This window comes from Streptomyces mangrovi (assembly GCF_900114215.1).
In the GTDB taxonomy this organism is placed as follows: Bacteria; Actinomycetota; Actinomycetes; order Streptomycetales; family Streptomycetaceae; genus Streptomyces; species Streptomyces barkulensis.
The window spans coordinates 1-57,671 of record NZ_FOSG01000008.1; the positions used below are offsets into that span (position 1 = coordinate 1).

Below are 57,671 nucleotides of genomic sequence, written 5' to 3' on the forward strand. Positions count from 1 at the left end.
AACCGCTGAAAGCATCTAAGCGGGAAGCCTGCTTCGAGATGAGGACTCCCACCTCCTTTGAGGGGGTAAGGCTCCCGGGAGACGACCGGGTTGATAGGCCGGAGATGGAAGCTCCGTGAGGGGTGGAGTTGACCGGTACTAATAGGCCGAGGGCTTGACCGTAGATGTTCGCGTCCACTGTGTGGGTTCTGAGACCACGACCCGCCGGCCGGCGGTTGTTGTTTCATCGTGTTTCGGTGGTCACAGCGAGAGGGAAACGCCCGGTTACATTCCGAACCCGGAAGCTAAGCCTTTCAGCGCCGATGGTACTGCATGGGGGACCGTGTGGGAGAGTAGGACACCGCCGAACAATTTGTGAAGCCTCGGTCTTCGAGTTTATGACTCGGAGACCGAGGCTTTTTCGCGTTGAGGCCCGCACGCCGTGTCGCCAGGATCGGCGGAGAGCTGCCGACGGTGAGCAATTGGTCGGCGTCTATATGAGCCCTGAGCAGCGGGGTACGGGACTGGCGGCAGCTCTTCGAGGCGGCTGTCGAGTGGTGATGGGTCCGCCCGGTGGTGAACGGGGTCCGGCCGTACCTGCCACGAGGACAATCACCGGGCGGATGCCTTCCACCCCGGGCGGAGGCCTTCCACCGCCGCCGTGGTTTCCGGCGGGCTTCGGCGTTCACAGCTCACGAGCTGGAGCTGCCCAGGCCTCGGCGCTGAGGGCTCAGAGGCGGCCGGCGGCCTTGAGGGCGATGTAGGCGTCGGCCAGGGCCGGGGCGAGTTCGTCGGGGGTGGCGTCCACGACGGTGACGCCGTGGCGGCGGAGCCGGGACGCGGTGTGGCGGCGTTCGGCCTGCGTCCGGGCCGCGGCCGCGGCTCCGTAGACGGCGTCGAGTGTGCCGCGCGCGGCGGCCATCTCCTCGATGCGAGGGTCGGCGACCGACGCGACCACGACCGTGTGGCGCTGGGTGAGGAGTGGGAGGGCGGGGAGCAGGCCCTCCTCCACAGGGGAGGGGTCAAGGCCGGTGAACAGGACGACGAGCGAGCGCTGAGGAGCGTTGCGGAGGACGGTCGAGGCCATGCCCCGGGCATCGGACTCGATCAGTGCCGGTTCGAGCGGTGCCATCGTCGTGACCAGGGCGGGCAGCAGATCGTGGGCGGTGCGGCCCCGGACCGTGGCGCGCACCTGGCGGTCGTAGGCCAGGAGGTCGAAACGGTCGCCCGCGCGGGCCGACAGGGCGGCCAGCAGCAGTGCGGCGTCCATCGCGGCGTCGAGGCGCGGGATGTCACCCACGCGGCCGGCCGAGGTGCGTCCGGTGTCGAGGACGGCCAGGATGCGGCGGTCGCGTTCGGGGCGCCAGGTGCGGACGGCGACGGAGCTCTGACGGGCGGTGGCACGCCAGTCGATGGACCGGGTGTCATCGCCCGGGATGTACTCACGGAGACTGTCGAACTCGGTGCCCTCGCCGCGGGTGAGGACGCTGGTGCGCCCGTCGAGTTCGCGGAGCCGGGAAAGCCGTGCGGGGAGGTGCTTGCGGCTGCTGAAGGGGGGCAGGGCGCGCACCGTCCAGGGGACGGAGTGACTGCCCTGGCGGGCGGCGAGGCCGAGCGGGCCGTACGAGCGTACGGTGACGCGGGCGGCGTGATGGTCGCCGCGCCGGGTCGGGCGCAGCCGGGTGGTGAGGAGGCGGCGTTCCCCGCCGGGCACGGTCAGCCGGTGCCGGGAGGCGGCGATTTCGGAGCCGGCGGCCCAGACGCCGGGTGGCCAGGCGTCGCGGAGGTGTGCGCGGAGCGGGCGTCCGGCGGGGTTGGTGACGATGAGCCGGACTTCGGCGGACTCACCGAGTCGAACTGATGTATCACCGGAACGGGTGAAAAGGAGCTTTCGGACTGGTGTCGCACGTCCCAGGTCGTACAGGATTGCGAGTAGCAGGGTGAGTTCGACGGCGAGCAGGCCGGTCCAGCTCGGGAGCAGGAAGCCGACGAGGAGCGCGCCGAGGGCGGCGATAAGGGCTGTACGTCCGGTGAGAGCCATCGGTCGGTCCGTGTCGCCTCAGCGGGGCACGGGAACATGGGCGAGCAGCGAGGAGATCACGCTGTCAGCGGTGACGCCCTCCATCTCGGCCTCGGGGCGTAGCTGGATGCGGTGCCGCAGGGTGGGCAGGGCGAGTGCCTTCACATCATCGGGGGTGACGTAGTCGCGTCCGGTGAGCCAGGCCCAGGCTCGGGCGGTGGACAGCAGCGCGGTGGCACCGCGGGGTGAGGCGCCCAGGGAGAGCGAAGGGGATTCACGGGTGGCACGACAGATATCGACGACATAGCCGGCGACTTCGGGGGAGACGGACGTCTTGGCGACCGAGGCCCGGGCCGCGTCGAGTTCCGCGGGGCCGGCCACGCGGCGTACGCCGGCGGCGGTGAGGTCGCGGGGGTCGAAGCCCTCGGCGTGCCTGGAGAGAACCTTGATCTCCTCCTCCCTGGAAGGCAGCGATACCTGGAGTTTGAGCAGGAACCGGTCGAGCTGGGCCTCGGGGAGAGGGTAGGTGCCCTCGTACTCGACGGGGTTCTGGGTGGCGGCCACCAGAAAGGGGTCGGGGAGCTTGCGTGCGGTGCCCTCGACGGTGACCTGCCGCTCCTCCATGGCTTCGAGCAGGGACGCCTGCGTCTTCGGAGGGGTGCGGTTGATCTCGTCGGCGAGAAGCAGGTTGGTGAAGACCGGACCGGGCTGGAAGGAGAACTCGGCCGTGCGGTTGTCGTAGATGAGCGAGCCGGTGACGTCGCTCGGCATCAGGTCGGGGGTGAACTGGACACGCTTGGTGTCGAGTTCGAGTGTGGCGGCCAGGGCTCGCACGAGGAGGGTCTTGGCGACGCCCGGGACACCCTCCAGCAGTACGTGTCCGCGGCAGAGCAGGGCGACGACGAGTCCGGTGACGGTGGCGTCCTGGCCGACCACGGCCTTGGAGATCTCGCCGCGCAGAGCCTCGAGGGCGGCGCGGGCGCTGTCTGCGGAGGGGGCGGTCACGGGGTGCGGTCCTTGTCTCTCGGAGATGGGGTGATGCGGCGTTCGAGGAGGTCGAGCCGTTCGACGAGCCGGACGAGGGCTTCGTCGTCGGCGGGGGCCGGGCCGAACAGAAGGCCGTGGATCTGGATGGCGTCGTCTCCGGTGCGGGCGGCGACGGCCGGGCACAGGGCTTCGGAGCGGTGGGCCTGTGCGGTGGGTACGCCGGCGAGAGGGGCGATCCGGGTGCGGGTGGCCGAGCGCAGGGCTTCGGCGGCGCGTTCGCGCGCGTTCGCCCGGCGGTAGAGGCGGGCACGGCCCTCGGTCGCCTCGGACGCCGGGACGGCCACGGGCAGCCGTTCGGGGACGAGAGGACCCAGGCGCCTGGCCCGCCAGAGTGCGGCGAGGACCGCGGCGATCGCGAGCTGGAGGGCGCCCCACCTCCAGCCGGAGGGGATGAGGTCGATGAAGCTCTCGTTGCCGCCGTCGGTGGCGGTGGCGTCGTCCAGGGAGGGGAGGTACCAGACCAGATGGGGACGGGAGCCGAGGAGTTGCAGGGCGAGCGAGGCGTTGCCGTGGTCGTCGAGGCGGTGGTTGTACAGCAGGTCCGGGGCACCGAGTACCACGGTGTCGCCGTCGCCGGTTTCCGCGGGGAGCCGCAGCAGGGTGGGCAGCTCGCCGCTGGGGTAGCAGGCCTCGACCGAGGCGGCGGAGGTGGTGTAGGTGATGCCGCCGAGTTCGGCCGCGCCCGCGCGCCGGGCGTACAGGGCGTCGCAGCCGGGGCGGAGCACTTCGACGGAGGTGGGCTCCACGGCGCGTACGTCCGGGGCCAGGGCGCCCAGCGAGGCGGGGCCAGGGGCCAGGAGGACGGTGCGGCCTCCGCTGTCGGAGGTGGCTGCGCGCAGCGCGGACTGCTGACGTGTGCTGAGCAGGTCGGGGTTGGCCACCAGCAGTGTGGTATCGGGCCCCAGCGCCTCGGTGGCCTCGGTGATGCCGGTGGCGACGGTGGTGTCCACGCCGCGGTCGGCGAGGAGTTCCGCGGTGGCGCGGCTGCCGTAGCGGTCGGCGGAGCGGGGGTCGAGCAGTCCGTGCTGTTCGCCGGAGCGGAGGGCGGCGATGACCAGACCGGCCAGCGCCAGGACGGCAGCCGCCAGCAGCAGACCGCGGGCGCGCCCCCACAGTTGGCGTGCGGTGGGCGATACCGAGGTGGCCGCGCCGGTGGAAGGCGTGGACGGTGCGGTCGTCATACGGCGCCTCCGCCGGGGGCCGCGGGTGCGGGACGGTCGCCGGCCAGGCGGGGCCTGCTGTGCCGGACGGCTTCCTCGAGGTCCCGCAGCCTCAGGTACGCGGCCTGGTCGGCCGGGCGTTCGGCGTATGTGACCTCGTCGAAGGCGAGGGCGGCGGCGTACAGGGCCGTGGTGTGGTCCGGGAGGACCCGGGCGGCTTCGGCCGCGGCCTCGTCGGCGGTGCGGCCGGGGCGGGGATCGAGCAGGGCGCGTTCTTCCAGGGAGCGGACGAGGGCGCGCATCCTCTCCTGGAGGGCCTCGCTCCAGCGGGCGGCGGAGGCGTACCGCTCGGCCTCGGCGCGGTGCTCGTCGGCGCTGCGCGGGCGGTCGTCGAAGAGTTCACCGCGCCCTGCGGATCCGGGCGCGCGGCGCAGCGCGCCCATGCGCAGCCGCAGGCCGACCAGGAGGAGCACGACGAGCAGGGCGACGACCATGAGGCCGACCCAGCCTCCGGGGGTGGCCTCCGCGGCGGCGTCGAGGAGGTCGCCGATCCGCTCCCACACCCAGTCGAGAAGACGTCGCAGCAGGCTCGGGTCGTTCTCGTGGTACATGGGCTTGGACAACTCGTCCTCGGCGGCCTCGCGCGCCGGGGTGCGCGGGATCGTCACCGGCACCCCGTCGTCCGAGCCGTCCGAGTTGTCGGAGCGCATGGCGAACGAGGTCTCCCGTACCGCCGTGCGCACGCCCGCGGACCGCGTCACCACATCAGTTCCCCGGGGTGGTGCCGTCGGTGTGCCGCTCATGGCCGGGGATCCCCGCGGCGCGGGCGAGTTCGAGGTCGAGGGCCTCGCGGCGGATGCGCTGGTCCATGTAGAGGAGGGCGGTGACGCCCGCGCTGAGCGGGAGGGTGACGGTGGAGGCGAGGACCGCTCCGATGCCGATGACGATCAGGTAGGTCCAGGTGATGTCCGCGATGCCGCCGGTCATGAAGCTCTCGATGCCGTCGCCGCTCAGTACGGGGGCCAGGAAGGAGGCGGGAAGCTGGATGATCATCCCGATCATGGAGACCAGCACGACGGTGAGGAGCTGGATGCCGAAGATGCGCCACCAGGAGTTCCGCACGAGTTTGGCGGAGCGCCGGAGGGAGGCGAGGACACCCTGCCGCTCCAGCATGAGGGCTGGCGCGGAGAGGCAGTAGCGGACCCACAGCCAGACGGCCGCCACGGTGCCCGCGATGCCGCCGAGGAGGCCGATGCCTATGCCGGCCAGCTCCGACCCCGCCGCGCCGAGGAGGATGCCGGGCAGGAAGCCCAGGGTGACCGCAGCGGTCACGATCAGCCCCACCAGCAGCGTCAGTCCGAGCAGGCGGGCGAGCTGCGGCCGGGAGTCGCGCCAGGCCTCCCCGATGGACACCGGGCGGCCCAGAACGGCGCGGCTGACCACCACGGTGAGCATCGCGGTGGCGATGACCGTGCCGATCAGGGAGGCCAGCAGTTCGACGCCCAGGGCGCTGAACGTACCGCTGAAGGCGTCCAGCAGCTCGTCCCTGGTCGGTTCGGCCTTGGTCTCCAGTGCCTGGAGGCCGCTGTTGTCCCGCATCCAGACGCCGGTGGCCACGGTGGAGGCGAGCTGGATCATGATCGCGACCGCGAGCGATATGGCCAGGACCGTCCGCCAGTGGGCCCGTGCGGTGGAGACCGCCCCGTCCAGGATCTCGCCCACGCCCAGGGGACGGAGCGGGATGACGCCGGGTTTGGCCGCGGGCGGCTGGTTCCAGTTTCCCCAGCCGGGTCCGCCCGGCGGCGGGGGAGGGGGAGCGCCCCAGCCCTGCGGGGCGGCGGGCGGCTGCTGCGGCGACCAGCTCGCGGGCGGCTGCCGCGGCGGGGTCCTGTCCGTGGGCACCTTGTCGGCGGGCTGCCCGGAAGTACCACCGCCGGATGTGCTCCCACCGGACGCGGGGGGAGGATCGGAGGGGGAGGATCCGGGCGAGGCCCAGCCCGGAGAGTCACTCACAGCGGTTCACCTCGTGTTCTCGCGGCCTGTTCGTGGGGATGTATCGGCTGGTTGGCAGCCATCGTGCCATGGGCCGCCGCGGAACGGCGCGGGCCCCGTGGCTCCCGGCTGCCTTCGACTGATGGCCGGGAGAAGGGGCAGACTGTCCGAATGGTTGACCAGACTGAGGAACGATCCACGGCTTCGGCACCCGGTGACGTACCGGTTCCCGTTCCCTCGCTGCGCTGGGAGGAACCCCCCGAGGGGCCGGTGGTGGTGCTGCTCGACCAGACCCGGCTCCCCGCCGAGGAGGTCGAACTCGTCTGCACCGACGTGCCCGCCCTGGTGGAGGCGATCCGCTCGCTCGCGGTGCGCGGGGCTCCGCTGCTGGGGCTGGCGGGCGCGTACGGCGTCGCGCTGGCGGCCGCCCGCGGGTACGACGTGACCGATGCGGCCGAGCAGCTCAGACACGCGCGTCCGACCGCGGTCAACCTCGGGTACGGGGTGAGCCGGGCCGAGCGGGCCTTCCGGGTGGCCGCCGACGGCGGCGCGGGATACGAGCGGGCGGCCGCCGCGGCGCTGGCCGAGGCCCGCGCGCTGCACCGCGAGGACGCCGCGGCGAGTGAGCGGATGGCCGCGCACGGCCTGGCGCTGCTGGGCGAGCTGCTGCCGGGCGGCGGCTACCGCGTCCTCACCCACTGCAACACCGGGGCGCTGGTGTCCGGCGGGGGAGGCACCGCGTTCGGGGTGGTGCGGGCCGCGCACCGCGCCGGCGAGCTGCGCAGGCTGTGGGTGGACGAGACCCGGCCGCTGCTCCAGGGGGCGCGGCTGACGGCGTACGAGGCGGCCCGGGAGGGCATGGCCTACACGGTACTGGCGGACAACGCGGCCGGTTCGCTGTTCGCGGCGGGCGAGGTGGACGCGGTGCTGATCGGCGCGGACCGGATCGCGGCCGACGGCTCGGTGGCGAACAAGATCGGCAGCTATCCGCTGGCGGTACTGGCCCGCTACCACCATGTGCCGTTCGTGGTGGTAGCGCCCATGACCACGGTGGACCTGGAGACGGCCGACGGGGGTTCGATCGAGGTGGAGCAGCGGCCCGGCCACGAGGTGACGGAGTTCGCGCCGCCGACGGTGCCGGGGGCCGGGGCGGAGCCGGGCAGCGGCATCCCGGTGGCTCCGCTGGGTGCGCAGGCGTACAACCCGGCCTTCGACGTCACTCCGGCGGAACTGGTGACGGCGATCGTCACCGAGCGGGGGGTGGTCTCACCGGTCACGGGGGACGCGCTGGCCGAACTGTGCTCGCCCTCACCGTCACCCCGGGAAAAGTCACGATCGGGTAATGGGATGATGGACGCATGAAGGGACGCGTCCTGGTCGTCGACGACGACACCGCACTGGCAGAGATGCTCGGCATCGTGCTGCGCGGCGAAGGCTTCGAACCGTCGTTCGTGTCGGACGGAGACAAGGCCCTCGCCGCCTTCCGCGAGACCAAGCCCGACCTCGTGCTGCTCGACCTGATGCTGCCGGGCCGGGACGGCATCGAGGTGTGCCGGCTGATCCGCGCCGAGTCCGGGGTGCCGATCGTCATGCTCACAGCCAAGAGCGACACCGTCGACGTGGTGGTGGGCCTGGAATCGGGAGCCGACGACTACATCGTCAAGCCGTTCAAGCCCAAGGAGCTGGTGGCCCGCATCCGGGCGCGGCTGCGGCGGTCGGAGGAGCCCGCGCCCGAGCAGCTCGCCATCGGCGATCTGGTCATCGACGTGGCGGGGCACTCGGTCAAGCGCGACGGGCAGTCCATCGCGCTGACCCCCCTGGAGTTCGACCTGCTGGTGGCCCTCGCCCGCAAGCCGTGGCAGGTCTTCACCCGCGAGGTGCTCCTGGAACAGGTGTGGGGCTACCGTCACGCGGCGGACACCCGGCTGGTCAACGTCCATGTGCAGCGGCTGCGATCCAAGGTCGAGAAGGACCCGGAGCGGCCCGAGATCGTGGTGACCGTACGCGGCGTGGGGTACAAGGCCGGACCAAGCTGACATGTGGCGTGGCGGTCGATTCCTCCCGGACGGGCTGCTGTCCGAAGGGGCGACGGGCAGCCGGGCGCACCCCCTGTTCCGGATGTTCGTCCGCTGGGTACGGCGCCCGCTGCTGGCCGTGGCACGGCTGTGGCGGCGCAACATCCAGCTACGGGTGGTGACCGCCACGCTGCTGATGTCCCTCGCGGTCGTCCTGCTGCTGGGCCTGGTCGTCATCGGCCAGGTCAGCAACGGGCTCCTGGACGCCAAGCAGCAGGCCGCGCGGAGCCAGGCCGCCGGCGGCTTCGCGGTGGCCGAGCAGCTGGCCGACGACGCGGCCGACGACGCGGCCTCGGGGGGCGCCGGCAACGTCCGCGGCGGGCGCCAGGACACCGGCACCTGGCTGAACGACCTGGTGACGCAGCTCGCCAGCGGCGGCCAGGGGGTCTACTACCTGGTGGCGCTCAGCTCCGAGGAGGGACCGGACACCTTCGGCACGGACGAGGGGTCGGGCAGCCACGGACCCCGTGCGTCCTTCGACCTCAAGCCCGAGGAGAGCGTGTCGCCGCAGCTGCGGGAGGCGCTGGACGAGAGCCCCGACACCTACGAGCAGTACGGCACGATCGTGCTGGAGGGCGGCCGGACCGAGGCCGCGCTGGTCATAGGCAAACGCCTGAACGACCCCAACGGCGACCCGTACCAGCTGTACTACCTCTTCCCGTTCCAGCAGGAGGAGAAGTCCCTCAGCCTGGTCAAGGGCACCCTCGCCACCGCCGGGGTCTTCGTGGTGGTGCTGCTGGGCGCCATCGCCTGGCTCGTCGTGCGCCAGGTGGTCACTCCCGTCCGGATGGCCGCCAGGATCTCCGAGCGGCTCGCCGCCGGACGTCTCCAGGAGCGGATGAAGGTCAGCGGCGAGGACGACATCGCCCGGCTGGGCGAGGCGTTCAACAAGATGGCGAAGAATCTCCAGACGAAGATCCAGCAACTGGAGGAGCTGTCCCGGATGCAGCGCCGCTTCGTCTCGGACGTCTCCCACGAGCTGCGCACCCCGCTCACCACGGTGCGGATGGCCGCCGACGTCATCCACGAGGCGCGCGACGAGTTCGACCCGGTGACGGCCCGCTCGGCCGAGTTGCTGCTGGGGCAGCTGGACCGCTTCGAGTCGCTGCTGGCGGATCTGCTGGAGATCAGCCGCTTCGACGCCAAGGCGGCCGCGCTGGAGGCCGATCCGGTGGACGTGCGCGATGTGGTCAGGCGCGTTCTGGAGGGTGCGGAGCCGCTGGCCGAGCGCAAGGGCAGCCGTTTCCTGGTCCACGGCGACGAGCGGCCGGTCGTGGCGGAGGCGGACGCCCGGCGCATCGAGCGCGTGCTGCGCAACCTCGTGGTCAACGCGGTCGAGCACGGCGAGGGCCGGGACATCGTGGTCCGGCTCGCCTCGGGCGACGGCGCGGTGGCCGTGGCGGTGCGCGACTACGGGGTGGGTCTCAAGCCGGGCGAGGCCAACCGGGTCTTCAACCGCTTCTGGCGCGCGGACCCGGCTCGTGCCCGCACCACCGGCGGCACCGGCCTGGGCCTGTCCATCGCGGTCGAGGACGCCAGGCTGCACGGTGGCTGGTTGCAGGCCTGGGGCGAGCCGGGTGGCGGTTCGCAGTTCCGGCTGACCATTCCGCGGATCGCGGGCGAGCCGCTGCGCGGCTCGCCCATCCCCCTGGAGCCGGCCGACTCCCGCCGCCGGAGAGAGGCGGCCCGCGCCCCGTCCGGCGGGGCACACGCCTCCGTGCCGCACCCGGCCCCGTCCTCGGGGGCCGTGCGGGAGCCGCACCGGTCGCCCGGCGTCGCCGCCGCGCCGCCGGGGAAGTCCGGGGCCGCCGGGAGCGGCCAGGGCGGTTCGGGCGGTCCGGGCAGCGGAGAGTCGGAGGCGCGGAGCCGGACGGCGACGGAACCGGAGGAGGAGCAGGGTGGACATGGCGACCGGCAAGGCGACTGAGCGTCCGAGCGAGGGCTTCCGCCCTCCCCGCTCCTCCCGTACGCGCCGCGGGTCCGCTGCGGCGCTCGGTGCTCTCGTCCTGCTGCTCGCCGGGTGCGCTTCGATGCCCTCCGAAGGGGAGGTCCGCAAAGTGGACCCCCTCTCCCGGGCCGACACCGACTCCCAGGCACGGGTGTTCGGAGTGAGCCCGCGCAAGGGCGCGGAGCCCTGGCAGATCGTGCGCGGCTTCCTGGAGGCCACCACGAGTGACGAGCCGGAGTTCGCCACCGCCCGCGAGTACCTCACCGGCAGGGCCGCGCACGGCTGGGACCCCTTCGCCCGTACGACGGTGCTCGACGTCGCCCCCACCGTGTTCGCCTCCGGTCCTCCCCCCGCCGGTGAGGAGGGCGGTACCACCCTGGAGGTGACCGGTCCCACCGTCGCGCTGGTGGACAGCGAGCACGCCCACCAGCCCAGCGACGGGACGTACCGGGAGACGTTCCACCTCGTCCGGGTCGGCGGGGAGTGGCGCATCGACCGGCTGCCGGACGGGCTGGTGGTGGCCGAGGCCGACTTCGAGCGCAACTACGAGTCGGTCAACACCTACCACTACGCCGACCTGGGTCCGGACACCGGCGCGGTGACGCGGGGCGACGATGTCCTGGTCGCCGATCCGGTCTACGTCCGGGAGCGCATAGACCCGCTGACCGAGGCGGTGGAGGCGTTGCTGGACGGCCCGACCGGCTGGCTGGCCCCGGTGGTCGGCTCGGCCTTCCCCGAGGGCACGCGGCTCGCCCACGGCGCGAGGGTCTCCCCGAACGACTCCGGCACGCTGACCGTTCCGCTGGTCGTGCGCGACGGGAAGGGGCGTGAGCGGCCGCTCAGGGTGGGCAGCGCCCAGTGCGACCGGATGGCCGCCCAGGTGCTGCACACCGTGGACGGCCAGGTGTCGGCCAGGACCTCCCGTGTCCGGCTGACCAGGGGAGAGGGCGGCACGGAGCTGTGCTCCCTGACCGCGGACGAGGCCGAGGCGTACGCGCCGGGCCGGCTGGGCGGCGACGGCGGCGGCCAGTACTTCGTCGACAACCGCGACCGGCTGGCCGTGGTGCTGGGCGACGGCGACCGGACCGCGCCCGTCGGAGGCCCGTTCGGCACGGGGCGGACCCGGATGGGCGCGGTCTCGGTGAGCCGGGACGAGAAGCGCGGTGCGGGGGTGTCACTGGACGGCCGGTCGCTGTTCGTCGCCCCGCTCACCGCCGACACCGGACTCGGCGACCCCGTCGTGATCAGCGGCGCGCAGCGGGAGAAGGACGGGCTGACGGCTCCGAGCTGGGACGGACTCGGTGATCTGTGGGTGGCCGACCGCGATCCGGACAGGCCCCGGCTGCTGTGGCTGCGCGGGGGCCAGGAGGAGGCGAGAGAGGTCGAGGTGGCCGGTCTCGGCCGCGGCCGGATCGAGGCGCTGAGGGTCTCCTCGGACGGTGTGCGCATGGCGCTGTTGGTCAGTGAGGGGGACCGGACGACCCTCCGGCTCGGACGCATCGAGCGGGAGGAGTCCGAGGACGGGGATCCCCGGGCGACCGTGGAGGGGCTGCGGCCCATAGCGCCGCGGATGGAGGAGGTGCTGGACGCCTCCTGGGCGGGTGACAGCAGGCTGGTGGTCGTCGGCCGGGAGTCCAAGGGTGTACAGCAGTTGCGCTACACGGCGACGGACGGCTCCTCGGCCGGCCCCTCGACGCTGCCCGGGCTCAACGGGGTGACCGGTGTGGCGGCCTCGGAGAACGGCGACAAACCGCTGCTGGCCGACACCGGGGAGGGCATCGCCCGGCTTGATCGCGCCGAGTGGGAACTGGTCACGGACGAGGGGTCGATGCCTGTCTACCCGGGGTAGTCATCCCGGTATGTTCGGTATGCGGGAATGGTGGCGGGAGCTGACGGATCTGGTGCTGCCGGCCGACTGCGCCGGGTGCGGCCTGCCGCGCACCGGCCTGTGCGCGCGGTGCGGTGGGCTGCTGCGCGGTTCCCGCCCGTGGCGGGTGCGGCCGGACCCGCCACCGGACGGCCTGCCGCCGGTCCACGCGTGCCTGGCCTACGCCGACGAGGTGCGGGCGGTGCTGCTCGCGCACAAGGAGCGCGGCGCGCTGCGGCTGGCCGCTCCGCTGGGGGCGGTGCTGGCCGGTGCGGTGCGGGCGGCGGCGGAAGAGGTGGCACCGGAGGAAGTGGCACCGGAGGAAGTGGCACCGGGGGGAGCGGCACGGGGGAGCGCGGGACCGCTGTTGCTGGTGCCGGTGCCCTCGGCACGGCGCTCGGTGGCGGCGCGCGGCCACGACCCGGTACGGAGGATGGCGCTGGCGGCGGCCGGTGAGCTCAGACGCGCCGGCCGGCCGGCACGGGTCCTGCCCGTGCTGCGGCAGCGGCGCACCGTGGCGGACCAGGCGGGGCTGGACGCCCGGCGGCGCCTGGCCAACCTGGCGGGCGCACTGGACACGGCAGCCGGTGCGGGGCGGCTGCTGGAGCAGGGCCCGGTGGTCGTGGTGGACGACCTGGTGACCACGGGCGCCTCGCTGGCGGAGGCGGCGCGGGCACTGAGCCGGGCGGGCGGCGCGGTGGCCGGCGCGGCGGTGGTGGCGGCAGCACGGCCCGACGCCCCTTAGCGCCGCGTCTGCCACGGTGCGCCCCGCCCGCCCCGCCCGCCGCTCCCGCACCGGTGTGCGGGCGCTCACCCGGCAGGCGGTTCGCGGGGGCGTACCCCGGCCGGGAATGGGCAGTGTGGTCCGTACGGGTGGAACCGCCGGCGGGAGGGCCCTCCCTCCCCTCCGTGGTTCCCGTCGTGAGGGCGAAGCCGCCCACGATCGGAGGTACGTGCCGACAGGGGGTGCCGAGTTTCCCCCGGCGGAGGTAGGTTCGGTTGTGAGGAATGGCGAGAGTCGTTCCGTACGGCGGGACATGTGCGCTCCATGGCGTTCGCCCGGCTTTGCTGGCCGTTCCCCCGGAAACGGGAGGATGGTGATCTTCCCGACCGGGGAGGAGGAGGTGAAAGTCGCAACCCGACGTAGGGCCGAACGGTGACGGGCAGGAGCCCGTACCTTTCGGACTCAGTGCACAAAGGGCGTGCTTCGCCGCTCAGGCTGCGGAGGCGCCCGGGAACGGAGTTCTGCGTGGACATCGTCGTCAAGGGCCGTAAGACAGAGGTGCCGGAGCGGTTCCGCAAGCACGTGGTCGACAAGCTCAAGCTGGACAAGATCCAGAAGATCGACGCCAAGGCGATCCGCCTCGACGTCGAGGTGTCCAAGGAGCCCAACCCGCGTCAGGCCGACCGCTCCGACCGGGTCGAGATCACACTGCGCTCCCGCGGTCCGGTGATCCGCGCCGAAGCGGCGGCGGCCGATCCCTACGTGGCGCTGGATCTGGCCACGGAGAAGCTGGAGTCGCGGCTGCGCAGGCAGCACGAGAAGCGGGTCTCCGCGCGGAAGGGGAACGGCCACCACCGGATCCCGGCGCGCGACGTGGCCGTGACCGTGCCGAACGCGGCGACCATCGGCGAGGACGGCCGGCTCGGACCGCAGCGCACGGCGGTTGAGGAACCGCCCGCCACCACCAGGGTGGGACCGCTGGAGGTCCAGGGGGAGGGCCCCCTGGTCGTCCGGGAGAAGACCCACGCGGCGGCCCCGATGTCGTTGGACCAGGCCCTGTACGAGATGGAGCTGGTCGGGCATGACTTCTACCTGTTCATCGACTCCGAGACCAAGCTGCCGAGCGTCGTCTACCGGCGGCACGGTTACGACTACGGCGTCATCCATCTGGAACCCGATCCGTTCGTGGAGGAGGCACCGCAGGGCGCCGGAGGCGCTCTGGGTGGCTGATAACAGTCGCTGACACCGCGCACCGGACCCGCCCCCGGCCGAACGAGGAATTCGGCCGGGGGCGGGGGCATGGAATCATGGCCACGTCCAACCGGCGCCCTGCATCGGCCGGTTGACGCTGCGTAGCCTGGCTGCAGGGGGAGGAACGATGGCGGACAGCTTCGGGCCGGTGGCGCCCGGTGCGCGGGACGGTGGCCGCGGCGCCGCCCCCGCGGCCACGGGGGCGGCGGACCTGCGCAAGGAGCCCATCCGAGTCCTGGTCGTCGACGACCACGCCCTCTTCAGACGCGGACTGGAGATCGTCCTCGCACAGGAGGAGGACATCGAGGTCGTCGGCGAGGCGGGGGACGGGGCCGAGGCCGTGGACAAGGCCGCCGACCTGCTTCCCGACATCGTGCTGATGGATGTGCGGATGCCCCGGCGCGGCGGTATCGAGGCATGCACCTCGATCAAGGAGGTGGCCCCCAGCGCGAAGATCATCATGCTGACGATCAGTGACGAGGAGGCCGACCTCTACGACGCGATCAAGGCGGGGGCCACCGGCTACCTGCTCAAGGAGATCTCCACCGACGAGGTCTCCACCGCGATCCGCGCGGTCGCCGACGGGCAGTCGCAGATCAGCCCGTCGATGGCGGCCAAACTGCTCACCGAGTTCAAGTCGATGATCCAGCGCACCGACGAGAAGCGGCTGGTGCCCGCGCCGCGCCTGACCGACCGGGAGCTGGAGGTGCTCAAGCTCGTGGCCACCGGCATGAACAACCGCGACATCGCCAGGGAACTCTTCATCAGCGAGAACACCGTGAAGAACCACGTCCGCAACATCCTGGAGAAGCTCCAGCTCCACTCCCGGATGGAGGCCGTGGTCTACGCGATGCGGGAGAAGATCCTGGAGATCAGGTGAGACGGGCCGGTCCGCCGCACATGCCCGCGGCGGACCGGGCGCACCAAGGGGGCCGGGCGCGTCAGTCGAGGGCCGCGGTGAGGGCCGCGGCCAGCGCCGGGTCGTCGCAGCGCTCGACGCGGACCGCGTCGCAGCCCACCCACCCCGCCGCCTCCCGCAGTGCCCGTGCCATCGGCTCCACCGCCCCGCGCCCCGCCATCGACACCTGCCGCGCCACCAGCGTCCTTCCCTCGCGGGCCGGATCGACCCGGCCCAGCAGCCGTCCCCCCGACAGCAGCGGCATCGCGAAGTAGCCGTGTATCCGCCGCGCCCTGGGTACGTACGCCTCCAGCCGGTGGGTGAAACCGAAGATCCTCTCGGTGCGCCCGCGGTCCCAGATCAGCGAGTCGAACGGCGACAGCAGTGTGGTGCGGTGCCGCCCCCGGCCTCCGGACGACTCGGCCTCCAGCGCCGCCGGGTCCGCCCAGGCGGGCCTGCCCCAGCCCGCCACCTCCACCGGCACCAGGCCCGTACCGGCGACGACCGCGTCGACCTGCTCGCCCTTCAGCCGGTGGTAGTCGGCCAGGTCCGCGCGGGTGGCCACACCCATCGCCCGCCCGGCCCGGGCGACCAGCCGGCGCAGGCACTCGTGGTCGCTCAGGTCGTCGTGGAACAGCTCGCCGGGGACGGCGCGCTCGGCCAGGTCGTACACCCTCTTCCAGCCGCGCCGTTCGGCGCAGACCACCTCGCCGGTGTCCAGCAGCCACTCCACCGCGATCTTCGTCTCGGACCAGTCGTACCACTCGCCGCCGTTCTTCGCGCCGCCCAGCTCGGTGGCTGTCAGCGGGCCGTCGGCCTTCAGCCGGTCCCGTACGGCGGCGCAGGAGCGCTCGGAGTCCTCCATGCGGTGCCAGCGGTGCCCCCTGGCCCGGAACGCCCGGCGCCGGAACGCGAAGTACGGCCACTCCTCGACCGGCAGGACGCAGGCGGCGTGTGACCAGTACTCGAAGGCGCGCCCTCCCGTCCAGTACGCCGCCTCCACCGTGTCGCGGCCGACCGCGCCCAGCCGGGCGTACGGCACCAGCTCGTGGGAGCGGGCCAGCACCGAGATGGTGTCCAGCTGCACGGCTCCCAGGCGGCGCAGCACCCCCTCCACCCCGGCCCGGCGGTCCGGGGCTCCCAGCAGTCCCTGTGCGCGCAGCGCGATCCGGCGGGCCTCGTCGGCGGAGAGCGAGAGTGAGACGGTGGTCATGCGCCCGACGATAGAGCCTGCCACCGACAGCGGACCCGGGAACGGCCGGAGCCCGTCGGCGGATCCCGCCGGCGGCGGGCGCGGTTCCTACGGCGCGGGCAGGTAGGGCACGGCCGCCGTCAGCCCCCGGTCCGAGGGCAGCAGCGACGCCACCCAGGCGTCCCGCCGGGTCCCGCGGAAGGTGATCCGCGCCCGCAGGGTGCCCTCCACCACGAAGCCCAGCCGCTCCGCCACGGCCCGCGATCCGGTGTTCCCGGCCTCGGCGAACCACTCCAGCCGTTCCACGCCCAGCTCGCGGAAGGCCCAGTCGGCCACCGCCCGCGCGGCCTCCACGGTGTACCCGCGGCCCCGCCACTCCTTGGCCGTCCAGTAGCCCAGCTCCGCCAGGCGCCCCTCCGGGCCGGGCGGTGTGATGCGCACCAGCCCCATCGAGCCCACCAGCTCCCCGTCACGGGTGAAGACACCGAAGTTGTACGCGGTGTCCTCGCGCCAGCCCGCCGGGCCGATGTTGAGCACGAACTCCTGCGCGTGCCGCCGCTCGTACGGCTGGGGGAGGGTGGTCCAGCGCAGGATGTCCGGGTCCTGGCAGGCGGCGTGGACGGCGGGAACGTCCTGCGGCTGGAAGGGACGCAGCAGGAGGCGCTCGGTGCCGAGGGTGACGGGTCGCATGGAGATGATTGTGCCGGTCATCCAATCGGGCGGAACCGGCACCTTCCGAGTCTCCGGCACGTTGGGGGGTACAGGGGCCGGTGCCCCTCGCATACGATGGCCGGTGCGGCTGGGCCCGACGCAAGGAAGAGGCCCGCCGTGCCAGAGCACCCAGACCGTGCCCGGCCCGACCGGCAAGGAGCCAGCCTACGTGTCCGTCTTCGGCAAGATCATGCGTGCAGGTGAAGGCAAGATCCTGCGCAAACTGCACCGCATCGCGGACCAGGTGTCGTCGATCGAAGAGGATTTCGTCAACCTCACCGACGCCGAGCTGCGGGCGCTCACGGACGAGTACAGGGAGCGCCTCGCCGACGGAGAGTCCCTGGACGACCTGCTGCCCGAGGCCTTCGCGACGGTCCGCGAGGCGGCCAAGCGCGTACTCGGCCAACGCCACTACGACGTGCAGATCATGGGCGGCGCCGCCCTGCACATGGGCTATGTCGCCGAGATGAAGACCGGTGAGGGCAAGACGCTGGTGGGCACCCTGCCCGCGTACCTCAACGGCCTGTCGGGCAAGGGCGTCCACCTCATCACGGTCAACGACTACCTGGCCCAGCGCGACTCCGAGATGATGGGCCGGGTCCACAAGTTCCTGGGGCTGACGGTCGGATGCATCGTCGCCAACATGACCCCGGCGCAGCGCCGCGAGCAGTACGCCTGCGACATCACCTACGGCACCAACAACGAGTTCGGCTTCGACTACCTGCGCGACAACATGGCGTGGTCGAAGGACGAGCTGGTGCAGCGCGGCCACAACTTCGCGATCGTCGACGAGGTCGACTCGATCCTCGTCGACGAGGCCCGCACCCCGCTGATCATCTCAGGCCCGGCCGACCAGGCCACCAAGTGGTACGGCGACTTCGCCAAGCTGGTGAAGCGCCTGGAACGCGGCGAGCCCGCCAACCCGCTCAAGCAGCAGCCGGAGACGGGCGACTACGAGGTCGACGAGAAGAAGCGCACGGTCGCCATCCACGAGTCCGGCGTGGCCAAGGTCGAGGACTGGCTGGGGATCGACAACCTCTACGAGTCGGTCAACACCCCGCTGGTGGGCTACCTCAACAACGCGATCAAGGCCAAGGAGCTCTACAAGAAGGACAAGGACTACGTCGTCCTCGACGGCGAGGTCATGATCGTCGACGAGCACACCGGCCGCATCCTGGCCGGCCGCCGCTACAACGAGGGCATGCACCAGGCGATCGAGGCGAAGGAGGGGGTGGAGATCAAGGACGAGAACCAGACGCTCGCCACGATCACCCTCCAGAACTTCTTCCGCCTCTACGACAAGCTCTCGGGCATGACCGGTACGGCCATGACCGAGGCCGCAGAGTTCCAGCAGATCTACAAGCTCGGCGTGGTGCCGATCCCGACCCACCGGCCGATGATCCGCAAGGACCAGTCGGACCTGATCTACCGCACCGAGGTCGCCAAGTTCGACGCGGTGGTCGACGACATCGTCGAGCGGCACGAGAAGGGCCAGCCGGTCCTGGTGGGCACCACCTCGGTCGAGAAGTCCGAGTACCTGTCGCAGCAGCTGAAGAAGCGCGGTGTGCCGCACGAGGTGCTCAACGCCAAGAACCACGAGCGCGAGGCCGTGATCGTGGCCCAGGCGGGCCGCAAGGGCGCCGTCACGGTCGCCACCAACATGGCCGGCCGCGGTACCGACATCAAGCTCGGCGGCAACCCGGACGACCTCGCCGAGACCGAGCTGCGCGCCAAGGGCCTGGACCCGGTGGAGAACGCCGAGGAGTGGGCGGCGGCCCTGCCCGGGGCCATGGAGCGCGCCGAGCAGGCCGTCGCGGCGGAGCACGAGGAGGTCGTCGACCTCGGCGGCCTGTACGTGCTGGGAACCGAGCGGCACGAGTCGCGCCGCATCGACAACCAGCTGCGCGGCCGGTCCGGCCGCCAGGGCGACCCGGGCGAGTCCCGCTTCTACCTCTCGCTCGGCGACGACCTGATGCGGCTGTTCAAGGCGCAGATGGTCGAGCGTGTGATGTCCATGGCCAACGTGCCCGACGACGTCCCGATCGAGAACAAGATGGTCACCCGCGCCATCGCCTCGGCGCAGTCGCAGGTCGAGCAGCAGAACTTCGAGATCCGCAAGAACGTCCTGAAGTACGACGAGGTCCTCAACCGGCAGCGCGAGGTCATCTACGGCGAGCGCCGCCGCGTCCTGGAGGGCGAGGACCTGCACGAGCAGATCATCCACTTCATGGACGACACCATCGACGCGTACGTCCAGGCCGAGACGGTCGAGGGCTTCGCCGAGGAGTGGGACCTGGACCGGCTGTGGGGCGCCTTCAAGCAGCTCTACCCGGTGACGGTCACCGTCGAGGACCTGGAGGAGGCCGCCGGGGGCCGCGACGGCATCACGGCGGACTTCATCGCCGACGCCATCAAGGACGACATCCACGAGCGGTACGAGGAGCGCGAGAAGCAGCTCGGCTCGGAGATCATGCGCGAGCTGGAGCGCCGTGTGGTCCTCTCCGTCCTCGACCGCAAGTGGCGCGAGCACCTGTACGAGATGGACTACCTCCAGGAGGGCATCGGCCTGCGCGCCATGGCGCAGCGCGACCCGCTGGTGGAGTACCAGCGTGAGGGCTACGACATGTTCGTCGCGATGATGGACGGCATCAAGGAGGAGTCCGTCGGCTACCTGTTCAACCTGGAGGTCCAGGTCGAGCAGCAGGTCGAGGAGGTGCCGGTCGAGGAGGCCGGACCCGCCCCCTCCCTGGAGAAGGCCCCGCAGGAGGAGGCCGTCGCCGCGGGCGGGCGCCCGGCGATCCGGGCCAAGGGCCTGGAGGCCCCGCAGCGTCCGGACCGGCTGCACTTCTCCGCGCCGACCGTGGACGGCGAGGGCGGTGTCGTCGAGGGCGACTTCGCCAGTGGCGAGGACGGCGGCCCGGTCCGCTCGCCCGCGGACGGCATGACCCGCGCCGAGCGCCGCAGGGCCCAGAAGGAGAAGGGCCGCCGCCGCAAGAAGTGACCCGGCGACCGCCGCCGCACGCCGGGCGGCGGTCCGCTTCGAGGCCGGTCCGGGGCCGGGTGTCCGAGGAGGACACCCGGCCCCGCGGTGTTCCCCGGGCCGCACGGGCCCCCGCGTTCCGCACGGCGCGGTCGGGGCGGTCGGGGCGGTCCCGCCGGTCAGGACACGGTGTCGAGTTCGACGGCGGAGCACAGCCAGCGCCGGTCGCGGGAGCGCTCCAGGCGGAAGGCCACAGCGCGCAGCCGGTCGCCGGCGGCGATCCGGGCGAACGCCTCGACCGCGCCGGGGCAGGGCTGCGACCAGCCGACCTCCCGGACCACCGGAGCCGGTCCGCCCGCCTGTGCCGACCGCAGCGGGGTCAGCGGGGCGAGCCGGACCAGTTGTTCGTACGCCTCGTCGCGGGTGTGGCCGAGCAGCAGATGCACCGGCCGCAGACCGCTGAGCACGAGCACCAGCCGGTGTGCGAACCAGTAGGGCGGCAGCCGGTCGCGTTCGCGCTGCCGGGCGGCGAGCAGGGCCGAGCGGGCCGGCCGCCGGGAGTCCCGGCGGCCGGGAGGGGCGGTACGGCTGGTGGGCGGCATGGTCTCTCCCCGTGGTCTGGTGCGGTCTCCCGCACGTCGATCCGCTTACTGGGCGGTAACTTCCACCCCGGTTTCTACTGGGCCGCCCGCGAGGCGGCAACGACCGATGGACGGTGGCGGCGGACTGTGTGCGTTTCACCCGTCCGGTGGAGAAACCGCCGGAGCTTGACGGTGGGGGCCGCTGACCTGCGCCGTCGACCGGTGCGGGCGAGCGGGGCCGAGCGGGACCGGGGGCGTTCGGCGCGCGGGAGCCGCCGTATGCTGTCGGAACACCCGGAGCGGCCTTACACGAAAGTGGTGGCGATGCGCGTCTATGTCCCCCTCACCCTGCCCGGCCTGGCGGCCGCGCACCGGGCGGGCGAGCTCGGCCCCGGCCCGCTGACCGCCTACGCGGTCACCCCCGGGCTGCGCGAGTGGTACGTCTCGGACGACATCGAGGAGCTGGAGTACGCCGCGCTCGGCCGCGCCGCGCAGGCCTCGCTGCGGCTCCTGGCCGTCGCCCCGGACGCCCCGCGCCGCCGGGTCGTGGTCGCCGTCGACGTGCCCGACCGCGAGGCAGTGGCCGACCCGGACCGCGGTCTGGACCCGGCCGCGCTGGGCGAGGTGCGCATCGAGCGGGCCGTGCCGCTGGACCGGGCCGCCGCCGTGCACGTCGACGGGGACGAGGCGGAGGCGGACGTCGCAGCGGCGGCACAGGCGCTGGGCGCGGCCGACCAGGGCGACGACGACGCCCGCTTCACCGTGGACGGGGCGGACGACCACGAGCTGCTGTGGTACGCCACCCAGGAGATCGGCGGCGTCGTGGACGAGCTGGGCTGAGCCCGCTCCCGGCCGGCACCCGGCCCGGCTCCCGCGGTCCCCGCGCGCCGGCCGCGCCTGTCGCCTGTCACACCCACCCCGTACCGTCGGGGTATGGACTCGGGCACGGGGAGAGCCCACATCGTGTGGGACTGGAACGGCACGCTGCTGCACGACATCGACGCGGTCATCGCCGCGACCAACGCCGCCTTCGCCGAGATAGGGCTGCCGCCCATCACGCTGGAGCGCTACCGGGAGCTGTACTGCGTACCGGTGCCGCGCTTCTACGAGCGGCTGATGGGAAGGCTGCCCACCGACGAGGAGTGGGCCGGGATGGACGAGGTCTTCCACCGGCACTACTTCGCGCGCGTGGAGCAGGTGGGGCTCGCCGAGGGCGCGGCGGAACTGCTCGCCGCGCGGCGGGAGGCCGGGCTGACCCAGTCGCTGTGCTCCCTGGCCCCGCACGACCATCTGGTGCCGCTGGTGCGCAGGCACGGCATCGAGGAGCACTTCGTCCGGGTCGACGGGAACCTCGGAGGCGGCAGCGGGTCGAGTACCGGCAAGGCCCGGCAGATGGCGGCGCACGTGACGGCGCTCGACGGGTTCGATCCCCGCCGCACCGTGGTGGTCGGCGACGCGGTGGACGACGCGGTGGCGGCCGCCGCCGTGGGCGCGCGGGCCGTGCTGTACACCGGCGGCTCGCACAGCAGGAGCAGCCTCCGGGCGGCCGGGGTGCCGGTGGTGGACAGCCTCACCGAGGCGGTGGAGGTGGCCGAGTACGTGATCGGCGAGCACTGACAGCGCCGTGCACCGCCGTGTGCCGCCGTGCACCGCTGTACGCCGCGCCGCCCGCGGCCTGCCGGAAGCTGTCCACAACGTCCAACTCCGACCCCTGGTTTTGTACACATACTGTCCATGACGGGGCCCGGCCGAAGAGGGGTAGCCTAGCCGCGTGATCAGCGAGACACCCGCGGGAGGCAGTGCCGCCTCCCATCCCGGGCATCCGTGCGATGCCGCCGGGGCCGGGGATGCCGTAGATCACCCCGTCTCCGGGCATGACGCCCCGCTCCGGCGGACACTTGGTGTGCCGGCGTCAAGCCCTCAGAACCCTCAACGCCTTGACGTCACGCAACGGCGCGCGACAGGAGCCAGACGACATGCAGACCAAGCTGGACGAAGCAAAGGCCGAGCTGCTCGGACGAGCCGCCCGGGTGGCCGACAGCGGTCCCGCCGGCAGCCAACCCGTACCGGGGCTGGACGCCGGGACCCTCGGCTCGTACCTCCAGCGCTACTACCTGCACACCGCTCCCGAGGACCTCGTCGACCGCGACCCGGTCGACGTCTACGGGGCCGCGGTCTCCCACTGCCGGCTGGCCCAGCAGCGCCCCCAGGGCACCGCGAACGTCCGCGTCCACACCCCGTCCGTCGAGGAGAACGGCTGGACGTGCACCCACAGCGTCGTGGAGGTCGTCACCGACGACATGCCCTTCCTGGTGGACTCGGTCACCAACGAGCTGACCAGGCAGGGACGCGGCATCCATCTGGTGGTCCACCCCCAGGTCCTCGTCCGCCGCGACGTCACCGGCAGGCTGCTCCAGGTCCTGGACTCGGGCGCCCGGGGCGGTGAGGAACTGCCGGACGACGCGCTCACCGAGTCCTGGATCCACGTCGAGATCGACCGCGAGACCGACCGCGAGGACCTCAGGCGGATTACCGCCGACCTGCGGCGCGTGCTGTCCGACGTGCGCGAGGCCGTCGAGGACTGGCAGAAGATGCGGAACGCCGCGCTGCGGATCGCCGACGGCCTGCCCGACGAGCCGCTCGCCGGCGATCTGCCCGAACAGGAGGTGGAGGAGGCGCGTGAGCTGCTGCGCTGGCTCGCGGACGACCACTTCACCTTCCTGGGCTACCGCGAGTACGAGCTGACCACCGAGGCCGTGGACGGGACCGAGGAGCTGCTGCTCAGCGCCGTCCCGGGCACCGGCCTGGGCATCCTGCGCTCCGACCCGCACCACGACGACCGGGGCGGCGCCGTCCCGGACGGCGACCGGGACGGCGCCTCCGCGCCTCCCCACGCGCCCGCCCACACCCACACCCACCCGGTGTCGCCCTCCTTCAACCGCCTCCCGGCCGGCGTCCGTGCCAAGGCCCGCGAGCACCGGCTGCTGGTGCTCACCAAGGCCAACAGCCGGGCCACCGTCCACCGCCCCTCTTACCTCGACTACATCGGGGTGAAGAAGTTCGACGAGGCGGGCAACGTGGTGGGGGAGCGCCGCTTCCTCGGGCTGTTCTCGTCGGCCGCGTACACCGAGTCGGTGCGCCGGGTGCCCGTCATCCGCCGCAAGGTCGAGGAGGTGGTCGGCTCCACCGGCTTCGTCCCCGACAGCCACGACGGCCGCGACCTGCTCCAGATCCTGGAGACGTACCCGCGCGACGAACTCTTCCAGATCCCGGCCGACGAGCTGCGCGAGATCGCCACCTCCGTGCTGTACCTCCAGGAGCGCCGCAAGCTGCGGCTCTACCTGCGCCAGGACGAGTACGGCCGCTACTACTCCGCGCTGGTCTACCTGCCGCGCGACCGCTACACCACCGCCGTGCGGCTGCGGATGACCGACATCCTCATGGAGGAACTGGGCGGCACCAGCGTCGACTTCACCGCCTGGAACACCGAGTCGGTCCTCGCCCGGCTGCACTTCGTCGTCCGTGTCCCGCAGGGCACCGAGCTGGCACAGCTGACCCACGCCGACGCCGAGCGCATCGAGAACCGGCTGGTGGAGGCCGCCCGCTCCTGGGCCGACGGCTTCTCCGAGGCCCTGGTCGCCGAGGTGGGCGAGGAGCGGGCGGCCCGGCTCGCCCACCGCTACGGCGGCGCCTTCCCCGAGGGCTACAAGGCCGACTTCCCGCCCCGCACCGCCGTCGCCGACCTCCAGTACATCCAGGGCCTGGAACGGGGCGAGGGCGTCAGCGACTTCGCGCTCAGCCTGTACGAGCCGGTCGGGGCCGGCCCCGGCGAGCGCCGCTTCAAGATCTACCGCACCGGCGAGCCCGTCTCGCTCTCCGCGGTGCTGCCGATCCTCCAGGCCATGGGTGTGGAGGTCGTCGACGAGCGCCCCTACGAACTGCGCTGCGCCGACCGCTCCCCGGCGTGGATCTACGACTTCGGGCTCCGGCTGCCGGCGAACCACGCGCAGAACCTGGAGGGTGACGCCCGCGAGCGCTTCCAGGGCGCCTTCGCCGCCGTCTGGAGCGGCGAGGCCGAGAGCGACGGCTTCAACGCGCTGGTGCTGTCGGCCGGACTGACCTGGCGGCAGGCGATGGTGCTGCGCGCCTACGCCAAGTACCTGCGGCAGGCCGGCTCGCCCTTCAGCCAGGACTACATGGAGGACACCCTCCGCCGCAACGTCCACACCACCCGGCTGCTGGTCAGCCTCTTCGAGGCCCGGCTCTCCCCGGACCGCGCCGCCGCCGGCCACGAGCTGACCGACGGCCTGCTGGAGGAACTGGACGGGGCGCTGGACCAGGTCGCCTCGCTGGACGAGGACCGCATCCTGCGCTCCTTCCTCACCCTCATCAAGGCCACCCTGCGCACGAACTACTTCCAGCCGCGCGACGAGGAGTCGGGCCGGCCGCACGCGTACGTGTCGATGAAGTTCGACCCGCAGGCCATCCCGGACCTGCCCGCGCCCCGCCCGGCGTACGAGATCTGGGTGTACTCGCCGCGGGTGGAGGGCGTGCACCTGCGTTTCGGCAAGGTCGCCCGCGGAGGCCTGCGCTGGTCCGACCGGCGCGAGGACTTCCGCACCGAGATCCTGGGACTGGTCAAGGCGCAGGAGGTCAAGAACACGGTGATCGTGCCGGTCGGGGCCAAGGGCGGCTTCGTCGGCAAGCGGCTGCCCGACCCCTCGGCGGACCGCGACGCCTGGCTGGCCGAGGGCGTCGCCTGCTACAAGACCTTCATCTCCGGCATGCTCGACATCACCGACAACCTCGTGGGCGGCCAGGTCGTACCGCCCGAGCGCGTGGTGCGGCACGACGGGGACGACACCTATCTGGTCGTCGCCGCCGACAAGGGCACCGCCTCCTTCTCCGACACCGCCAACGAGGTCGCCACCGCCTACGGCTTCTGGCTCGGCGACGCCTTCGCCTCCGGCGGATCGGCCGGCTACGACCACAAGGCCATGGGCATCACCGCCCGCGGTGCCTGGGAGTCGGTCAAGCGGCACTTCCGCGAGCTCGGGCACGACACCCAGAGCGAGGACTTCACGGTCGTCGGCATCGGCGACATGTCCGGGGACGTCTTCGGCAACGGGATGCTGCTCAGCGAGCACATCCGGCTGGTGGCCGCCTTCGACCACCGGCACATCTTCCTCGACCCGGACCCGGACGCCGCCACCTCCTACGCCGAACGCCGCCGGCTGTTCGAACTGCCGCGCTCCTCCTGGGCCGACTACGACACCTCGCTGCTGTCGCCCGGCGGCGGCGTCCACCCCCGCAGCGCCAAGTCCATCCCCGTCGGCGCGCAGGTGCGCCAGGCGCTGGGCATCGAGGACGGCGTCACCAAGATGACCCCGGCCGAGCTGATGAGGGCCATCCTCAGGGCCCCGGTGGACCTGCTGTGGAACGGCGGCATCGGCACCTACGTCAAGGCATCCACCGAAACCGACGCCGACGTCGGCGACAAGGCCAACGACGCGATCCGCGTCAACGGCGGGGACCTGCGGGTGCGGGTCGTCGGGGAGGGCGGCAACCTGGGCCTGACCCAGCTCGGCCGCATCGAGTTCGCGCACGAGGGCGGCCGGATCAACACCGACGCCATCGACAACAGCGCGGGCGTGGACTCCTCCGACCACGAGGTCAACATCAAGATCCTGCTCAACTCGGTCGTCGCCGAAGGCGACATGACCGTCAAACAGCGCAACACGCTGCTGGCGGAGATGACCGACGAGGTCGCCGAACTGGTGCTGCGCAACAACTACGCGCAGAACGTGGCGCTGGCCAACGCGATGCGGCAGGCGCCCGACCTGCTCCACGCCCAGCAGCGGCTCATGCGCAGCCTGTCCCGTCAGGGACGGCTGGACCGGCAGCTGGAGTTCCTGCCGGCCGACCGGCAGATCCGCGAGCGGCTGGCGCACGGCCGCGGACTGACCCAGCCCGAGATGGCGGTGCTGCTGGCGTACGCCAAGATCACCGTCACCGAGGAGCTGGCGGACACCGATCTGGCTGACGATCCGTATCTGCAGCGGCTGGCGCACGCCTACTTCCCCAGCGCACTGCGCGAACGCTTCCCCGAGCAGATCGAGCGCCACGCCCTGCGGCGCGATATCGTCACGACTCTCCTGGTCAACGACACGGTCAACACCGGGGGTTCGACCCTGGTGCACCGCATGAAGGAGGAGTCGGGCGCCTCGGCGGAGGAGATCGTGCGGGCGCACACCGCCGCCCGGGAGATCTTCGGCCTGGCCCGCGTCTGGGACGAGGTCGAAGACCTGGACAACACCGTGGCCGCCGACGTCCAGACCCGTATGCGGCTGCACGCCAGGCGGCTGGTCGAACGGGGCACCCGCTGGCTGCTGAACAACCGGCCGCAGCCGCTGAAGCTCGCCGAGACCATCGAGGTCTTCCAGGAGCGGGTGGAGGTGGTCTGGTCGCAGCTGCCCAAGTTGCTCAGGGGCGCCGACCTGGACTGGCACCAGAGCGTCGACGACGAGCTGACCGGCGCCGGGGTCCCCGGCGACCTGGCGCTGCGGGTGGCGGGCTTCTCGTCCGTCTTCCCCGCGCTGGACGTGGTGGCCGTCGCCGACCGAACGGGCCGTGAACTGCTGGACGTCGCCGAGGTCTACTACGACCTGGCCGACCGGCTGGGCATCACCGAACTCCAGGACAGGGTGAGCGAGCTGCCGCGCTCCGACCGCTGGCAGTCGATGGCCCGTGCGGCGATCCGCGAGGACCTCTACGCCGCCCACCAGCTCCTCACCGCGGACGTGCTGGCCACCGGGGACGGCAGCGCCACGCCCGAGCAGCGCTTCAAGGCGTGGGAGGAGAAGAGCGCCGCCGTCCTGGGGCGGGCCAGGGCCACGCTGGAGGAGATCCGCGAGTCGGACACCTTCGACCTGGCGAACCTGTCGGTGGCGATGCGCACGATGCGCACACTGCTGCGCAGCAACCGCTGACGCGCCGGAGCCCGGAGCACCGGCAGGCCCCGGAGCACCGGGGAGCACGGTGCTCCGGGCTCCGCCTCACATCAGCGAGGGGGGAGCGGGAGCGCCCGCCTCGCGGGCCGCGCGCTCGACCGCGCTGGCGAGCAGCGCCAGATCGGTCGGGCCGTTGCCCAGCTCGCGTACGGGGCGACGGGTGGGAGGGTCACCGGCGCGCGCCCAGTCCAAGGGGACCACCGTCGGCCGCAGGGTCGCCGTACGGGGTATGCGGCCCGACACCCGGCCCGCCTGGAAGGCGGTCGCCGAGCCGTCCGGCCGGTGCAGCGCACCTCGCCCCGGCAACGGTCCCTCCGCGTAGCCGTCCGGGCCGCCGGAGCCGCCCGTACCGCCCGGGCCCGGGCCGCTCGGGCTGCCCGAGGCATCGGAGCCCAGGAAGACCCGCAGGGCCGCCCCCCGCCCGGTGGCCGTCCCCTCGGTGTGCTCCGGCCGCCCGGTGGCGGCTATCAGGTGCACCCCCAGCCGCGCTCCGTCCCGCGCCACGGCCTCCAGCGCCCTGACCACCGAACCGGCCGCCGGCCGGCCGGGATTGCCCAGGGCGGGGGCGACCAGCGTGTCGAAGTCGTCGACGAGGACCACCAGCCGGGGCAGCGCTTGTGCCCCCGCCCCCGCCCCCGGCCTCGCGGCGCCGGCGGCCTCGGCGGGATCGACGGGATCGGCCTCCCTCGGCGCCCGCAACTTGAGGGCGCCGGGCTCGGAGCCCGTGCCGGGAACCGTGCCCGAGCCCGTGCCCGCCGGGGAAGCGCCCGAGGCCCGGCGCTGGGCGACCACCCGGGCGGCGTGGCCGCCGGCGGCACGGTGCCGAGCATGCGACACCTCCGCCGCGTACGCCTCGTACGGACGGTCGCCGAGCAGCTCCGCGCGGCGCTTCAGCTCGCCGCCCAGCGCCTGGGCGAACTCCCGCATCCGCACCGGATCCCCCGCGGCCAGGTACGTCGTGGCGTGCGGCAGGTCGCCGCAGGCCCGCAGCCCGTCGCCGTCCCCGTCCACCAGGACCAGGGCCAGCCTGTCCGGCCGTTCCCCGGCGGCCAGCGAGGCGGCCGCCGAGCGCAGCAGCTCGGTCTTGCCGGAACCGGCCGGACCGGAGATCAGGAAGGGGCCGTGGCCGGCCGCGAGGTCGGCGGTGACCGGGCCGTGCGGGCCCGCGCCCAGCACGGCCTCGGCCCGCGGGCCGGCGGGTGCGCCGTGCTCGGCGGGATCGTCGGCCCAGCGGGCCAGCAGCGCGGCGGGAGTGGCCCGGGCCAGGCCCAGCTCCTCCAGCAGTCGGGAACTCGGCGGCAGCGGCACGGGACGGTCCGGGGACGGGCCCCCGGCCGCGTCCGCCTCGCGCAGCGGCGCGAGCGCCCGGGCGAAGCGCTCGGCCCAGGCCGACGACACCCCGTCCACGGTCGCGACCGGGGCGTTCGCCGGATCCGTGCCGCGTGCCACCACCCGTATCGCCGTGGCGACGGCACCGCTGAGCAGGCCGACGGCCCCGCAGAAGCGGAAGGCGGGGGAGGCGGCGGCCGCCGCCTCCAGGGTCACGGCGAGCGGGGAGGTGGGGGTGGCGGCCGAGGTCTCGGCCAGGCACAGCAGATGGACGCCCGCGGCCGGTCCGTGCGCCGCCAGCCGGGCCACGGCGTCGCGCAGCTCGGCCGGGCCCGGGTCGCCGTCGACCACGGCGACCGTCAGCGGGCCGCGGCGCGCGCCCGCACCCGGCTCCGGCCCGTCCAGCCGCCGCAGCAGCTCCTCGGTGCGGGCGGCGGCCTGCTCGCGGTCGTACGCCAGCAGCAGGCGGCAGTCCTGGCCGTGGGCCGGGCGCAGGTGCGGCAGCCAGCCCAGCCAGGACCAGTCGCCGCCCTCCGCCGCGTCGTGCCCGCCACCGCGGGGCGCGTGCCCCGGGGCGATCAGCACGACCTCCAGGGCGCCCGGCCCGTGCAGCGCGGTGAGCTGGGCGAGGACCGAGCGCACCAGCGGCAGCAGCCGGGCCCGGGGGCCGGCCAGCCCCAGCGAACCCGTGCGCCGCAGGTCCACCGTCACCGGCTCGACGGCACCGGCCGCGCCGCGGACCGAGCCGAGCCGGACGGTCAGCGCGTCGGGGTGGCCGGTGCCCCGCTCCCACAGCCGGGGGCCGGGGCCCAGCGCGGTGAGCAGGATCTCCGACGGGTCGGGCCGGCTCTCCTCGCCCGGCGCGGCCGCCGCCGCGGAGACGGAAGGCGAGGTGGGCGGGGCGGGCCGCGCCCGGCCCGGTCCGTGGGCGTCCGCGCCGTCGTCGTCCGGCCGCCCTCCGGCGAGCCGCCGGGCCCAGGCGCCCAGGCCGCCGCGCCGGGGCCGGCCGGCGGCAGGGCCGTCGGCCGGGGGCGCGATCCCGGCCCCATGGGTGCCGCCGCCGGAGGGGAAGGGGTGGTCGGCGCGGCCGTGCTCGATCTCCCCGCCGCCCCCGGGGCCGCCGGGGACGTACGGGGTGGCCGCCGCGCCGGTGCCGCCCGGTCCGCCGTCACCGGGCCCGTACGGCGGGAGCGCCGCGTGGCCCAGCCCGCCGACCGTCTCGGCGGCAGGGGCGGCAGGGGCGGCAGGGGCGGCAGGGGCGGGGGAGGCGGGAGCGGCCGAGGGCGCACGGCCCTGCTGCGGGAGCCGCCCGGCCGCGCCGGCGCCGCCCGCGGACACCCGCAGATGTCCCTCCCCGTCGGGAAGCGCGGGCAGCCCGCCGAACAACTCCTCCGACCCTGCCCGCAGCCGTACGGCGGACTCGCCCAGCCGCAGTGTCGCGCCCGGCGGCAGCGGCACCGGGCGGTCGTGGACCGCGGCGCCGTCGACCGTCGTGCCGTTGGTGGAGGCGAGGTCGGTGACCGTCACCACCCCCGACTCCGCCACGGTGACCGTGCAGTGCAGCCGGGAGACGTCCGGATCGTCCAGCGGCACGTCCGCCTCGGCGGAGCGCCCGACGCGCACCTGCCCGCCGCGCAGCAGGTGGACCCCGCCCGCGTCCGGTCCGGCGACGACGTGCAGCCGGGCGCGCGTACCGGCGGGGGCCAGGCCGTGGCTCCAGGGCGCGGTCGGCCCGTACAGGGACACCACCGCGCCGTCCACCAGCGGTGGCACGCCCAGCATCTGGCGCCCGGCGTCCAGCCGCTGCGCGCCGGCGAACACCGCCACCGCCTCACCGGAGCCGGCGGCGGGCGCGGCGCCGGCGGAGGCGGCCGCCGCCGCGAGGGCGCCGGTCACCGCGGAGAGGGCGGTGCCGGCGGGGGCGGTCACCAGCACGTCGCAACCGCCGGTGCTCTGCTCCGCGTGACCGCCGCGCGGTCCGAGGACGGTCAGCCGGATCTGCATCGACATCGGCCCCTTCAGTCCCGTGATGCTGGATGCATCCTCGCACCGACCACTGTCACAGCGCCCACGATCCTCCGTCGAATGATCTTGATTGGTCGGCTGTGCACGCAAATGTGACCGGTAATCGCCCGTACCCCGCGCGTTTCGCTCCGATGCGGAACCCCGGCCGGCCGCTCACCGGCAACCGTCCGCCCGCACGGCGCGTCCGACAGGACACGGGGACACGGGGACAGGGTGCGGACGCCGGGGCGCGGGACGGGCCGGACGGGCGCCTGCGCACGCCTGTGCCCTGTCGCACACGGCACTACAGTGAGCCGCCGGAGCGCCGTACAGTGGCGGCTTGGGCAGTTCGGACGAACCAGGGAGCGCATGACGTGCGGCCGGTAGGCAGCAAGTACCTGCTCGAGGAGCCGCTCGGGCGCGGCGCCACGGGCACTGTCTGGCGCGCGAGCCAGAGAGAGACGGCGGGCGCCGAGGCGGCCGTGGCCGGGCACCCCGGCGAGACCGTGGCCATCAAGGTCCTCAAGGAGGAGCTGGCGAGCGACCCGGACGTGGTGATGCGCTTCCTGCGCGAGCGCTCCGTCCTGCTCCGCCTGACCCACCCCAACATCGTCCGCACCCGCGACCTGGTCGTCGAGGGTGAACTCCTCGCCCTCGTCATGGACCTGATCGACGGCCCGGACCTGGACCGCTACCTGCGGCGCAACGGCCCCTTCTCGCCGGTCGCAGCCGCGCTGCTGACCGCCCAGATCGCCGACGCGCTGGCCGCCAGCCACGCCGACGACGTCGTCCACCGCGACCTCAAGCCCGCCAACGTGCTGCTCGCCGGCTCCGAGGACGACCCCGCGGGGCTGCGTCCGATGCTCACCGACTTCGGCATCGCCCGCCTGGCCGACTCCCCGGGCCTGACCCGCACCCACGAGTTCGTCGGCACCCCCGCCTACGTCGCGCCCGAGTCCGCCGAGGGCCGGCCGCAGACCTCCGCGGTGGACGTCTACGGCGCGGGCATCCTGCTGTACGAGCTGGTCACCGGCCGTCCCCCCTTCGGCGGCGGCACCGCGCTGGAACTCCTCCAGCGCCACCTGACCGAGGAGCCGCAGCGCCCCGGCAACGTGCCCCTGCCGCTGTGGATGGTCATCGAGCGCTGCCTGCGCAAGAACCCCGGGGAGCGGCCCGGCGCCGAGAACCTGGCCCGCGCTCTGCGGACGGTCGCCGAGGGGATCGGGGTGCACGCCACGCCCGCGCAGGCCGAGGCCGCGATGGGCGTCGCCGCGCTGCTGGGCCCCGACCCCTCGCCCGCCCCGGTGCCGGGGCAGGCCCCGGCCGGCGCCTCGGACCCCACCCAGGTGCTGCCGACCACGGGCCGGCCCGGCGGCGGCGCCCCCGCGTACGACCCCGACGCCGCCACCAGCTTCCTGCCGCACGCCGGCGGCCCCGGTCCGGGCGGTCCGGGCGGTCCCGGCGGGGGCGGCTCCGACGAGGGCGCCACCCAGGTCATGCCGCCCATGCCTCCGGGCACGCCCCCCGGCGACGGGGACGGTCCGGGCCCCGAGGAGCCGCACCCCTGGCAGACCCAGCTGCGCGCCGCCCGGGACCGCAACGAGCAGACCCAGATCCAGCCGCTCGACCCGGAGTACGATCCGCTGCGCCGCCGCCCCCAGCGCCATGTCGACCCGCAGCAGCACCAGCAGCCCCCGCACCAGCAGCAGCCCCCTCAGCAGCCGAGGCAGCGTGCCCGGCAGCAACAGCAGCCGCAGCAGCCGTACGCCCCCGCGCCGCAGCACCGGCCGGAGCCGCGGCCGCAGCGGTACGAGCCCCCGCGCCCGCCCGCGCCCCGGCGCGAGCCCCGCCCGCCGCGGCAGCGAAGCTCGAACCCCATGCGCATCCCCGGGCTCGGCTGCCTCAAGGGCTGCCTGTTCATGGTGCTGATCTTCGTGCTGATCTGCGTGCTGGTCTGGAACTTCACCCCGCTGCCCGAGTGGTGGGACCAGGGCCGGCAGTTCTGGGAGGACACCAAGGACTGGGTGGGCGATGCCTGGACGTGGATGACGGAGTTCGGCAACGCGGCCGAGGAACTGCCCACCGAGCTCCCCTCGGACGTCCCCACGGAGCTCCCCGTCAACAACTGACGGACAGCCGGCGGCGGGGAACGGTGGCGGGGAACGACAGCTGGGAACGACAGCGGGAACGGCGGTCCGCGCAGGCGGCGAATCGGTTGCTTTGTCGACTTTCGGGGCGGATTTCCGCCCCGGAGGCGGTGGTTGCCGCCATCCGGGAGGCGCGGCGGACCCGCGGAAGCGTAGTTTTGTCGCCATGTCACGGAAGATCGGCAGTCGGTACACCGCCCATCGGATCCTGGGCCGGGGCAGCGCCGGCACGGTGTGGCTGGGCGTGGGGCCGAAGGGCAGCCCCGTCGCCGTCAAACTGCTGCGCGAGGACCTGGCCTCGGACCAGGAGCTGGTGGGCCGCTTCGTGCAGGAGCGCACCGCGCTGCTCGCCCTCGACCACCCGCGCGTGGTCAAGGTGCGCGATCTGGTGGTCGACGGCAACGACCTCGCCCTCGTCATGGATCTCGTGCGCGGCACCGACCTGCGCACCCGGCTGGAGCGCGAGCGCCGCCTCGCCCCGGAGGTGGCCGTCGCCGTCGCCGCCGACGTCGCCGACGCGCTGGCCGCCGCCCACGCGGCCGGGATCGTCCACCGCGACGTCAAGCCCGAGAACATCCTGCTCGACGTCCACGGCCCGGCCGGGCCCGGCGGCGCCCCGCCCGCGCTGCTCACCGACTTCGGCATCGCCAAGCTGATCGACGCGCCCAGCCGGGGCGGCGGCAGCAAGGTCGTCGGCACCCCCGACTACGTCGCCCCCGAGATCGTCGAGGGCCTGCCGCCGCGCGCCTCCGTCGACGTCTACGCTCTGGCCACGGTGCTGTACGAGCTGCTGGCCGGTTTCACGCCCTTCGGCGGAGGCCACCCCGGGGCCGTGCTGCGCCGCCACGTCACCGAGCGCGTCGCCCCGCTGCCCGGCATCCCCGACGAGCTGTGGCAGCTGATCAACCAGTGCCTGGCCAAGGCCCCGGCCTCCCGGCTGCGCGCCTCCGAGATGGCCGTGCGGCTGCGGGAGGTGCTGCCGGCCCTGGCTGGGCTGCCGCCGCTCGACATCGACGAGCCCGAGCCGGAGACCGGCGCCCACGGCGGCGAGCGGCAGGGAGCCCGCGGACACCACGGCGGACATCACGGTGGCCCCGCGTACGACGACGGACCCTACGGGCCCGGTGCGGACACCGACCCGTACGGCGCGCCCGCCCGCGGCGCCGTACCGCTCGTCCACGGCGGGCCCGCGCCCGACTCCACCCGCGACACCCACACCAGCATGCGCGTCCCCGGCGCGGACGAGCTGGCGGGCGGCGCCCACGGCACCGCCCGCGCCCCCCGCGCCCCGGGCAGCCCGCGTGCCGGCTCCGCCCGCCACCGGGCGGCCGAGCGCCGCCGCAGGGTCAGGCAGGGCGTCACGGCCACGGCCGTCGCCGCCGCGCTCGGCATCGGCGGCTGGCTGGCCCTGTCCGGCGGCGGCGAGGAGGGCGGCGGCCCCGCGGTCCCCTCGCACAGCGAGGAGGACCGCCCCTAGGAGTCCAGTAGGAGTCCAGAGGAGCCCTGAGAAGCCCCGGGGCCGGGAGCGGCCCCGGTCACCGGCCGGACGGCCCCCGGTCGACGGGGCGGCGGCAAAGGTCCCGGCAACCGTTAGTCTGGAGGGCGTGGCAGTCGTCGACGTATCCGAAGCACTGAAGTCCCTCACCTCGACCATGGAGTCGATCGAGGCCGTCCTGGACCTCGAGAAGCTGAGGGCCGAGATCGCCGTGCTCGAAGAGCAGGCGGCGGACCCGGCCCTGTGGAACGACACCGAGAACGCCCAGCGGGTGACCAGCAAGCTGTCCCTGCTCCAGGCGCAGGTCCGCAAGGTGGAGGAGCTGCACGGTCGGATCGACGACCTGGAGGTCCTGTTCGAACTGGCCGAGGCCGAGGACGACGCGGACACGCGCACCGAGGCGGAGAGCGAGCTGCAGGCCGTCCAGAAGGCCGTGGACGAGCTGGAGGTCCGCACCCTCCTGTCCGGCGAGTACGACCCCCGCGAGGCCATGATCAGCGTCCGCGCGGAGGCCGGCGGCGTGGACGCCGCCGACTTCGCCGAGCAGCTCATGCGCATGTACCTGCGCTGGGCCGAGCGCAAGGGCTACCCGACCGAGGTTCTGGACACCTCGTACGCGGAGGAGGCGGGCATCAAGTCCGCCACCTTCTCCGTCAAGGCCCCCTACGCCTACGGCACCCTCTCCGTCGAGCAGGGCACCCACCGCATGGTGCGCATCTCGCCCTACGACAACCAGGGCCGCCGCCAGACGTCCTTCGCGGGCGTCGAGGTGATGCCGGTGGTGGAGCAGACCGACCACATCGAGATCCCCGAGAACGAGATCCGCGTCGACGTCTTCCGCTCCTCCGGGCCCGGTGGCCAGTCGGTCAACACCACCGACTCCGCGGTCCGGATGACGCACATCCCGACCGGCATCGTCGTCTCCTGCCAGAACGAGAAGTCCCAGATCCAGAACCGCGCCGCCGCCATGCGCGTCCTCCAGGCACGCCTCCTGGCGCACCGCCGGGCGGAGGAGCAGGCCAAGATGGACGCCCTCAAGGGCGACGGCGGCAACTCCTGGGGCAACCAGATGCGTTCGTATGTCCTCCAGCCGTACCAGATGGTCAAGGACCTGCGCACCGAGCACGAGGTCGGCAACCCCCAGTCCGTCCTCGACGGCGACATCGACGGCTTCCTGGAGGCGGGCATCCGCTGGCGCAAGCAGCAGGAGCAGCAGAGCGCCGGCTGACCCCGGGCGGGCCAGCCCGGGGCGGGTTCCCGCGGAAGCTCCCCCTCCTGTGTGTCGGTTCTGTCACAACCCGGCCCGCCGGGGTCCCAACTACCCGACCACCATGGACATTTCGGGTTGGTCCGGCTTGACGGCGGTGTCGGGCCTGGGAAAGCATTCTGGCCGGCACGCGCGTGTTCGGGGCGCGTAGGTACGGGGGTGGATGGAGCCCGACCGCTGATCGGTCGCCGGCTCGACACGACGGACCCCGGCACGCAGGAAGCTCCGCACGGCTGCCCCACTGACGAAGACCACTACTGGGGGTAGTTGGCATATGACAAATTCCAGGACGCGAGTGCGCGTCGCGCGGGTCGCCGCCGGTGCGGTGTTCCTCGCGGGTGTGTCGCTGACGGCCGTCGGCACGGCCTCGGCGCTGGAGGGCTCGGCCGCGCTGGGCGTCAGCTTCACGAACGATGACGACCCGGAGGTTCCGGAGAACACCACCGACGTCAACGTCAGCGTCGGTAACACCACGGAGGACCCGGGCAACACGACCGAGGACCCCGGTAACACCACGGAGGACCCGGGCAACACGACCGAGGACCCCGGTAACACCACGGAGGACCCGGGCAACACGACCGAGGACCCCGGTAACACGACCGAGGACCCGGGCAACACGACCGAGGACCCCGGTAACACGACCGAGGACCCGGGCAACACCACGGAGGACCCCGGCGGCGACAGCAACGGCGGCTCCACCGGTGGCCCGGACCCTGCCACCACCGGCGGGACCGGGGGCGGCGGGGACGAGGACGTGAACACCTGCATCCTCGACGAGTCCACCGTGGACTGCGGCCCCGACACCGACTCCGTCGGCACCAAGCCGATCAGCCAGGAGAAGCCGAAGGAGGAGCTGGCCAAGACCGGCGCAGCCGAGACGACCTTCCTGCTGATCGGCGCGGCCACGATGATCGCCGGCGGTGTCGGCTTCCGTCTGATGCCGCGCATGGTGAACCGCAACACCGTCGCCTGAGCGAACGGCGCGGCACCGCACACGCGTAACGGCGTGTGACGGCGTACGGGAACAGCGCACACGAGGAGCCCGGGACGCATCCGGCGTCCCGGGCTCCTCGTACGTCTCACGCGCCCCGCACGTCCCGTACGCCGCGGGCGCGTACGCGCCCGCGCACGGCGCCGCGATACGGGCCTATACGGCGGCCTGGCGGGCCAGCAGGGCCACGGCGATCAGGGTCAGCAGCAGTGCCGCCAGCGCGGTCGGGGAGAGGGAGCCCAGGGAGAACGGCCCGTTCTCCCGGTGCAGCCGTTCACGGTGTGCCCGGCACACCGAGCAACGACCCTCGCTCACCGGCCCTGCGCAGTTGGCGCACACCAGTCGGTCGCACGTCATGCGATGTCCTCCTTATGCAACGCCAACGCCACCGGGCGGTCTTCTGTTCCCGCTTCCGCCTCTGCGGGCCGGAAGCTCTGCCTCCACTGTGCCAGCACCGGGACCGGAGCGCAGAAAGTCGTGGCCAATGCCTGGTTTGCGACTGATGTGCAGCCGGACAAAACCCCCAACCGCGGACGCCGACTGCGGCCCCCGCACGGATTCGCGTAGGGTCACCACACCGACGGGGATCCACTCCGCGGCTTCCGCTGCCCCTACCCAGGTCGACGTGGTGTAAATCCGTGATCCGATTCGACAACGTCTCGAAGTTCTACCCCAAGCAGAACCGCCCCGCCCTCCGCGACGTGTCGCTGGAGGTCGAACGCGGCGAGTTCGTCTTCCTGGTGGGCTCCTCCGGCTCCGGCAAGTCCACCTTCCTGCGGCTGATCCTGCGGGAGGAGCGCGCCAGCCACGGGCAGGTGCACGTCCTCGGCAAGGACCTCGCCCGCCTGTCCAACTGGAAGGTGCCGCACATGCGCCGCCAGGTCGGCACGGTCTTCCAGGACTTCCGGCTGCTCCCCAACAAGACGGTGGGGGAGAACGTCGCCTTCGCCCTGGAGGTGATCGGCCGGTCGCGCGGCGACATCCGCAAGTCCGTTCCCCAGGTGCTGGATCTGGTCGGTCTGGCGGGCAAGGAGGACCGGATGCCCGGCGAGCTGTCCGGCGGTGAGCAGCAGCGGGTGGCCATCGCCCGCGCGTTCGTCAACAAGCCGAAGCTGCTGATCGCCGACGAGCCCACCGGCAACCTCGACCCGCAGACCTCGGTCGGCATCATGAAGCTGCTGGACCGGATCAACCGCACCGGGGCGACCGTGGTCATGGCCACCCACGACCAGCAGATCGTCGACCAGATGCGCAAGCGCGTGATCGAACTAGAAAAGGGCCGTCTCGTGCGCGACCAGTCGCGCGGTGTCTACGGCTACCAGCACTGAAAGGACGCCATGCGCGCCCAGTTCGTACTGTCGGAGATCGGCGTCGGTCTCCGCCGCAACCTCACGATGACCTTCGCGGTGATCGTCTCCGTCGCCCTGTCGCTGGCTCTGCTCGGCGGTGCGCTGCTCGCCCGTGAACAGGTGAACAGCATGAAGGGGTTCTGGTACGACAAGGTCCAGGTGTCGATCTACCTCTGCAACGAGAACGACGCCGACTCCGACCCCAACTGCGCCAAGGGAGCGGTCACCGCGCAGCAGAAGCGCCAGATCAAGGCGGACCTCGACAAGCTCGACATAGTCGAGACGGTCTACCACGAGTCCGCCGAGCAGGCGTACAAGCACTACCGGGAGCAGTTCAAGGACTCCCCGCTGGCCGACTCGCTGACCCCGGACCAGATGCAGGAGTCCTACCGGGTCAAGCTGAAGGACCCGACCAAGTTCGAGGTCATCAGCACCGCCTTCTCCGGCCGTGACGGCGTCCAGGAGGTCCAGGACCAGCGGAACCTGCTGGAGAACCTCTTCCGGATGCTGGAGGGCATGAACTTCGCGGCGCTCGGGCTGATGGGGCTGATGCTGGTCGTCGCCCTGCTGCTGATCGTCAACACCGTGCGGGTGGCGGCGTTCAGCAGGCGCAGGGAGACGGGGATCATGAGGCTGGTGGGCGCGTCCAGCTTCTACATCCAGATGCCGTTCATCGCGGAGGCCGCGTTCGCCGGGCTGCTGGGCGCGGTCGGCGCCACGATGCTGCTGGTGGTCGGCCGCTACTTCCTCATCGATGCCGGCCTGTCGCTGGCCGAGCAGATGCCGCTGATCGACTTCATCGGCTGGGACGCGCTGCTCAAGGTGCTTCCGCTGGTGTTCGTGGTGGGTGTGCTGATGCCCGCACTGGCCGCCTTCATCACGCTGCGTAAGTATCTGAAGGTGTGATGTGATCGCGATGCGGGAGCGTCCGGGGGCCGTTCGAACGCCCCCGGGCGCGCTCGGGATGTGACGAAGGACGCCGCGGCCGTTCGTGCGACCTCCCGTGCGGCGCCCGTCCGTGTCCTAGACTCCGCAGCATGTCGGGTACGTCGAAGTTCGTCCCCCACGGTTCCGCCCGGGCCGCGGCCCCGGTCCTGGAAGGCGGGCGCCGGCCTCGGCGCATCCTCCGGGGGACGGGGCTGACCCTGGTCTTCGTGGCCGTGCTGGGGGCCGGGGCCGTCACCGAATCATGGGGGGACGTCACCGAGGGTGACATGGCGTCCGTGAGCCCGGGACCGGCCGGGGGGAAGGCGGAGGGGAGGACCCCGCCGCACGACGCCGCGCACGACGCCGAGGAACTGGTCAGCCGCAGCGGGGACCGCTGGGCCGCCGCGTACACCGCCCGCGAGTACGAGGGCCTGAGGCAGTCCCTGGACGGCCGGTACGTCGGCGTGGGCGTCTCCGTGCGCCGTACGGGCGCCGACCGGATCGAGATCGCCCGCGTCCAGCCCGGCAGCCCCGCCGCGAAGGCGGGCGTACGCGCCGGGGACCGGCTGGTCACCGTCGACGGCACCAGTGCCGAGGGCCGCCCCGTCACCGAAGTGGTGGCCCTGCTGCGCGGCGGTGCGCCGGGGGAGGGGGCCCCGCCGGGCAGCCGGGTCGTCCTCGGTCTGAGCCGCGGGAGCCTGCGCTGGGAGGAGGGGCTGGAACGGGCCCGGCTCAGCGTCGAGACCGTCACCGTCACCTCTCTGGGCGCGGCCGCCTCCGGCACGCCGGAGGCGGCGGCGGACCCGGACGGGCCGGCCGCCGCCCGCGTCAGGATCGACTCGTTCACCAGAGGCACGGGGGAGCAGTTGCGGCGCGCGGTGGAGGACCTCCCACCGGACGGGGGGATCCTGCTCGACCTGCGCGGCAACTCCGGCGGTCTGGTCGCCGAGGCCGCCGAGGCCGCCTCCGTCTTCCTCGACGGCGGCCTGGTGGCCACGTACGGGAACGGCGACACCGAGCGCGCGCTGTACGCCGAGCCCGGCGGAAACACCGCCTCCCCCCTGGTGGTGCTGGTCGACGGCGGCACGATGAGCGCCGCCGAACTCCTGGCCGGCGCCCTCCAGGACCGCGGCCGGGCGGTCGTCGTCGGCACCCGCACCTTCGGCAAGGGCTCGGTCCAGGAGCCGAGGGAGCAGCCGGACGGCTCGGTCGCCGAACTGACCGTCGGCCACTACACCACCCCCGGCGGGCGGACCTTCGAGGAGGACGGACTGCTGCCGGACCTGGAGGTGCGGCCGGGGCAGGACGTGCAGGAGGAGGCCCGCACGGTATTGAGTGGCCTCGCCACCCGGTCGTAGTGGAACAATGGCGGTGCTATGGCTAAAGAGACGGGGCGCAAACTCATCGCGCAGAACAAGAAGGCGCGGCACGACTACCTCATCCTCGACACCTACGAGTGCGGGCTGGTGCTGACCGGCACGGAGGTGAAGTCGCTGCGGCAGGGGCGGGCGTCTCTGGTGGACGGCTTCGCCCAGCTCGACGGCGGTGAGGCGTGGCTGCACAACGTGCACATCCCCGAGTACAGCCAGGGGACGTGGACCAACCACAGCGCGCGGCGCAAGCGGAAGCTGCTGATGCACCGCGCCGAGATCGACAAGCTGATCGGCAAGCTCCAGGAGTCGGGCCTGACGCTGGTCCCGCTCCAGCTGTACTTCAAGGACGGCCGTGCCAAGGTCGAGATCGCGCTGGCGCGGGGCAAGAAGGAGTACGACAAGCGGCAGGCGCTGCGGGAGAAGCAGGACCGCCGCGAGGCCGAGCGCGCGGTCTCGGCGGCCCGCCGGCGCCGGCGGGCCTGACGGTCCGGGAACAATCCCGGGCGGGGCGCTGTTGGACCGCAGGTACGAGGACCTCGCGGTCCGGTCGGTGACTCCCCGCCGGGGAATGCGCTGGCAGCCCTCCGCGTTGACCCGTACACTGGCACCAGCGCCGTCCGGTTCAGGCCGGGCGAGCTTGTCAAATGAACATGGGGATGATCGGTTTCGACAGCGGCTGTTGAAGCAGGGGAAGCGAGCCGAGGAACGCGGCAATGATCTCGTTAACCATGTGCCGCGAAAAAATAATCGCCAACACCAAGCGCGATTCCTTCGCCCTCGCTGCCTGATCAGCGACTTGCGAAGTGTCAGCCCAGGGGCGTTCCCGCCCTGGATCCTGGCATCAGCTAGGGAACTTCACCGTTAGCCCCGGTCGCGGGGGTTGGCGGGACATCAAACAGTGACTGGGCCTGTCGGCGGCTTGTCCGCGTGACCGCCGGGGCCGAGAAAAGCACAGCGGACTGCGCTCGGAGAAGCCCTGGTTCTGCACCGTTGGACGCGGGTTCGATTCCCGCCATCTCCACTCACCCCATGTGGGCCGAAGGCCCCGCCGTCCCCGGACGGCGGGGCCTTCGGCATGTCCCAGGCCGGGCGGACGGTCGGAGGGTGGGCGGACGGGCCGTGGTTCAGCGTTTTTCGGCCGCCGTGGCCGCCGTGGCCGCCGTGGCCGCCGTGGTGGTCGCGGTCATCGCCGTCAGAGCCACGACGGTCGCGACGGCGGCCGCCGCCGGGAGCACCGCGTACCCCCACGAGCCGCCCAGGTGCTCCGCCGCCCAGCCGCCCGCCGCCGAACCGGCGGCCACGCCGCCCAGCAGGGCGGTGACGGCCAGGGTCATGCCCTCGTTCAGCCGGCCGGGCGGGGTCAGCCGCTGGACCAGCGTCATGCCGGTGACCATCGCGGGGGCCGTCGCCATCCCGGCGATCAGCAGCGCGGGGGCCAGCACCAGCAGGCTGCCGGTGGTCGAGGCGAGCAGCGGCAGCGTCATCAGGGCGGCCATCGAGCCCACGCAGACCGCGAAGCGCCGCCCCGGCGGTCCCGCCGGGCGCAGGGCGCCGAAGGCGAGTCCGGCCGCCCCCGAGCCCAGGGCCTGGAGGGCGAGTACGGCGCCCGCCGCGCCCTTGTGGCCCAACTCGTCGGCGTACGCCACGGTCACCACCTCCAAGGCGCCGAAGACGGCCCCGGTGGCGAGGAAGACGGCCAGCAGCCGCGGCAGGCCCCGGGTGCGCAGCAGGGCGGTCGGACGGGCGGCGCCGTCGTGCGGCGCGACGGGCGGCTCGGTGCGGCGCTGGGCGGCGAACAGCAGGGTGCCGCCCAGCAGCAGGACGGTGGCGGTCAGGGTGCCGGCCTCGGGGAAGAGCGAGACGCACAGGAAGGTGGCCAGCACCGGGCCGAGCATGAAGCACAGTTCGTCCAGGGCCTGTTCGAAGGAGTTGGCGGTGTGCCGCGCGGCCTCGGCCTCCGGCGAGGGACCGCGGTACAGGTGCGCCCAGCGGGCCCGGGCCATGCCGCCGGTGTTGGGGGCGGTGGAGCCGGCCGCGTAGGCGGCGAACAGCGTCCAGTCGGGGGCGCCGTACCGCACGCACAGCAGCAGCGTCAGCGAGCCGGCCGCGGACAGGCACACCGCGGGGACGGCGATCCGGGCCTGCCCGTGGCGGTCCACCAGCCGTGCGACCAGCGGTGCCAGGAGGGCGGTGGCGACCAGCCCGGTGGCGGTGACGGCTCCGGCCAGGGCGTACGAGCCGCGGGTGGTGGCGATCATGATGACCGCGCTGATGCTCAGCATCCCCATCGGCAGCCGGGCGAGGAAGCCGGCGAGGGCGAACGCCCGGGTCCCGGGGGTCACGAACAGTCGCACGTAGGGCGTGAACCAGTGCGTGCGCGCGGTGCGGTCCCCGTGTTCGGCGGGTCGGCCGTGTGGCACGGCGGCCGGTTCGCCGCGCTCCGCCGGGGACGGTGGGGGCGGTGGGGGCGGTGGGGGCGGCGGGGTGGGGGCGGACCCGGTGGGCGAGTTCGGCATGTACACACCCTGGGCCGGGCCTCTGTGAGGTGTCCAACACTTTGTGGCTGGTCATTGACGCGTCCGTGTTGTCACCATGGGGCGTGCCCCGAGACACCGACCCCCGGCTGCTGCGCGCCTTCGTCGCCGTCGCCGACGAACTGAACTTCACCCGTGCCGCCGCCCGGGTGTTCGTCGCCCAGCAGTCCCTGAGCCGCGACATAAGGCGGCTGGAGGAGCAGCTCGGCACCGTGCTGTTCGTCCGTACCACCCGGCGCGTGTCCCTGACCCCGGAGGGGGAGCGGCTGCTGCCGCACGCCCAGCGCGTACTGGCGGCGCACGACGAGCTGAACGCCGCGGCCGTACGCGAGGAGCGCCCCCTGATCGTCGACGTCGGCGCCCCGGCCTCCACCGGGCAGCGGGTGCTGGACGAGGCCCGGCGGCTGGCGCCCGACCTGGAGTTCGTCGCCCGCTACCACAGCGGCCTGATCGGCGCCGCCGCGGAGATCTCCGACGGGCGGCTGGACGTCTCCTTCGGCCGGGTCGCCGGGCTGGACCCGGCCGTGCTGGGCGTGCTCGACCACCGTCTGATCCGCTACGAGAAGGTGGCCGTGCTGCTGCCGGAAGGGCACCGGCTGGCCCGGCTGCCCAGGGTGCCACTGGACGCGCTGGCAGGGGAGACCCTGTACGCGGGGGCCGGCAACCCCGAGACCGCGGAGTGGACCGACTACGCCCGTCGCCTCTTCGCGGGCCGCGGCATAGAACTCGCCGCCCCCTTCCCCAAGATCGAGGGGGAGGCGGAGTTCGGCCGGGTCGTCCGCAGGCGCGGCTGGTCGGTTCTGGCCAGCGAGGCCTTCGCCGCGGTGCCGGGCATGGTGCTGCGCACGCTGGTGGATCCCGTGCCGCTCTCCCCGGTCTCGATGGTCTGGCGGCGCGGCCTGCGCCACCCGGGGGCGGACGCGCTCCGGGCGGCGGCGCGGCGGCTGGCGGAGGCGGGGCGCTGGCGGGAGCGGACGCACGGCTCCTGGCTGCCGGAACCGGACGCGCGTGTGCTGGGGGTGGCCGCGCCGCCCGTGCGCTGACCCCGCGCTCCGGCCGCCGATCCTCTCCCCGGAACCCGGCCGGGCACCGGTGGGCCGGGCTCACAACCGGTCCGGCCGCCGGGTGAGAGCAAGGTTGCGCGGAGGTCACCTGGCGGCACCGGGGTGAAACGCGCCGTCCATAGCGTCGGGAGCCGACACCCGACACCCGACGCTGTGGAGGCGCCATGACCGCTCCGACGACCGCATCCGAGGCACCCGAGGCACCCGGAGCGCTTGATGGGTCCGAAGCGCTCCATGGGTCCGGCGCATCCGGCAGAGGTCGCTGGATCGAGCACTGGGACCCGGAGGACGAGGGATTCTGGGAGAGGACGGGCCGCCGCGTCGCCCGCCGCAACCTCGTGCTGTCGGTGGTCTCCGAGCACATCGGCTTCTCCGTGTGGAGCATGTTCTCGGTCCTCGCCCTGTTCATGGGGCCCGAGTACGGCATCGACCCGGCGGGGAAGTTCTTCCTGGTGGCCGTCGCCTCCCTGGTCGGCGCCGCGCTGCGGGTGCCCTACGGCTTCGCGGTCGCCCGCTTCGGCGGCCGCAACTGGACGGTGGTCAGCGCCGCGATGCTGCTGGCGCCCACCACCGCCCTGCTGGTGGTCATGGAACCGGGCACCTCGTACACCACCTTCATGCTGGTGGCGGTCCTCACCGGGGTCGGCGGCGCCAACTTCGCCTCCTCCATGACCAACATCAACAGCTTCTACCCGCTGCGCCTGAAGGGCTGGGCACTGGGGATGAACGCGGGCGGCGGTAACATCGGCGTCGCCGTCGTCCAGCTCGCCGGCCTGCTGACCATCGCCGTCGCCGGGGCCGCGCAGCCCAGGCTGCTGGTCGCCGCCTACCTGCCGCTGATCGTCGTCGCCACCGTGCTCAGCGCACGGCACATGGACAACCTCTCACCCGTGCGGAACGACACGGGCGCGGCGAGGGAGGCGGCACGCGACCGCCACACCTGGATCATGTCGTTCCTCTACATCGGCACCTTCGGCTCCTTCATCGGCTACAGCTTCGCCTTCGGCCTGGTGCTCCAGAGCCAGTTCGGCCGCACCCCCCTGCAGGCCGCCTCGCTCACCTTCATCGGTCCGCTGCTGGGTTCGCTGGTCCGCCCCGTCGGCGGCCGGCTCGCCGACCGGCTGGGCGGCGCGCGGGTCACCCTGTGGAACTTCGGGGCCATGACGGGCGCGGCAGGCATCGTCGTGGCCGCGTCGATGCGGGAGTCGCTGCCGCTGTTCATCGCCGGTTTCGTCGTCCTGTTCGTCCTCACCGGTCTGGGCAACGGATCGGCGTTCAAGATGGTCCCGGGGATCTTCCGGGCGAGGGCCCGTGAGGCGGGCCTGACGGGGGAGGCGGCCGCCGTCCGCGCCCGGCGGCTGTCGGGCGCGTCCATGGCGCTGATCGGGGCGGTCGGCGGGTTCGGCGGGGTGGGCATCAACATGGCCCTGCGCCAGTCCTTCATCGAGTCCGGCACCGGTACCGGGGCCTTCGCCGTCTTCCTCGGCTACTACGTGGTGTGCGCGGTGGTCACCTGGGTTGTATACATGCGGCGCGGGGTGGGGGGTGTTCGCGGAGCGGGGGTGTGAGGGGGAGGTTGGGGGCCCGGGGGTGTGGGGGTGAGGTTGGGGGCCCGGGTGCGTGCGGGGTCGGGGCCGGTCCGGGGCGGACGTTCCGGACGGTACTATTTACGGCCGTTCCGTACACCGTTGGGTGGAGCGCCCATTGGCCGCAAATAGCACTTGAGTGTCCGGAACATCCGCCCCTACCCGTCCCCTCCCGCCGTCGCCCGGCTGCGGGTGCGGGGTGGCGCGGGCCGCGTTCCGGGTGGGGGACGGGGCGCTCCCGGCCGCGGGTGGGCAGTGGCGTGCGCCCCGGTTGCGGGGCGGGTTACGCCGGTCGGCGGGGGCGTGTGCGGGGGCGGGGTGTAACACCGGGGAAACCGGGGGGAACCGAGGGCGTCACGCGTTCTTGTCAGGCTCGGTTCTCCCACAACGACTGCGGACGAGGAGCCCATGCACCGGGTCGGACCACTGGAAGGCTTCACCGTCGGTGTCACCGCGGCCCGGCGCGCCGACGAACTGGGCGCCCTGCTGGAGCGGCGCGGCGCGGCGGTGGTGCACGCACCGGCCCTGCGCATCGTGCCGCTGGCCGACGACGGCGAACTGCTGGGTGCCACCGAGGCGCTGATCGGCCGCGCCCCCGACACGGTGGTGGCCACCACCGCCATCGGCTTCCGCGGCTGGGTGGAGGCGGCCGAGGGCTGGGGGCTGGGCGAGGAGCTGCGGGGTGTGCTGGACGGTGTGGAACTGCTCGCCCGCGGCCCCAAGGTGCGCGGTGCGGTACGGGCCGCCGGCCTGACCGAGGCGTGGTCGCCGCCGTCGGAGTCGCTGGCCGAGGTCCTGGACCGGCTGCTGGCCGAGGGGGTCGCCGGGCGGCGGATCGCCGTCCAGCTCCACGGCGAGCCGCTGCCCGGTTTCGTCGAGGCGCTGTGCGAGGCGGGGGCGGAGGTCGTCGGCGTGCCCGTCTACCGCTGGCTGCCGCCGGAGGACATCGCCCCGCTGGACCGGCTGATCGACGCCGTGCGGGCGCGCTCGGTGGACGCGGTCACCTTCACCTCCGCCCCCGCCGCCGCCTCGCTGCTGGAGCGCGCGGAGCGGCGGGGTGTGCGGGAGGGGGTGCTGGAGGCGCTGCGGGGGGATGTGCTGGCCGCCTGCGTGGGGCCGGTCACCGCGCTGCCGCTGACCGCGCACGACGTGCCGGTGGTGCGGCCCGAGCGCTTCCGGATCGGGCCGCTGGTCCAGTCGCTGTGCCGGGAACTGCCCGCCCGCGCGCAGGTTCTGCCCGTGGCCGGGCGGCGGCTGGAGATCCGCGGCCACGCGGCGGTCGTGGACGGCGAGCCGAGGCCCGTACCGCCTGCCGGGATGGCGCTGCTGCGGGCCCTGGCCCGGCGGCCCGGCTGGGTGGTCTCCCGCGCCGATCTGCTGCGCGCCCTACCCGGTGCGGGGCGTGACGAACACGCGGTGGAGACGGCGGTGGCGCGGCTGCGTTCGGCGCTGGGCGCGCCTCGGATGATCCAGACGGTGGTCAAGCGCGGCTACCGGCTCGCCTTCGATCCGGCGGACGGGGGGTCGGGGGTGGAGGGGTGAGGGGCCGCTCCGTGTCATGGGGTCGGGGGCGGGGGGTGGAGGGCGGCGTGTTCGGCGTCGTGGGCGTAGAGCCAGGACATGGCGCGCAGCGCGGCGGCGGACGCCATCGCGCCGTCCCGACGGCGCTGCTCCTCGCCGTCCTCCAGGTGCATCACCCGGGTGCTGCCGCGCGAACCGCGCTGGACCGCGCCGGTGCGCGGTATCCGCAGCGCCTCGTAGCGCCGCAGCGCGGCGGGCGCGGTGGCGGTGTCCGCGCCCGTCAGGCAGGCGGCCAGCGACAGCGCGTCCTCCACCGCCTGGTTGGCGCCCTGGGCGAGGAAGGGCAGCATCGGGTGAGCGGCGTCCCCGAGCAGCGTCACCCGGCCCGCGGACCAGCGGCGCAGCGGCTCCCGGTCGTGCAGCGCCCAGCGCCGCACCCCGGTGCCCGAGGCGGCCCGCAGCAGGCGCGTCACGGCCGGGTCCCAGCCCCGGTAGGCCCGCAGCAGGTCGGCGGGGTCGCCGGGAGCCGACCAGGACTCGGGCGGCGGGTCGCCGGGGCCTTCGGGGTGGACGGTCGCGGCGAAGCTGACCGCGCGGCCCGACGAGACGGGGTAGCACACGCAGTGCTGCCCCGGTCCCATCCACACCCGCACCGCGGGGTCGTCCACCAGCTCCGGCAGGGCCTCGCCGGGCACCAGGCCCCGGTAGACGGTCTGCCCCGACCAGACGGGTGCGTCCCGCGCCAGGTGGGCGCGGACCGCGGAGTGGATGCCGTCGGCCCCCACGACCACGTCGGCGGTGCGCACCTCGCCGCCGCCGGATTCGGCCGGGCCGTCGAGGCGCAGCAGCACCTCGCCGTCCCCGCGCCGCAGACCGGTCAGCCGGCGGCCGAGCCGGACCGCGTCGGGGCCGGCCGCCTCCAGCAGCGCCGCGTGCAGCTGGGCGCGGTGCACCGTGTAGTACGGCGCCCCGTACAACTCCTCGCAGGCGGAGCCCAGTTCGGTGCGGGACAGCAGCCGGCCGCCGTCCCAGCGGCGGATCTCCGTCGCCGCCGGGCGGACGCCGAAGGAGCGCAGCGGCCCGGCCAGGCCCAGCCGGTGCAGCAGGCGCACCGCGTTCGGGGCGAGCTGGAGCCCGGCGCCGACCTCGGACAGCCGCCCGGTCTGTTCGTACACCTCGCACCGCACACCGCCGGCCCGGCGCAGGGCGGCGGCCAGCGTCAGCCCGCCGATGCCCGCGCCGACCACGGCGACCCTGAGGGGGTCGATGGCCGCCCACCGCCTTTCTCGGTCCGTCCCGCGGAGGGGCTCACTGCTCCAGGCAGAACTCGTCGATCGGGTAGCCCACATGCCGGTCGGCGGTGGGCAGGTGGCCGAGCACCTTGTCGCCGGGCTTGAGGTGGGTGCTGTTGAGCACGGCGCCGCCGGGGCCCAGCACCCGCACGTGCCAGTCGTCCTGGAGGATGAGGTTGACTGTCCGGCCGTCCGGGGCGACCGCGTCGATGGAGATCAGCGGTCTGGTCTCGATCTTGACCCGGCCCACCGACACCACCCGCGTCCGCCCCGCGACGTCCACGGCCAGGACCCTGCTGCCCGCGCCCAGTTCGCTGAGGTAGTTCGTCCGGCCGTTCTCCACCACCGTGTAGGAGTGGATCGCGCCGGCGTTGACCCGGAACGGCCGGGTGGGCATGTACGGCAGCGGATGGGTCTCGCTGACGCACAGGATCATGCCCTTGGAGTGCGAGCCGACCAGGATGCCCTCGTCCTGCCGCAGGTAGGAGCAGGTGTCCACGCAGGCCCGCTCGCCCATGCCCAGATGCGCGGTGGCGGTGACCTCCAGTTCGGTGAGCACCAGCTCCCCGGTGGGGGAGGCGGCGGCGCGCTTGAGCTCGGTGGCGTCGCCGACGGCGCGCGCGGTCATCATCACGCCGTCGGAGCCCAGTTCGAGGCAGCCGAAGACGACCCGCGCCTCCTCGACGTCGCCGACGGCGGTGACGATCGAGCCCGGCGCGCCCGCCGCGGCGGCGATCACGATCTCCAGCGGGATCTTGGTCGGGTCGCGGAACTCCAGCACGCTCCACTTCTCGGTGCGGGCGGCCCGGCACGCCTCGTCCAGGCCGGCCGCGTCCGCGATCTCCACGTACCGCCCGAACTCCACCTGCGGGTACGCCTCGGCCAGTTCGGCGCGCTCGGCCGGGCCGAGCGGGAGGACGACGACGTCGGCCTGGCCGAAGCCGCTCTCCAGGGACTCCGGGCCGCGGGGCAGCAGCACCCGGGTCACCGACGGCGGCAGCGCCTCCAGGTCGGCGGGGTCCTCGGCCACCACACCGTCGACGCGCTGGTGCAGGGCCTCCTCGACGATCGCCTTCTTCTCCCGCCCTGCCGAACGGACGTCAAGCCAGCACAGCTTGTTCACGCTCACTCCGGTGCTCTCCTGTCAGGTGGTCGTAGGGCTCGCGCGGCCCCTCGTGGACGAGCCGGGCGACGGCGCCGGCCACGCTCTGCGGATCGGGGGACCGGAAGACGTTCCGGCCCATCGCCACTCCGGCCGCGCCGCCCAGCAGCGCGTCCCGGACGAAGGCCAGGAGCTCCTCCTCGGATCCGCGCGGCGGGCCGCCGGCGACCAGCACCGGGATCGGGCAGGCCGCGGTCACGTCGAGCATGGCGGCGGCCGAGCCGGCCCAGGAGGTCTTGACGAGGTCGGCGCCCAGGTCGGCCGCCAGGGTCACGGCGTGTGCGACCAGTTCCGGGTCGTGCGGGTCCGCGACCTGCGGGCCGCGCGGGTAGACCATCGCCATCAGGGGCAGGTTCCAGCGGTCGCACAGGTCGGCGACCAGTCCGAGGTCGGCGACCTGCCGCCGCTCGTCCCGGGAGCCGAGGTTGACGTGCACGCTCACCGCGTCCGCCCCCAGTCGCAGGGCGTCCTCCACCCCGGTGACCAGGTACTTCGCGTCCGGGTCGGGCGCGTGCGCGGTGCTGGCGTTGAGGTGGAGGATCAGCGACGTCCCGGCGAACCGCTCGGGGCGGATGTGCCGGAGACTGCCCTTGTGGAGCACGACCGCATCCACCCCGCCGGCCACGAGCCGGCCGACGAGCCGGTCGGCGGTGCTGCCGTGCGGCACGACCGGCCCGTCGGAGATGGAGTGGTCGAGCGGTACGACCATCAGCCGCGAGCTGTTGTGGCGGAACAGTCTGCGCAGCCGTAGTGCCCGTGCGAAGTGGTGGTGGGCGGTCATCTCGGACCCCTTTCGGCAGGTTCAGCGGAGCGGGAGCCGGTCCTCCCGGCCCGCGAGGGTGCGCAGGTACGCCTTGTCGGGCTTGCCGTGCGCGGTGAGCGGGAGGTCGTCCCAGAACGCCAGCTCGGCGGGGGCGTGTTCGGGTGTGAGCAGGCCGGCCACGTGCTCGCGGAGCGCCCCGGGGTCACGGCGGGCGCCGTCGCGCAGCGACACCGCGGCGTGCACATGCTCGACGCGGTCGTCGTCGGCCACCCCGTAGACGGCGGCGTTCGCCACGTCGGGGTGGGACAGCAGCGCCCGCTCGACGGCGGCGGGGTGGATCTTCAGGCCGCCGCTCTTGACGACGTCGCCGACGCGGCCGACCAGCCTCAGGTATCCGTACCGGTCGATCAGGCCCAGGTCGCCGGTGCGCAGCAGGCCGTCGCGCAGGGCACGGGCGGTCGCCCCGGGGTCGCCGAGGTAGCCGTCCATGACGGTGGGGGACGCCACACGGACCTCCCCGGGCCGGCCCCGCGGCGCCTCCTCGCCGGTCTCCGGATCGACGATCCTCAGCCGGACCCAGGGGAAGGGGCGCCCCACGCTGGGCAGCAGCTCGGGCTCGCAGTGGTCCAGCGGGGTGAGGTTGGAGATGCCGCCGGCCTCGGTGGAGCCGTAGAGCTGCACGAGGCGGTCGCCCAGCACCTCGCGCGCCTCGGCGATCCGCCGGGGCGAGGCGGGGGTGCCGCTGTAGACCAGGCGGCGCAGGGAGGACAGATCGGCGCCGCCGGAGCGGGCCGATTCGGTGAGGCGGTACAGATGGGGCACCGCCAGGTAGGCGTCGGTGATGCGTTCGGCGGCGAGTGCGTCCAGGGCCGCGGCGGCGTCGAACCCCTCGTGCAGGACGACGCGGCCGCCCTCGGCGAGCACGGCGTCCACCATCGAGCCGATGGTGTGGCTGAGCGGGAGGACGGCGAGGAAGCGGGAGGGCCGGCCCGGCTCGGGACTGCCGGGGAAGGCGTCGACGAGGGCGTTCCAGGTGCGGAAGGACTGGCCGATGCTCTTGGGACGGCCGGTGCTTCCGCTGGTGTGGGCCACGACCGCGAGGTCCCCGGGCTCGTAGCGGACCCGGGCCAGCGCCTCCGTCGGGGAGGTGACCGAAGACGTGTCCGGGGGCGTGTCCGGACGGTCGCCGGGGCGGGTGCCGAGACGGCCGAGGTGGCCGGGGCGGGCGTCGAGGTGGTCGTCGAGGTGGGCGTCCGGACCGGCGCAGCCGGGCCCGGCACCGATCAGCGGCAGCTCCCCGCGCCTGCCGCGGGCGAGTTCGCGGGCCCGGCCGAGGTGCGCGCCGTCGCAGACCAGGAACCGCGCCCCGCTCTCCCGCAGCAGTCGGTCCTGGACTTCCCGGGGCAGCTCCACGGCGTCCGAGCGGGGGTTGTGCGAGCGGATGTACACGACCGCGGCGCCCAGCAGATGTGCCGCGTAGCGGGCGGTCAGCATGGCCGGGTGGTTGGTCTCCGTGAGGACCGCCACCGTGCTCCCCCGGCCGGCCCGCAGACGGCGCAGACACGCCGCCGCGGACAGCACCGAAGCGGCCAGCCCGGCCCCCGTCACGTCCTCCCCGCGCCACCGCAGGACGACCCGCTCCGGGTCGCGCGCCAGGGTGTGCAGGATCCTGCGGGCGTAGTGCTCGTGCCGTGCCCACGTCGGGACCGTGTCTGCGGGGAAGGCTGGGGCCACGGGGATCCAATCGTTCGGTACGGTGCCCGGGAGCGGTGTGCCCGCCCCGCCTGGAACGGGGCGGGCACACCGGACCGTGGAGCCGTCAGCAGCAGCAGCAGGAGGAGGACGACGAGGAGGAGGAGCAGCAGAAGGTGCCCTCGATCGCGTCGGTCTCGGTCATCGTCACGCCGCTCGACGCACCCATCTCCGGCAGCGCGACGCTGTCGGAGACGTCGAGGACCTCGAGCTCCTCGATGTCGAAGGAGTCGAAGATCTCGGTCTCAGCCACGGAGCTCATCTCGAATTTCCCTTCAGAGGTTTCCACCGGTCGATCGACCGACGTGACGATGCTGAATGAAACCCGCGTTCCGCACAGCATTTCCGCGGTGGCGGCTGACATTTATCACGACGTCACTTACGTAGGTCACCGGCTGTCCGCGCCGGCCCGGAAGCCTTTTCGCGGTGATTCCGCCCCTGATGGCAGCGGCGACCGACGGGCCGCAAAGGGGTGGAAGGGGTGTAGGGGCAGGAAACGGGCGCACCGGTCCGGCGCGGCACGGAGTTCGTCCCGTGTTTTCCCGGGGGTTTCCACCGGTCGGCTTTCCGACACAATAGGGTTGACGCAGTGGAATGCCCTGCGGTGGTCTTCGGGGGCGGTGGACGGCATTCGGGGCGGCCCGTCCCGCCCGTGTCACCCGCGGTTTTCCTCCGCTGCCCCTTTGACGCCTCTTTGCCGCCTCTCCGCATAAACCGGCCGTTCGCCGGGCGCCGCCACCGGGAGCAGAAGTGAACCCTCCAGCCGCGTTCGTCCCCGCACCGTCCCGTGCGCCCCATGTGCCCGGCGCCGCCGCCGACGTGCTCGTCGTCGGATACGGACCGGTCGGCCAGACCCTCGCCCTCCTGCTCGCCCGGCGGGGCCGGCGGGTCACCGTCGTCGAGCGGTGGCCGCGGCCGTATCCGATGCCGCGCGCGGTGGCGTTCGACGGGCCGAGCGCCCGCGTCCTGGCCTTCGCGGGCATCGCCGACGCCGTCCGCGGGATCGGCGAGCCGTCCCCGGACTACGTGGTGGAGAACGCCGGGGGCGCCGAGCTGCTGCGCGTGTCACTGGCCCCCGAGGGCCCGTACGGCTGGCCGGACTCCACGTCCGTTTACCAGCCGGGGCTGGAGGAGGCGCTCTCCCGGTGCGCCACCGGGCTGCCGGAGCTGCGGGTGCTGCGCGGACACCGGGCCGTGGGCATCGCCGAGCGCGGCGGGGCGGTGGAGCTCGTCGCCGAGGACGTCGGGTCCGGTGAGCACCGGACGCTGACGGCCCGCTGGGTGGTGGGCTGCGACGGCGCCAACAGCTTCGTCCGCGAACAGGGCCTGGGGACGGGGCTCGACGACTCCGGGTTCGCCCTGGACTGGATGGCCTGCGACGTGGTGCCGCACCGGCCGGAGGACTTCCCCCCGCTCAACCTCCAGGTCGCCGACCCGGCGCGGCCCCGGGTGGCGGTCTCCGCGGGACCGGGGCACCGCCGCTGGGAGTTCATGCGGCTGCCCCACGAGCCGGCCGCGGAGTTCGGCACCGCCGAGAACGCCCGGCGGCTGCTGTCCCTGTTCGGCGTGGACGCCAAGAACGCCACTGTGGAACGCCATGCCGTCTACACCTTCGCGGGCCGCAACGCCCGGTGCTGGCGCCGCGGCCGGATCCTCCTCGCGGGCGACGCCGCCCACCAGATGCCCCCCTTCGCCGGCCAGGGGATGTGCTCGGGCATCCGGGACGCGGCGAACCTGGCCTGGAAGCTGGACCTGGTGCTGGCGGGGGCCGCCGGCGAGGACCTGCTCGACACCTACGAGCGGGAGCGGCGCCCGCACGTCCAGCAGGTCATCGACATGTCCGTCGGCCTGGGCCGCCTCATCTGCGAGACCGATCCGGCCGCGGCTGCCGGGCGCGACGCGGCGATGCTCCGCGACCGGGCCCGCGACGGCGCCGGCCGCCCCCGCCCCGACGTCCTCACCGGCGGCTTTCTGCACCGGGACACGGCCGCCGCGCCGCAGGGCCCGGCCGGTGTGCTGCTGCCGCAGGCGACGGTCGCGCACGCCACCGCCTCCGGCCCCTTCGACGAGATCGCCGGGACGGGGGGCTTCACGCTGCTCACCCTGGACGACCCGGGGCGGGCGGCGCACGACGGCGGTACCCGCACGGCGCCGGACCCGCTGGGCGTCCGCCCGGTGCGGCTCCTGCCGCCCGGCACCCCGCGCGGGCACGCGACGGGCGGCGCCGTGGTCGACACCGAGGGCGTCTACCACGCCTGGCTGGCGGCGCTGGGGGCCCGTACGGTCCTGGTGCGCCCCGACTTCTACGTCTACGGCGCCGCCCGGGACCGGGCGGGGACCGCGGCGCTGCTGCGCGCGGCGGCCGACGGGCTGGGCGGTCGCCCGGCGGCCGCCCGGCCCGCCACCGGCGCTCAGCGGTAGCGGCGGCCCTCGTCGCGGCGGTAGGCGAAGACGGCGAGGGCGCCCATGGCCGCCGTCCACACCACCAGGGTCACGACCGGGAGGGGGCGGACCTCGAAGTCCCCCACGGCGGCCCACATCAGCTCGACCGCGCCCCGGCTGGGCACGTACGGGGCGATGGCCTTGACGAAGCCGGGCGCGGCGTCGGGGGCCGACAGCAGTCCGCCGGCGAAGGCCAGGGGGAAGAACACGATCTGCACGACCGCCAGCGCCGCCTTGGTCGACAGCAGATAGCCGATCGACAGGCCCATCAGCATGAACGGGACCGTGGCGACGACCAGGACGACCAGGGCGGTGAGGAATCCGCCGACGGTGACGGACGCCTCGGTGAACACCGCGGCGATGACGACGACGGGCACCATCGACAGCAGCATCATCACCAGCCCGGTGAGGATGCGTCCGGCGAACGTCGGGAGCAGGCCGACGGGCAGGGTGCGGGTGTAGGGGTCCCACGGCTGGGCCCGGTCCTCGGCGACGCCGACGCCGTGCCCGAAGAGGTTGCTGATGATGGCGGCGAAGACGACCATCGACGCGGTCGCGTAGGCGGCGCCCGTCGGGTCGTCCCCGGCCGCCGGCACCACGAAGAAGATCATCGAGGCGGCGGGGAAGAACGCCGAGCCGATCAGCGCGATCGGGATGCGGACGGTCCGCAGGAGCTGGTAGCGGGTGTGCACGAGGGTCATGGCCATGGTCACGGGGGCTCCTCAGGATCCGGCGATGGTCAGAAAGGCCTCTTCGAGCGAGGTCGGCCGGACCTCCAGGCCGGAGAAGTCCACCCCCCGGGTCACCAGTTCCCGCACCAGCCGGTCGGGGTCGGTGGTCATCAGATGGACGCGGCCGTCCTCGCGGCGCTCGCTCACCACCCCGGGCAGCCGCGGCAGTTCGCCCGCCACCAGGCTGACCCGGTGCACGTCGACCAGCCCGCGGATCGCCGCGACGGTGTCGTCGGCCAGCACCCGGCCCCGGCCCAGCACCACCACGCGCTCGGCCAGCGCCTCGACCTCCTCCAGGTAGTGGCTGGTCAGCAGGACGGTGCCGCCGCCGGCGTGGAACTCGGCCACCCGGTCCCACAGCGCCTTGCGCGCCTCCACGTCCAGACCGGTCGTCGGCTCGTCCAGGAACACCAGGCGCGGACGGCCCACGAAGGCCAGCGCCACCGCCAGGCGGCGCTTCTCGCCGCCCGACAGACCGCCGGTCTGCCGGCGTGCAAGAGGGGTCAGGCCGAACCGGTCCAGCAGCTCGCCGCGGTCGACCGGGTCCGGGTAGTGGGCGGCCACGAAGTCGACGACCTCGGTCACCCGCAGGGTCTCCGGCAGCCCGGTCTCCTGCGGGGTGACGCCGATCCGCAGCCGGTTCTCCGGGCGGCGCGGGTCGCCGCCGAACAGCTCGCAGCGGCCCGACGTCACCTGCCTCAGCCCGGTCAGCAGGTTGACCAGCGTGGACTTGCCGGCCCCGTTGGGGCCCAGCAGGCCCAGCAGTTCGCCCTCGCGGATCTCGAAGTCCACGGAGTCCAGGGCGGTGTGGCCGGCGTAACGGCGGGTGACGCCGACGGCGCGGGCCACCACCGCCGGTTCCGCCGCCGGGGAGGTGCGGTCCGGGGCGGCCAGGGGGGCCTGGGGCATGTTCGCTCCTTACGGTGCTGCGTTGACGGGAGGGCGGGGCGGCGGCGGACCGGTGCGGTCGGGGCCGGGGCCGGGAAAGGCCCGGACGAGCCGGGCGTACGTCTGGAGCTCCTCGACCAGGTTCAGCCCCAGGCGGTTGTGGAACATGTGGACGTGCGAAAACACCACGCGGCCCGGATGCGTGGAGGTGCCGCGCAGCACGTCCCGCGCGTGCGCGGCGAGCGCCCGGTGCCAGCCGGCGAAGGGGCCGTGGTCGGCCGGGGGCGCCTGCGTACGGCCCGCCCCGGCGCCCCCGGCCGCGCCGTCGCGGCCGATGCCGCACAGCCGGTCGAGCTGCTCCTCGCCGTAGCCGAAGCCGGTGCCCCACTCCCGCCAGATCCGGTAGGCGTGCGCGTAGTAGGCGGCCTGGTCCGCGTCGCCGCCCAGGGCGGCGGCGGCCGCCATGGTGGCCCGCAGCCCGGCGAGCACCCGGGCGCGCTGGTCGGGCAGGTGCGGCAGCAGGCGGACGGTCAGTTCGCTGGAGAGCTGGAACAGCCGCTCCGCGGCGGGCATCAGGGCCGGGCCGCCGTACCGCTCGTACTCGGGCTCGTAGGAGCGGCGGTGCACGCCCGGCGGGGTCAGGTCCTCGACGGGCGTGCCGGCCTCCAGCTCCCCGGCCGCCGCGAGCCGTTCGGCCTCGCGCCGGTAGCCCCCGGGATCCACCGGCTCCTCGTCCGGCGCGAGCCTTCCGGCGCTCTCCAGCCGTTCGCGCAGCAGCCGTTCGGTCCGCTCGTACGCCGCGTCGTCCAGATCGCCCACGCGCAGCCGCAGATGGGGGCCGCCCTGCCAGTAGCGGATGAAGAACCAGGGCCGCTCCGGCGCGGTCTCGGCCACCGTCGGCCGGATCACGTCCTCGATCACGCGGTCGTGCAGCGACCGCGCGGTGGAGCCCAGATGCAGGTGCCAGGCGTGCCAGCGGGCGGCGGCGCCCGGGCCGGGGCCGGGGCCGGGGTTGTGCGGGGCGGCGGGGCGCGTCTCGTCGGTCTCGGTCACAGTCTCACGTCCAGCAGGGGTCCGGTGTAGCGGGGCGTTCCGGTGATCACGGAGAAGACGACCATCTCGTCGGGGCCGAGGCCGAGGACCTCACGGGTGGGCACCTCCTCGAAGGCCCGTACCGGACGGGCGTAGAGGCCGTGTGCGGCGGCGGCCAGGCACAGGCCCTGGGCGGCCCACCCGGCGGCGTACTGCGCGGCGCACCAGCCGCCGGGACCGAACCGCTCCATCACCTCGCGCGGCCGCATCGAGAGGAACCAGATCATCGGCGCGTGCCGTACGTCGCAGCCGTTGCCCGGGGCCAGGGGGTAGCCGTAGTGCGCCTCCAGGCGGGCCGCGGCGGCCGGGTCCTCGGAGTACCGCGTCAGCGAGCCGCCGGCGACCCGGTGGACACCGTCGGCGCAGCCGTCGACCCCCTGCACCACGGCGGTGACGCGGAGGTGGTCGTGGACGGCGCGCAGCGTCCCGCCGGGCGGCGGGAGGGACAGCCACTCCACTGCGTCGCGCAGGGCGGCGGCGGGCAGCCGCCGCCGTCTGCCGTTCATCCCGTACAGGCCGCGCGGCAT

At 73.5% G+C, this 57,671-nt stretch carries 43 protein-coding genes, 2 rRNA genes and 1 other RNA gene (1 of these 46 running past the window's edge); 26 read left to right on the forward strand and 20 right to left on the reverse strand.

Annotated elements, in window-relative coordinates; translation table 11 throughout:
• Together BM237_RS30530 and rrf are read left to right on the forward strand one after the other, a co-directional pair.
• Positions 1-162 (forward strand): 23S ribosomal RNA (locus BM237_RS30530); the annotation flags it as partial.
• Positions 163-232: 70 nt separating this feature from the next.
• Positions 233-349 (forward strand): 5S ribosomal RNA (gene rrf, locus BM237_RS12985).
• Between the two features lie 360 nt (positions 350-709).
• On the opposite strand, the gene BM237_RS12990 is transcribed toward rrf, so the two are convergent.
• From BM237_RS12990 to BM237_RS13010, 5 genes are read right to left on the reverse strand one after another with little or no spacing between them, the layout of a single operon-like run.
• Positions 710-2,020 (reverse strand): DUF58 domain-containing protein, encoded by a 1,311-nt coding sequence (locus BM237_RS12990; RefSeq protein ID WP_093849778.1) that lies wholly within the window; start codon positions 2,018-2,020, stop codon positions 710-712.
• Positions 2,021-2,038: 18 nt separating this feature from the next.
• Positions 2,039-3,031: an AAA family ATPase gene (locus tag BM237_RS12995; protein WP_093849996.1), complete on the reverse strand. Its 993-nt coding sequence runs from the start codon at positions 3,029-3,031 to the stop codon at positions 2,039-2,041.
• On the reverse strand, positions 3,001-4,227 hold the full coding sequence (locus BM237_RS13000) for a DUF4350 domain-containing protein (protein ID WP_093849779.1): 1,227 nt from the start codon (positions 4,225-4,227) through the stop codon (positions 3,001-3,003). The genes BM237_RS12995 and BM237_RS13000 overlap by 31 nt, the downstream gene beginning before the upstream one ends.
• Positions 4,224-4,916 carry a DUF4129 domain-containing protein gene (locus tag BM237_RS13005; protein WP_093849997.1) on the reverse strand — a complete coding sequence of 231 codons (693 nt, stop codon included), beginning with the start codon at positions 4,914-4,916 and terminating at the stop codon, positions 4,224-4,226. Before BM237_RS13005 ends, BM237_RS13000 begins: the two co-directional genes overlap by 4 nt.
• 55 nt (positions 4,917-4,971) lie before the next feature.
• Positions 4,972-6,219 carry a DUF7847 domain-containing protein gene (locus BM237_RS13010; protein WP_093849780.1) on the reverse strand — a complete coding sequence of 416 codons (1,248 nt, stop codon included), beginning with the start codon at positions 6,217-6,219 and terminating at the stop codon, positions 4,972-4,974.
• A gap of 150 nt (positions 6,220-6,369) precedes the next feature.
• Here BM237_RS13010 and mtnA point away from each other — a divergent pair, with 150 nt between their 5' ends.
• The 7 genes from mtnA to BM237_RS13045 all read left to right on the forward strand — a co-directional run bounded on the left by mtnA (position 6,370) and on the right by BM237_RS13045 (position 14,943).
• Positions 6,370-7,560: an S-methyl-5-thioribose-1-phosphate isomerase gene (gene mtnA / locus BM237_RS13015; RefSeq protein ID WP_093849781.1), complete on the forward strand. Its 1,191-nt coding sequence runs from the start codon at positions 6,370-6,372 to the stop codon at positions 7,558-7,560.
• Positions 7,557-8,234 (forward strand): two-component system response regulator MtrA, encoded by a 678-nt coding sequence (gene mtrA / locus BM237_RS13020; RefSeq protein ID WP_014061181.1) that lies wholly within the window; start codon positions 7,557-7,559, stop codon positions 8,232-8,234. Before mtnA ends, mtrA begins: the two co-directional genes overlap by 4 nt.
• 1 nt (position 8,235) lies before the next feature.
• Positions 8,236-10,200, forward strand: coding sequence for an MtrAB system histidine kinase MtrB (gene mtrB / locus BM237_RS13025; protein WP_093849782.1), 1,965 nt, complete (start codon positions 8,236-8,238; stop codon positions 10,198-10,200).
• Positions 10,178-12,070: an LpqB family beta-propeller domain-containing protein gene (locus BM237_RS13030; RefSeq protein ID WP_093849998.1), complete on the forward strand. Its 1,893-nt coding sequence runs from the start codon at positions 10,178-10,180 to the stop codon at positions 12,068-12,070. The genes mtrB and BM237_RS13030 overlap by 23 nt, the downstream gene beginning before the upstream one ends.
• Before the next feature lie 10 nt (positions 12,071-12,080).
• The gene (locus BM237_RS30305; protein ID WP_342746232.1) at positions 12,081-12,833 is read left to right on the forward strand and encodes a ComF family protein; all 753 of its coding nucleotides are present in this window, start codon (positions 12,081-12,083) and stop codon (positions 12,831-12,833) included.
• A gap of 504 nt (positions 12,834-13,337) precedes the next feature.
• Positions 13,338-14,042, forward strand: a complete 705-nt coding sequence (gene hpf / locus BM237_RS13040) for a ribosome hibernation-promoting factor, HPF/YfiA family (RefSeq protein WP_093849783.1) — start codon at positions 13,338-13,340, stop codon at positions 14,040-14,042.
• A 148-nt stretch (positions 14,043-14,190) separates the two neighbouring features.
• Positions 14,191-14,943 carry a response regulator gene (locus BM237_RS13045; RefSeq protein ID WP_093849784.1) on the forward strand — a complete coding sequence of 251 codons (753 nt, stop codon included), beginning with the start codon at positions 14,191-14,193 and terminating at the stop codon, positions 14,941-14,943.
• Positions 14,944-15,004: 61 nt separating this feature from the next.
• Here the strand turns inward: BM237_RS13045 and BM237_RS13050 are convergent, their stop codons facing one another.
• Together BM237_RS13050 and BM237_RS13055 are read right to left on the reverse strand one after the other, a co-directional pair.
• Positions 15,005-16,174, reverse strand: a complete 1,170-nt coding sequence (locus BM237_RS13050) for a winged helix-turn-helix domain-containing protein (protein WP_093849785.1) — start codon at positions 16,172-16,174, stop codon at positions 15,005-15,007.
• A gap of 87 nt (positions 16,175-16,261) precedes the next feature.
• Entirely contained in the window at positions 16,262-16,843 is a 582-nt protein-coding gene (locus BM237_RS13055; RefSeq protein ID WP_093850000.1) for a GNAT family N-acetyltransferase, read from the reverse strand.
• A gap of 190 nt (positions 16,844-17,033) precedes the next feature.
• Between BM237_RS13055 and secA the strand changes: the two genes are divergently transcribed.
• Positions 17,034-19,865, forward strand: a complete 2,832-nt coding sequence (gene secA / locus BM237_RS13060) for a preprotein translocase subunit SecA (protein ID WP_093850001.1) — start codon at positions 17,034-17,036, stop codon at positions 19,863-19,865.
• 158 nt (positions 19,866-20,023) lie between these two features.
• On the opposite strand, the gene BM237_RS13065 is transcribed toward secA, so the two are convergent.
• Positions 20,024-20,446: an Rv3235 family protein gene (locus tag BM237_RS13065; protein WP_093849786.1), complete on the reverse strand. Its 423-nt coding sequence runs from the start codon at positions 20,444-20,446 to the stop codon at positions 20,024-20,026.
• A gap of 303 nt (positions 20,447-20,749) precedes the next feature.
• On the opposite strand from BM237_RS13065, the gene BM237_RS13070 reads away from it, so the two are divergent.
• The 3 genes from BM237_RS13070 (at position 20,750) to BM237_RS13080 (ending at position 27,414) form a co-directional block, all read left to right on the forward strand.
• The gene (locus BM237_RS13070; RefSeq protein WP_093850002.1) at positions 20,750-21,265 is read left to right on the forward strand and encodes a DUF6912 family protein; all 516 of its coding nucleotides are present in this window, start codon (positions 20,750-20,752) and stop codon (positions 21,263-21,265) included.
• Between the two features lie 93 nt (positions 21,266-21,358).
• The gene (locus BM237_RS13075; protein WP_093849787.1) at positions 21,359-22,042 is read left to right on the forward strand and encodes an HAD family hydrolase; all 684 of its coding nucleotides are present in this window, start codon (positions 21,359-21,361) and stop codon (positions 22,040-22,042) included.
• 359 nt (positions 22,043-22,401) lie between these two features.
• On the forward strand, positions 22,402-27,414 hold the full coding sequence (locus BM237_RS13080) for an NAD-glutamate dehydrogenase (RefSeq protein WP_093849788.1): 5,013 nt from the start codon (positions 22,402-22,404) through the stop codon (positions 27,412-27,414).
• 66 nt (positions 27,415-27,480) lie between these two features.
• Here BM237_RS13080 and BM237_RS13085 read toward each other — a convergent pair whose 3' ends face one another.
• On the reverse strand, positions 27,481-30,774 hold the full coding sequence (locus tag BM237_RS13085) for an FHA domain-containing protein (RefSeq protein WP_425443693.1): 3,294 nt from the start codon (positions 30,772-30,774) through the stop codon (positions 27,481-27,483).
• Between the two features lie 368 nt (positions 30,775-31,142).
• Between BM237_RS13085 and BM237_RS13090 the strand changes: the two genes are divergently transcribed.
• From BM237_RS13090 to BM237_RS13105, 4 genes are all read left to right on the forward strand, one after another.
• The gene (locus BM237_RS13090) at positions 31,143-32,897 is read left to right on the forward strand and encodes a serine/threonine-protein kinase (protein ID WP_093849789.1); all 1,755 of its coding nucleotides are present in this window, start codon (positions 31,143-31,145) and stop codon (positions 32,895-32,897) included.
• A gap of 184 nt (positions 32,898-33,081) precedes the next feature.
• Positions 33,082-34,392: a serine/threonine-protein kinase gene (locus BM237_RS13095; protein ID WP_093849790.1), complete on the forward strand. Its 1,311-nt coding sequence runs from the start codon at positions 33,082-33,084 to the stop codon at positions 34,390-34,392.
• Between the two features lie 127 nt (positions 34,393-34,519).
• Complete coding sequence (gene prfB, locus BM237_RS13100; protein ID WP_093849791.1) at positions 34,520-35,638, forward strand: peptide chain release factor 2; 1,119 nt, start codon at positions 34,520-34,522, stop codon at positions 35,636-35,638.
• A gap of 313 nt (positions 35,639-35,951) precedes the next feature.
• A complete protein-coding gene (locus BM237_RS13105; protein WP_093849792.1) occupies positions 35,952-36,650 on the forward strand; it encodes a hypothetical protein in 699 nt (232 codons plus the stop codon).
• A gap of 174 nt (positions 36,651-36,824) precedes the next feature.
• Here the strand turns inward: BM237_RS13105 and BM237_RS13110 are convergent, their stop codons facing one another.
• Positions 36,825-37,025: a hypothetical protein gene (locus BM237_RS13110; protein ID WP_093849793.1), complete on the reverse strand. Its 201-nt coding sequence runs from the start codon at positions 37,023-37,025 to the stop codon at positions 36,825-36,827.
• 281 nt (positions 37,026-37,306) lie between these two features.
• On the opposite strand from BM237_RS13110, the gene ftsE reads away from it, so the two are divergent.
• The 5 genes from ftsE to ssrA all read left to right on the forward strand — a co-directional run bounded on the left by ftsE (position 37,307) and on the right by ssrA (position 41,341).
• Positions 37,307-37,996, forward strand: a complete 690-nt coding sequence (gene ftsE, locus BM237_RS13115; RefSeq protein WP_093849794.1) for a cell division ATP-binding protein FtsE — start codon at positions 37,307-37,309, stop codon at positions 37,994-37,996.
• 9 nt (positions 37,997-38,005) lie between these two features.
• The gene (gene ftsX / locus BM237_RS13120) at positions 38,006-38,923 is read left to right on the forward strand and encodes a permease-like cell division protein FtsX (protein WP_093849795.1); all 918 of its coding nucleotides are present in this window, start codon (positions 38,006-38,008) and stop codon (positions 38,921-38,923) included.
• 239 nt (positions 38,924-39,162) lie between these two features.
• A complete protein-coding gene (locus BM237_RS13125) occupies positions 39,163-40,302 on the forward strand; it encodes a S41 family peptidase (protein WP_093850004.1) in 1,140 nt (379 codons plus the stop codon).
• Between the two features lie 18 nt (positions 40,303-40,320).
• Positions 40,321-40,800: an SsrA-binding protein SmpB gene (gene smpB / locus BM237_RS13130; RefSeq protein WP_093849796.1), complete on the forward strand. Its 480-nt coding sequence runs from the start codon at positions 40,321-40,323 to the stop codon at positions 40,798-40,800.
• Between the two features lie 169 nt (positions 40,801-40,969).
• Positions 40,970-41,341, forward strand: a transfer-messenger RNA (tmRNA) gene (gene ssrA / locus BM237_RS13135).
• A gap of 100 nt (positions 41,342-41,441) precedes the next feature.
• On the opposite strand, the gene BM237_RS13140 is transcribed toward ssrA, so the two are convergent.
• Complete coding sequence (locus BM237_RS13140; RefSeq protein ID WP_093850005.1) at positions 41,442-42,833, reverse strand: MFS transporter; 1,392 nt, start codon at positions 42,831-42,833, stop codon at positions 41,442-41,444.
• Positions 42,834-42,916: 83 nt separating this feature from the next.
• On the opposite strand from BM237_RS13140, the gene BM237_RS13145 reads away from it, so the two are divergent.
• The 3 genes from BM237_RS13145 (at position 42,917) to BM237_RS13155 (ending at position 47,043) form a co-directional block, all read left to right on the forward strand.
• Positions 42,917-43,894 (forward strand): LysR family transcriptional regulator, encoded by a 978-nt coding sequence (locus BM237_RS13145; RefSeq protein WP_093849797.1) that lies wholly within the window; start codon positions 42,917-42,919, stop codon positions 43,892-43,894.
• A gap of 185 nt (positions 43,895-44,079) precedes the next feature.
• Positions 44,080-45,483, forward strand: a complete 1,404-nt coding sequence (locus BM237_RS13150; RefSeq protein WP_093849798.1) for an MFS transporter — start codon at positions 44,080-44,082, stop codon at positions 45,481-45,483.
• Positions 45,484-45,909: 426 nt separating this feature from the next.
• Entirely contained in the window at positions 45,910-47,043 is a 1,134-nt protein-coding gene (locus BM237_RS13155) for a uroporphyrinogen-III synthase (RefSeq protein WP_093849799.1), read from the forward strand.
• A gap of 14 nt (positions 47,044-47,057) precedes the next feature.
• On the opposite strand, the gene BM237_RS13160 is transcribed toward BM237_RS13155, so the two are convergent.
• The 5 genes from BM237_RS13160 to BM237_RS13180 form a co-directional block, all read right to left on the reverse strand.
• Positions 47,058-48,269, reverse strand: coding sequence for an FAD-dependent monooxygenase (locus BM237_RS13160; protein ID WP_245793597.1), 1,212 nt, complete (start codon positions 48,267-48,269; stop codon positions 47,058-47,060).
• Between the two features lie 61 nt (positions 48,270-48,330).
• Complete coding sequence (locus tag BM237_RS13165; RefSeq protein ID WP_093849800.1) at positions 48,331-49,443, reverse strand: 3-dehydroquinate synthase II; 1,113 nt, start codon at positions 49,441-49,443, stop codon at positions 48,331-48,333.
• A complete protein-coding gene (locus tag BM237_RS13170; protein ID WP_093849801.1) occupies positions 49,415-50,257 on the reverse strand; it encodes a 2-amino-3,7-dideoxy-D-threo-hept-6-ulosonate synthase in 843 nt (280 codons plus the stop codon). Before BM237_RS13170 ends, BM237_RS13165 begins: the two co-directional genes overlap by 29 nt.
• 21 nt (positions 50,258-50,278) lie before the next feature.
• Positions 50,279-51,973, reverse strand: coding sequence for a class I adenylate-forming enzyme family protein (locus tag BM237_RS13175; RefSeq protein WP_093849802.1), 1,695 nt, complete (start codon positions 51,971-51,973; stop codon positions 50,279-50,281).
• 85 nt (positions 51,974-52,058) lie between these two features.
• Positions 52,059-52,253, reverse strand: a complete 195-nt coding sequence (locus BM237_RS13180) for a thiazolylpeptide-type bacteriocin (RefSeq protein WP_093849803.1) — start codon at positions 52,251-52,253, stop codon at positions 52,059-52,061.
• Between the two features lie 488 nt (positions 52,254-52,741).
• Between BM237_RS13180 and mhpA the strand changes: the two genes are divergently transcribed.
• Positions 52,742-54,412: a bifunctional 3-(3-hydroxy-phenyl)propionate/3-hydroxycinnamic acid hydroxylase MhpA gene (mhpA, locus tag BM237_RS13185; RefSeq protein WP_245793598.1), complete on the forward strand. Its 1,671-nt coding sequence runs from the start codon at positions 52,742-52,744 to the stop codon at positions 54,410-54,412.
• On the opposite strand, the gene BM237_RS13190 is transcribed toward mhpA, so the two are convergent.
• The 4 genes in view from BM237_RS13190 to BM237_RS30310 are tightly spaced (at most 15 nt apart) and all read right to left on the reverse strand, a layout consistent with a single transcriptional unit that may run on beyond the window.
• Entirely contained in the window at positions 54,403-55,140 is a 738-nt protein-coding gene (locus BM237_RS13190) for an ABC transporter permease (protein ID WP_093850007.1), read from the reverse strand. The genes mhpA and BM237_RS13190 overlap by 10 nt on opposite strands.
• Positions 55,141-55,155: 15 nt before the next feature.
• Complete coding sequence (locus tag BM237_RS13195; RefSeq protein WP_093849805.1) at positions 55,156-56,073, reverse strand: ABC transporter ATP-binding protein; 918 nt, start codon at positions 56,071-56,073, stop codon at positions 55,156-55,158.
• A gap of 9 nt (positions 56,074-56,082) precedes the next feature.
• Positions 56,083-57,105 (reverse strand): thiopeptide-type bacteriocin biosynthesis protein, encoded by a 1,023-nt coding sequence (locus BM237_RS13200; protein ID WP_093849806.1) that lies wholly within the window; start codon positions 57,103-57,105, stop codon positions 56,083-56,085.
• A protein-coding gene (locus BM237_RS30310; protein WP_093849807.1) for a nitroreductase family protein crosses the window boundary here: on the reverse strand, positions 57,102-57,671 show its end. The gene runs 957 nt beyond the window's last position; only the last 570 of its 1,527 coding nucleotides appear in the window; the start codon falls outside the window, past its right edge; the stop codon is at positions 57,102-57,104. The genes BM237_RS13200 and BM237_RS30310 overlap by 4 nt, the downstream gene beginning before the upstream one ends.

Bases quoted from the DNA above. Each gene is read 5' to 3' on its own strand.
- BM237_RS13005 (WP_093849997.1), bottom strand. From the start codon at position 4,916: ATGCGCTCCGACAACTCGGACGGCTCGGACGACGGGGTGCCGGTGACG.
- BM237_RS30305 (WP_342746232.1), top strand. From the start codon at position 12,081: ATGTTCGGTATGCGGGAATGGTGGCGGGAGCTGACGGATCTGGTGCTG.
- BM237_RS13065 (WP_093849786.1), bottom strand. From the start codon at position 20,446: ATGCCGCCCACCAGCCGTACCGCCCCTCCCGGCCGCCGGGACTCCCGG.
- BM237_RS13140 (WP_093850005.1), bottom strand. From the start codon at position 42,833: ATGCCGAACTCGCCCACCGGGTCCGCCCCCACCCCGCCGCCCCCACCG.
- mtnA (WP_093849781.1), top strand. From the start codon at position 6,370: ATGGTTGACCAGACTGAGGAACGATCCACGGCTTCGGCACCCGGTGAC.
- BM237_RS13105 (WP_093849792.1), top strand. From the start codon at position 35,952: ATGACAAATTCCAGGACGCGAGTGCGCGTCGCGCGGGTCGCCGCCGGT.
- BM237_RS13045 (WP_093849784.1), top strand. From the start codon at position 14,191: ATGGCGGACAGCTTCGGGCCGGTGGCGCCCGGTGCGCGGGACGGTGGC.
- smpB (WP_093849796.1), top strand. From the start codon at position 40,321: ATGGCTAAAGAGACGGGGCGCAAACTCATCGCGCAGAACAAGAAGGCG.
- mtrB (WP_093849782.1), top strand. From the start codon at position 8,236: ATGTGGCGTGGCGGTCGATTCCTCCCGGACGGGCTGCTGTCCGAAGGG.
- BM237_RS13075 (WP_093849787.1), top strand. From the start codon at position 21,359: ATGGACTCGGGCACGGGGAGAGCCCACATCGTGTGGGACTGGAACGGC.
- BM237_RS13030 (WP_093849998.1), top strand. From the start codon at position 10,178: ATGGCGACCGGCAAGGCGACTGAGCGTCCGAGCGAGGGCTTCCGCCCT.
- BM237_RS13150 (WP_093849798.1), top strand. From the start codon at position 44,080: ATGACCGCTCCGACGACCGCATCCGAGGCACCCGAGGCACCCGGAGCG.
- BM237_RS13195 (WP_093849805.1), bottom strand. From the start codon at position 56,073: ATGCCCCAGGCCCCCCTGGCCGCCCCGGACCGCACCTCCCCGGCGGCG.
- ftsX (WP_093849795.1), top strand. From the start codon at position 38,006: ATGCGCGCCCAGTTCGTACTGTCGGAGATCGGCGTCGGTCTCCGCCGC.
- BM237_RS13190 (WP_093850007.1), bottom strand. From the start codon at position 55,140: ATGGCCATGACCCTCGTGCACACCCGCTACCAGCTCCTGCGGACCGTC.
- BM237_RS13095 (WP_093849790.1), top strand. From the start codon at position 33,082: ATGTCACGGAAGATCGGCAGTCGGTACACCGCCCATCGGATCCTGGGC.
- BM237_RS12990 (WP_093849778.1), bottom strand. From the start codon at position 2,020: ATGGCTCTCACCGGACGTACAGCCCTTATCGCCGCCCTCGGCGCGCTC.
- BM237_RS13180 (WP_093849803.1), bottom strand. From the start codon at position 52,253: ATGAGCTCCGTGGCTGAGACCGAGATCTTCGACTCCTTCGACATCGAG.
- BM237_RS13080 (WP_093849788.1), top strand. From the start codon at position 22,402: ATGCAGACCAAGCTGGACGAAGCAAAGGCCGAGCTGCTCGGACGAGCC.
- BM237_RS13050 (WP_093849785.1), bottom strand. From the start codon at position 16,174: ATGACCACCGTCTCACTCTCGCTCTCCGCCGACGAGGCCCGCCGGATC.
- BM237_RS13055 (WP_093850000.1), bottom strand. From the start codon at position 16,843: ATGCGACCCGTCACCCTCGGCACCGAGCGCCTCCTGCTGCGTCCCTTC.
- mtrA (WP_014061181.1), top strand. From the start codon at position 7,557: ATGAAGGGACGCGTCCTGGTCGTCGACGACGACACCGCACTGGCAGAG.
- BM237_RS13000 (WP_093849779.1), bottom strand. From the start codon at position 4,227: ATGACGACCGCACCGTCCACGCCTTCCACCGGCGCGGCCACCTCGGTA.
- BM237_RS13085 (WP_425443693.1), bottom strand. From the start codon at position 30,774: ATGTCGATGCAGATCCGGCTGACCGTCCTCGGACCGCGCGGCGGTCAC.
- BM237_RS13170 (WP_093849801.1), bottom strand. From the start codon at position 50,257: ATGACCGCCCACCACCACTTCGCACGGGCACTACGGCTGCGCAGACTG.
- BM237_RS13110 (WP_093849793.1), bottom strand. From the start codon at position 37,025: ATGACGTGCGACCGACTGGTGTGCGCCAACTGCGCAGGGCCGGTGAGC.
- BM237_RS13070 (WP_093850002.1), top strand. From the start codon at position 20,750: ATGCGCGTCTATGTCCCCCTCACCCTGCCCGGCCTGGCGGCCGCGCAC.
- BM237_RS13155 (WP_093849799.1), top strand. From the start codon at position 45,910: ATGCACCGGGTCGGACCACTGGAAGGCTTCACCGTCGGTGTCACCGCG.